This is a genomic window from Vibrio sp. VGrn 2 (assembly GCF_009361695.1).
In the GTDB taxonomy this organism is placed as follows: Bacteria; Pseudomonadota; Gammaproteobacteria; order Enterobacterales; family Vibrionaceae; genus Vibrio; species Vibrio diabolicus.
This window is the reverse complement of sequence record NZ_RBWD01000015.1, coordinates 1-56,948: the sequence shown is the minus strand read 5'-3', so window position 1 is coordinate 56,948 and position 56,948 is coordinate 1. Positions and strand designations below refer to the sequence as shown.

Annotated in this window: 60 protein-coding genes and 1 rRNA gene (1 of these 61 running past the window's edge); 38 read left to right on the top strand and 23 right to left on the bottom strand. The window is 46.9% G+C overall.

The window, feature by feature from the left end; genetic code table 11:
- Positions 1-409, bottom strand: partial view of a chromosomal replication initiator protein DnaA gene (dnaA, locus tag D8S93_RS20340; protein WP_005378835.1) — the start only. The gene continues 998 nt to the left of window position 1, outside the view; 409 of the gene's 1,407 nt are visible here — the first part of the coding sequence; it begins with the start codon at positions 407-409; its stop codon lies beyond the left edge, outside the window.
- A 412-nt stretch (positions 410-821) separates the two neighbouring features.
- Between dnaA and D8S93_RS20330 the strand changes: the two genes are divergently transcribed.
- The 23 genes from D8S93_RS20330 (at position 822) to glmU (ending at position 21,058) form a co-directional block, all read left to right on the top strand.
- Positions 822-1,568, top strand: a complete 747-nt coding sequence (locus tag D8S93_RS20330) for an amino acid ABC transporter substrate-binding protein (RefSeq protein ID WP_005378831.1) — start codon at positions 822-824, stop codon at positions 1,566-1,568.
- 114 nt (positions 1,569-1,682) lie between these two features.
- Entirely contained in the window at positions 1,683-2,354 is a 672-nt protein-coding gene (locus tag D8S93_RS20325) for an amino acid ABC transporter permease (RefSeq protein ID WP_005378829.1), read from the top strand.
- The gene (locus D8S93_RS20320) at positions 2,351-3,088 is read left to right on the top strand and encodes an amino acid ABC transporter ATP-binding protein (protein ID WP_005378827.1); all 738 of its coding nucleotides are present in this window, start codon (positions 2,351-2,353) and stop codon (positions 3,086-3,088) included. The genes D8S93_RS20325 and D8S93_RS20320 overlap by 4 nt, the downstream gene beginning before the upstream one ends.
- Positions 3,089-3,330: 242 nt before the next feature.
- The gene (rpmH, locus tag D8S93_RS20315) at positions 3,331-3,465 is read left to right on the top strand and encodes a 50S ribosomal protein L34 (protein ID WP_005378825.1); all 135 of its coding nucleotides are present in this window, start codon (positions 3,331-3,333) and stop codon (positions 3,463-3,465) included.
- A gap of 46 nt (positions 3,466-3,511) precedes the next feature.
- On the top strand, positions 3,512-3,835 hold the full coding sequence (gene rnpA, locus D8S93_RS20310) for a ribonuclease P protein component (RefSeq protein ID WP_012841263.1): 324 nt from the start codon (positions 3,512-3,514) through the stop codon (positions 3,833-3,835).
- Positions 3,802-4,059, top strand: coding sequence for a membrane protein insertion efficiency factor YidD (gene yidD, locus D8S93_RS20305; RefSeq protein ID WP_005378822.1), 258 nt, complete (start codon positions 3,802-3,804; stop codon positions 4,057-4,059). The genes rnpA and yidD overlap by 34 nt, the downstream gene beginning before the upstream one ends.
- 2 nt (positions 4,060-4,061) lie before the next feature.
- Positions 4,062-5,684 carry a membrane protein insertase YidC gene (gene yidC, locus D8S93_RS20300; protein ID WP_005383834.1) on the top strand — a complete coding sequence of 541 codons (1,623 nt, stop codon included), beginning with the start codon at positions 4,062-4,064 and terminating at the stop codon, positions 5,682-5,684.
- Between the two features lie 117 nt (positions 5,685-5,801).
- Complete coding sequence (gene mnmE / locus D8S93_RS20295; protein WP_152815133.1) at positions 5,802-7,163, top strand: tRNA uridine-5-carboxymethylaminomethyl(34) synthesis GTPase MnmE; 1,362 nt, start codon at positions 5,802-5,804, stop codon at positions 7,161-7,163.
- 100 nt (positions 7,164-7,263) lie between these two features.
- Complete coding sequence (gene mioC / locus D8S93_RS20290) at positions 7,264-7,698, top strand: FMN-binding protein MioC (RefSeq protein ID WP_005394096.1); 435 nt, start codon at positions 7,264-7,266, stop codon at positions 7,696-7,698.
- A gap of 477 nt (positions 7,699-8,175) precedes the next feature.
- Positions 8,176-10,071, top strand: a complete 1,896-nt coding sequence (gene mnmG, locus D8S93_RS20285) for a tRNA uridine-5-carboxymethylaminomethyl(34) synthesis enzyme MnmG (protein WP_047010278.1) — start codon at positions 8,176-8,178, stop codon at positions 10,069-10,071.
- Positions 10,071-10,706: a 16S rRNA (guanine(527)-N(7))-methyltransferase RsmG gene (gene rsmG / locus D8S93_RS20280; protein ID WP_005394093.1), complete on the top strand. Its 636-nt coding sequence runs from the start codon at positions 10,071-10,073 to the stop codon at positions 10,704-10,706. Before mnmG ends, rsmG begins: the two co-directional genes overlap by 1 nt.
- 10 nt (positions 10,707-10,716) lie before the next feature.
- Positions 10,717-11,490, top strand: a complete 774-nt coding sequence (locus tag D8S93_RS20275) for a ParA family protein (protein ID WP_005383838.1) — start codon at positions 10,717-10,719, stop codon at positions 11,488-11,490.
- A gap of 24 nt (positions 11,491-11,514) precedes the next feature.
- Positions 11,515-12,396, top strand: a complete 882-nt coding sequence (locus D8S93_RS20270; RefSeq protein ID WP_109170325.1) for a ParB/RepB/Spo0J family partition protein — start codon at positions 11,515-11,517, stop codon at positions 12,394-12,396.
- Between the two features lie 189 nt (positions 12,397-12,585).
- Complete coding sequence (locus tag D8S93_RS20265) at positions 12,586-12,975, top strand: F0F1 ATP synthase subunit I (protein WP_005378921.1); 390 nt, start codon at positions 12,586-12,588, stop codon at positions 12,973-12,975.
- A gap of 8 nt (positions 12,976-12,983) precedes the next feature.
- A complete protein-coding gene (gene atpB / locus D8S93_RS20260) occupies positions 12,984-13,796 on the top strand; it encodes a F0F1 ATP synthase subunit A (protein WP_005378922.1) in 813 nt (270 codons plus the stop codon).
- 57 nt (positions 13,797-13,853) lie between these two features.
- Positions 13,854-14,108, top strand: coding sequence for a F0F1 ATP synthase subunit C (gene atpE, locus D8S93_RS20255; protein WP_002540812.1), 255 nt, complete (start codon positions 13,854-13,856; stop codon positions 14,106-14,108).
- Between the two features lie 74 nt (positions 14,109-14,182).
- Positions 14,183-14,653, top strand: coding sequence for a F0F1 ATP synthase subunit B (gene atpF / locus D8S93_RS20250; RefSeq protein WP_031780375.1), 471 nt, complete (start codon positions 14,183-14,185; stop codon positions 14,651-14,653).
- 14 nt (positions 14,654-14,667) lie between these two features.
- Positions 14,668-15,201, top strand: coding sequence for a F0F1 ATP synthase subunit delta (gene atpH / locus D8S93_RS20245; RefSeq protein ID WP_152815131.1), 534 nt, complete (start codon positions 14,668-14,670; stop codon positions 15,199-15,201).
- Between the two features lie 13 nt (positions 15,202-15,214).
- Complete coding sequence (atpA, locus tag D8S93_RS20240; RefSeq protein WP_005394084.1) at positions 15,215-16,756, top strand: F0F1 ATP synthase subunit alpha; 1,542 nt, start codon at positions 15,215-15,217, stop codon at positions 16,754-16,756.
- Between the two features lie 44 nt (positions 16,757-16,800).
- Positions 16,801-17,667, top strand: a complete 867-nt coding sequence (gene atpG / locus D8S93_RS20235; RefSeq protein WP_150916029.1) for a F0F1 ATP synthase subunit gamma — start codon at positions 16,801-16,803, stop codon at positions 17,665-17,667.
- 35 nt (positions 17,668-17,702) lie between these two features.
- Positions 17,703-19,106 carry a F0F1 ATP synthase subunit beta gene (gene atpD / locus D8S93_RS20230; protein ID WP_005383849.1) on the top strand — a complete coding sequence of 468 codons (1,404 nt, stop codon included), beginning with the start codon at positions 17,703-17,705 and terminating at the stop codon, positions 19,104-19,106.
- Between the two features lie 18 nt (positions 19,107-19,124).
- A complete protein-coding gene (locus tag D8S93_RS20225) occupies positions 19,125-19,547 on the top strand; it encodes a F0F1 ATP synthase subunit epsilon (protein ID WP_005378937.1) in 423 nt (140 codons plus the stop codon).
- Between the two features lie 149 nt (positions 19,548-19,696).
- Positions 19,697-21,058: a bifunctional UDP-N-acetylglucosamine diphosphorylase/glucosamine-1-phosphate N-acetyltransferase GlmU gene (gene glmU, locus D8S93_RS20220; RefSeq protein WP_005394079.1), complete on the top strand. Its 1,362-nt coding sequence runs from the start codon at positions 19,697-19,699 to the stop codon at positions 21,056-21,058.
- Between the two features lie 81 nt (positions 21,059-21,139).
- On the opposite strand, the gene D8S93_RS20215 is transcribed toward glmU, so the two are convergent.
- Positions 21,140-21,880, bottom strand: a complete 741-nt coding sequence (locus D8S93_RS20215) for an amino acid ABC transporter permease (protein WP_031780374.1) — start codon at positions 21,878-21,880, stop codon at positions 21,140-21,142.
- 115 nt (positions 21,881-21,995) lie between these two features.
- Between D8S93_RS20215 and D8S93_RS20210 the strand changes: the two genes are divergently transcribed.
- The gene (locus D8S93_RS20210) at positions 21,996-22,772 is read left to right on the top strand and encodes a transporter substrate-binding domain-containing protein (RefSeq protein ID WP_047010280.1); all 777 of its coding nucleotides are present in this window, start codon (positions 21,996-21,998) and stop codon (positions 22,770-22,772) included.
- A 45-nt stretch (positions 22,773-22,817) separates the two neighbouring features.
- On the opposite strand, the gene punC is transcribed toward D8S93_RS20210, so the two are convergent.
- Positions 22,818-24,023: a purine nucleoside transporter PunC gene (gene punC, locus D8S93_RS20205; RefSeq protein WP_031780373.1), complete on the bottom strand. Its 1,206-nt coding sequence runs from the start codon at positions 24,021-24,023 to the stop codon at positions 22,818-22,820.
- Between the two features lie 152 nt (positions 24,024-24,175).
- On the opposite strand from punC, the gene punR reads away from it, so the two are divergent.
- Positions 24,176-25,078: a DNA-binding transcriptional activator PunR gene (gene punR / locus D8S93_RS20200; RefSeq protein WP_005394068.1), complete on the top strand. Its 903-nt coding sequence runs from the start codon at positions 24,176-24,178 to the stop codon at positions 25,076-25,078.
- A gap of 55 nt (positions 25,079-25,133) precedes the next feature.
- Here the strand turns inward: punR and ilvA are convergent, their stop codons facing one another.
- Genes ilvA through ilvG form a run of 5 tightly spaced genes read right to left on the bottom strand, consistent with a single transcriptional unit; the run spans position 25,134 to position 31,433 of the window.
- Positions 25,134-26,681, bottom strand: a complete 1,548-nt coding sequence (ilvA, locus tag D8S93_RS20195; RefSeq protein WP_053807526.1) for a threonine ammonia-lyase, biosynthetic — start codon at positions 26,679-26,681, stop codon at positions 25,134-25,136.
- Positions 26,682-26,683: 2 nt separating this feature from the next.
- A complete protein-coding gene (gene ilvD / locus D8S93_RS20190; RefSeq protein WP_152815128.1) occupies positions 26,684-28,525 on the bottom strand; it encodes a dihydroxy-acid dehydratase in 1,842 nt (613 codons plus the stop codon).
- A 14-nt stretch (positions 28,526-28,539) separates the two neighbouring features.
- Complete coding sequence (gene ilvE, locus D8S93_RS20185; protein WP_152815125.1) at positions 28,540-29,478, bottom strand: branched-chain-amino-acid transaminase; 939 nt, start codon at positions 29,476-29,478, stop codon at positions 28,540-28,542.
- Positions 29,479-29,490: 12 nt separating this feature from the next.
- Positions 29,491-29,775: an acetolactate synthase 2 small subunit gene (gene ilvM / locus D8S93_RS20180; RefSeq protein ID WP_005378958.1), complete on the bottom strand. Its 285-nt coding sequence runs from the start codon at positions 29,773-29,775 to the stop codon at positions 29,491-29,493.
- An 11-nt stretch (positions 29,776-29,786) separates the two neighbouring features.
- Complete coding sequence (gene ilvG / locus D8S93_RS20175) at positions 29,787-31,433, bottom strand: acetolactate synthase 2 catalytic subunit (RefSeq protein WP_152815122.1); 1,647 nt, start codon at positions 31,431-31,433, stop codon at positions 29,787-29,789.
- A gap of 464 nt (positions 31,434-31,897) precedes the next feature.
- On the opposite strand from ilvG, the gene D8S93_RS20170 reads away from it, so the two are divergent.
- Positions 31,898-33,421, top strand: coding sequence for a YifB family Mg chelatase-like AAA ATPase (locus D8S93_RS20170; RefSeq protein ID WP_152815119.1), 1,524 nt, complete (start codon positions 31,898-31,900; stop codon positions 33,419-33,421).
- 57 nt (positions 33,422-33,478) lie between these two features.
- Here D8S93_RS20170 and D8S93_RS20165 read toward each other — a convergent pair whose 3' ends face one another.
- Positions 33,479-34,435, bottom strand: a complete 957-nt coding sequence (locus D8S93_RS20165) for a DUF2860 domain-containing protein (protein ID WP_152815116.1) — start codon at positions 34,433-34,435, stop codon at positions 33,479-33,481.
- Between the two features lie 149 nt (positions 34,436-34,584).
- Between D8S93_RS20165 and D8S93_RS20160 the strand changes: the two genes are divergently transcribed.
- Positions 34,585-35,463, top strand: a complete 879-nt coding sequence (locus D8S93_RS20160) for an acyltransferase (protein WP_046874593.1) — start codon at positions 34,585-34,587, stop codon at positions 35,461-35,463.
- 46 nt (positions 35,464-35,509) lie between these two features.
- On the opposite strand, the gene D8S93_RS20155 is transcribed toward D8S93_RS20160, so the two are convergent.
- The 5 genes from D8S93_RS20155 to D8S93_RS20135 all read right to left on the bottom strand — a co-directional run bounded on the left by D8S93_RS20155 (position 35,510) and on the right by D8S93_RS20135 (position 39,522).
- Positions 35,510-36,112, bottom strand: a complete 603-nt coding sequence (locus D8S93_RS20155) for a thiol:disulfide interchange protein DsbA/DsbL (protein WP_005379036.1) — start codon at positions 36,110-36,112, stop codon at positions 35,510-35,512.
- A gap of 34 nt (positions 36,113-36,146) precedes the next feature.
- Positions 36,147-37,133, bottom strand: coding sequence for a serine/threonine protein kinase (locus D8S93_RS20150; RefSeq protein WP_074190074.1), 987 nt, complete (start codon positions 37,131-37,133; stop codon positions 36,147-36,149).
- 53 nt (positions 37,134-37,186) lie between these two features.
- Positions 37,187-38,608 (bottom strand): cytochrome c oxidase accessory protein CcoG, encoded by a 1,422-nt coding sequence (gene ccoG, locus D8S93_RS20145; RefSeq protein WP_152815113.1) that lies wholly within the window; start codon positions 38,606-38,608, stop codon positions 37,187-37,189.
- Positions 38,609-38,921: 313 nt separating this feature from the next.
- Complete coding sequence (locus D8S93_RS20140) at positions 38,922-39,188, bottom strand: YihD family protein (protein ID WP_048625604.1); 267 nt, start codon at positions 39,186-39,188, stop codon at positions 38,922-38,924.
- Between the two features lie 166 nt (positions 39,189-39,354).
- Positions 39,355-39,522, bottom strand: a complete 168-nt coding sequence (locus D8S93_RS20135) for a hypothetical protein (RefSeq protein ID WP_005379043.1) — start codon at positions 39,520-39,522, stop codon at positions 39,355-39,357.
- Between the two features lie 296 nt (positions 39,523-39,818).
- Here D8S93_RS20135 and D8S93_RS20130 point away from each other — a divergent pair, with 296 nt between their 5' ends.
- On the top strand, positions 39,819-40,625 hold the full coding sequence (locus tag D8S93_RS20130; RefSeq protein ID WP_005394045.1) for a sporulation protein: 807 nt from the start codon (positions 39,819-39,821) through the stop codon (positions 40,623-40,625).
- A gap of 70 nt (positions 40,626-40,695) precedes the next feature.
- A complete protein-coding gene (gene trhA, locus D8S93_RS20125; RefSeq protein WP_193621654.1) occupies positions 40,696-41,349 on the top strand; it encodes a PAQR family membrane homeostasis protein TrhA in 654 nt (217 codons plus the stop codon).
- Positions 41,350-41,387: 38 nt separating this feature from the next.
- On the opposite strand, the gene D8S93_RS20120 is transcribed toward trhA, so the two are convergent.
- From D8S93_RS20120 to def, 6 genes are all read right to left on the bottom strand, one after another.
- Positions 41,388-41,972, bottom strand: a complete 585-nt coding sequence (locus tag D8S93_RS20120) for a DUF3157 family protein (RefSeq protein ID WP_193621653.1) — start codon at positions 41,970-41,972, stop codon at positions 41,388-41,390.
- A gap of 25 nt (positions 41,973-41,997) precedes the next feature.
- On the bottom strand, positions 41,998-43,443 hold the full coding sequence (locus D8S93_RS20115; protein WP_152815104.1) for a TrkH family potassium uptake protein: 1,446 nt from the start codon (positions 43,441-43,443) through the stop codon (positions 41,998-42,000).
- A 9-nt stretch (positions 43,444-43,452) separates the two neighbouring features.
- Positions 43,453-44,829 carry a Trk system potassium transporter TrkA gene (gene trkA, locus D8S93_RS20110; protein ID WP_005394041.1) on the bottom strand — a complete coding sequence of 459 codons (1,377 nt, stop codon included), beginning with the start codon at positions 44,827-44,829 and terminating at the stop codon, positions 43,453-43,455.
- 64 nt (positions 44,830-44,893) lie between these two features.
- Complete coding sequence (gene rsmB / locus D8S93_RS20105) at positions 44,894-46,177, bottom strand: 16S rRNA (cytosine(967)-C(5))-methyltransferase RsmB (protein WP_152815101.1); 1,284 nt, start codon at positions 46,175-46,177, stop codon at positions 44,894-44,896.
- An 80-nt stretch (positions 46,178-46,257) separates the two neighbouring features.
- On the bottom strand, positions 46,258-47,205 hold the full coding sequence (gene fmt / locus D8S93_RS20100) for a methionyl-tRNA formyltransferase (protein WP_152815098.1): 948 nt from the start codon (positions 47,203-47,205) through the stop codon (positions 46,258-46,260).
- Positions 47,206-47,238: 33 nt separating this feature from the next.
- Positions 47,239-47,757, bottom strand: a complete 519-nt coding sequence (gene def / locus D8S93_RS20095) for a peptide deformylase (protein ID WP_005379068.1) — start codon at positions 47,755-47,757, stop codon at positions 47,239-47,241.
- Between the two features lie 138 nt (positions 47,758-47,895).
- Between def and D8S93_RS20090 the strand changes: the two genes are divergently transcribed.
- The 4 genes from D8S93_RS20090 (at position 47,896) to D8S93_RS20070 (ending at position 51,211) form a co-directional block, all read left to right on the top strand.
- Positions 47,896-48,963: a LysM peptidoglycan-binding domain-containing protein gene (locus D8S93_RS20090; RefSeq protein WP_152815096.1), complete on the top strand. Its 1,068-nt coding sequence runs from the start codon at positions 47,896-47,898 to the stop codon at positions 48,961-48,963.
- 10 nt (positions 48,964-48,973) lie between these two features.
- A complete protein-coding gene (gene dprA, locus D8S93_RS20085; RefSeq protein ID WP_152815093.1) occupies positions 48,974-50,083 on the top strand; it encodes a DNA-processing protein DprA in 1,110 nt (369 codons plus the stop codon).
- A gap of 2 nt (positions 50,084-50,085) precedes the next feature.
- A complete protein-coding gene (locus tag D8S93_RS20080; protein ID WP_005379074.1) occupies positions 50,086-50,565 on the top strand; it encodes a DUF494 family protein in 480 nt (159 codons plus the stop codon).
- Between the two features lie 76 nt (positions 50,566-50,641).
- Positions 50,642-51,211 carry a type I DNA topoisomerase gene (locus D8S93_RS20070; protein ID WP_152815087.1) on the top strand — a complete coding sequence of 190 codons (570 nt, stop codon included), beginning with the start codon at positions 50,642-50,644 and terminating at the stop codon, positions 51,209-51,211.
- Positions 51,212-51,280: 69 nt separating this feature from the next.
- Here D8S93_RS20070 and D8S93_RS20065 read toward each other — a convergent pair whose 3' ends face one another.
- A complete protein-coding gene (locus D8S93_RS20065; protein WP_152815084.1) occupies positions 51,281-52,408 on the bottom strand; it encodes a 5-(carboxyamino)imidazole ribonucleotide synthase in 1,128 nt (375 codons plus the stop codon).
- 4 nt (positions 52,409-52,412) lie between these two features.
- Entirely contained in the window at positions 52,413-52,898 is a 486-nt protein-coding gene (gene purE / locus D8S93_RS20060) for a 5-(carboxyamino)imidazole ribonucleotide mutase (protein ID WP_005394016.1), read from the bottom strand.
- A 199-nt stretch (positions 52,899-53,097) separates the two neighbouring features.
- On the opposite strand from purE, the gene D8S93_RS20055 reads away from it, so the two are divergent.
- The 4 genes from D8S93_RS20055 (at position 53,098) to D8S93_RS20040 (ending at position 55,822) form a co-directional block, all read left to right on the top strand.
- Positions 53,098-53,655, top strand: a complete 558-nt coding sequence (locus D8S93_RS20055; protein WP_005394015.1) for an L-threonylcarbamoyladenylate synthase — start codon at positions 53,098-53,100, stop codon at positions 53,653-53,655.
- A gap of 47 nt (positions 53,656-53,702) precedes the next feature.
- Positions 53,703-54,620, top strand: a complete 918-nt coding sequence (hemF, locus tag D8S93_RS20050) for an oxygen-dependent coproporphyrinogen oxidase (RefSeq protein WP_152815081.1) — start codon at positions 53,703-53,705, stop codon at positions 54,618-54,620.
- 101 nt (positions 54,621-54,721) lie between these two features.
- Positions 54,722-55,555 carry a shikimate dehydrogenase gene (gene aroE, locus D8S93_RS20045; RefSeq protein ID WP_015297507.1) on the top strand — a complete coding sequence of 278 codons (834 nt, stop codon included), beginning with the start codon at positions 54,722-54,724 and terminating at the stop codon, positions 55,553-55,555.
- Between the two features lie 3 nt (positions 55,556-55,558).
- The gene (locus D8S93_RS20040) at positions 55,559-55,822 is read left to right on the top strand and encodes a DUF1488 domain-containing protein (protein ID WP_005497408.1); all 264 of its coding nucleotides are present in this window, start codon (positions 55,559-55,561) and stop codon (positions 55,820-55,822) included.
- 7 nt (positions 55,823-55,829) lie between these two features.
- Here D8S93_RS20040 and D8S93_RS20035 read toward each other — a convergent pair whose 3' ends face one another.
- Positions 55,830-56,378, bottom strand: coding sequence for a gamma carbonic anhydrase family protein (locus D8S93_RS20035; protein ID WP_005394003.1), 549 nt, complete (start codon positions 56,376-56,378; stop codon positions 55,830-55,832).
- Between the two features lie 506 nt (positions 56,379-56,884).
- On the opposite strand from D8S93_RS20035, the gene D8S93_RS20025 reads away from it, so the two are divergent.
- Positions 56,885-56,948, top strand: a 16S ribosomal RNA gene (locus tag D8S93_RS20025); the annotation flags it as partial.

Below are 56,948 nucleotides of genomic sequence, written 5' to 3'. Positions count from 1 at the left end.
GTTTTGGGTTCATGTTTGAGCGGTGATTGATCGCCGCAATCGCTTGAGCGTCGTCATCCCAGGTTTTGTGTACTGGCTTACGCGCCTGTAATTGCGCAGGTGCAGATGACTCCGCAGCCACATCTGCAGGCGTACGTGTCGGCGCTGGTTTTGGAGCAGAGACAGGTCGACTCCCCACTTCAAAGCGTAAGTTAGGAATGTCGCCACCACAGTATTCCTGCAGTAAGCGAGTAATATTGTTCAGATACTTATCACGCACCCAGTCCAACACAAAGCGGTTTGGCGCGAATAGAGTGAGAGTATTGTCATTGAGCTCCGCTTGTAGCGGACGAACCCACATGCTGAATTCTGTAGCTGGTAGCTCTTCTTGAAGCTGCTGCAAACATTGCAGCCAAAGCGAAGATGACACGGTGCCCCCACTGAGTAATTGAATTATCGGAAAAGACTGGCAATTTTACCTGTTGATAACCAAGATCGCCAGCGATTGATCGACGATCCAGTGAATAAGATCCAAGTTATTCACAATTATTTCTGCAAACTTGATGAGATCAACACACCTTGCCCCAAATTTGCCCACACAACGATCCACAATTGGGCAAAATTCACAAGATCGAGTGATTGGTGATAAGTCTGTGTATTATTTTATTCCCAATGCTGATTTTGTCGATCATTTCCCCTGGTTCAGTTCGCATTTTCGTCACATTTAACATTCTTCTTCTATTATCTAATAACTCACAGGTCTAGGTTATTGCTCTTGGTTATTTATTTAATTGAGCTAACTAACAGTAGTATTTCCAACCATAAAATTATGGAGATGTATTATGAAAAACTGGATTAAGGTTGCCGTTGCAGCCATTGCACTGTCGGCAGCAACCGTACAAGCCGCTACTGAAGTCAAAGTTGGTATGTCAGGTCGCTACTTCCCGTTTACTTTTGTAAAGCAAGATAAGCTACAAGGCTTTGAAGTCGACATGTGGGATGAAATCGGCAAACGCAACGATTACAAAATCGAATACGTAACCGCTAACTTCTCTGGTTTATTTGGTCTGCTAGAAACCGGTCGCATCGATACGATCTCCAACCAAATCACCATGACTGATGAGCGTAAAGCCAAATACCTATTTGCTGACCCTTACGTTGTAGATGGCGCACAAATTACCGTGCGTAAAGGTAACGACAGCATTAAAGGTGTTGACGATCTCGCGGGTAAAACCGTTGCGGTGAACCTAGGATCTAACTTCGAGCAACTGCTGCGTCAATACGACAAAGACGGCAAGATCAACATTAAAACGTACGACACAGGTATCGAACATGACGTGGCGCTCGGTCGTGCAGACGCGTTTGTAATGGATCGTCTTTCTGCGTTAGAGCTGATTAAGAAAACTGGCCTTCCTCTGGAATTGGCAGGCGAACCGTTTGAGACCATTCAAAACGCATGGCCTTTCGTTGACAACGAGAAAGGTCGTAAGCTGCAAGAAGAAGTAAACAAAGCACTGGCTGAGATGCGCGCAGATGGTACAGTAGAGAAAATTTCCGTGAAGTGGTTTGGCGCTGACATCACGAAATAAGAACTCTTTGTACTTTAGGCCGCAAAGTGGTATCACTCTCGGACTAAAATAAACTTACGTAAAGGTGGAACTTGTTTTCCACCTTTTCTTTTCTCTAGCCTTTAGGTAAGCCGTATGGGATTTGACTTTAATTACATGTTGGAACTGCTGCCGATATTGCTGAAATATCTTGGCACTACCATGGAAATGGCGACATGGGGATTGGTGTTTTCACTGATTTTATCCGTCATTTTAGCCAATATTCGCGTATTTAAACTGCCAGTTCTGGATCAATTAAGCCAACTGTACATCAGCTTCTTCCGTGGCACCCCTCTCTTAGTTCAGCTTTTCCTGCTTTATTACGGCTTACCACAAATTTTCCCATTGATGGTGGGTATTGATGCCTTCTCAGCAGCGGTGATCGGTTTAACGCTGCACTTTGCCGCTTATATGGCGGAAAGTATTCGTGCCGCCATTATTGGTATTGATCGTAGCCAGATGGAAGCGAGCTTGTCGGTGGGTATGACAACATCTCAGGCGATGCGCCGCGTCATTTTACCTCAAGCAACGCGTGTCGCACTGCCTTCATTGATGAACTATTTCATCGATATGATCAAGTCAACGTCTCTCGCCTTCACGCTTGGTGTGGCCGAAATCATGGCGAAAGCACAGATGGAAGCCTCATCAAGTTTCCGTTTCTTTGAAGCTTTCCTTGCGGTTGCTCTTATTTACTGGGGTGTGGTGGTGATTTTGACTCGCGTACAAATCTGGGCAGAAGCAAAACTGAATAAGGCGTACGTACGATGATCAAATTAGAAAATATTCACAAACGTTTTGGTGAGACTGAAGTGCTGAAAGGCATCGACCTCGATATTAAGCAAGGTGAGATCATCGTGATTATCGGCTCAAGTGGTACGGGTAAATCAACCTTGCTGCGTACGGTGAACTTTCTAGAACAAGCAGATGAAGGTCGTATCACGATAGATGACATCTCCGTTGATACTCAAAAACACACTAAAGCCGAAGTATTAGCGCTGCGTCGTCGAACTGGCTTTGTGTTCCAAAACTATGCCCTGTTTGCCCACATGAATGCGCGCCAGAACATTGCCGAAGGTCTAGTGACCGTTCGAGGCTGGAAAAAAGCCGATGCTCTCAAACGAGCGCAACAAATTCTGGATGACATCGGCCTTGGGGATAAAGGCGATAGTTATCCAGCGGCATTGTCTGGCGGCCAACAACAACGTGTGGGTATCGGCCGAGCGATGGCGCTGCAACCAGAACTGCTGTTATTTGACGAACCAACTTCTGCGTTGGATCCGGAATGGGTTGGAGAAGTTCTCTCATTAATGAAGAAGTTAGCTAATCAGCATCAAACCATGCTGGTGGTGACGCACGAGATGCAATTCGCGAAAGAAGTCGCTGATAGAGTGATCTTCATGGCGGAAGGCAATATCGTTGAGCAAGGTTCTCCACAGGATATCTTCGATAATCCACAAGATCCTCGTTTGAAAAAATTCCTTAACCAAGTAGGAATAGAGTAACGATCAAGCATCAGGATCGATTGATCCTTGAGATTTTACTCACACTACGTATAATCGCCCGGCCGGAATTTCGTACTCATTGAGTCATTGACACATTATGTGAGTGTGATTACAATTCCGCCTCTTTGTTGAGAGGCGTCGGTTGTCCTTCTCTATATAAAGAGCTTCTTTATATAAGAAAGCAAATACCCACGCCGGGTTTAACAAGAACCTAAAACTACTGATCAGTAAAGGTAATTATCATGAAACGCACTTTTCAACCTACAGTTCTAAAGCGCAAGCGTACTCACGGCTTCCGTGCTCGCATGGCAACTAAGAACGGTCGTAAAGTTATCAACGCACGTCGTGCAAAAGGCCGTGCGCGCCTATCAAAATAATCGCTAGTTTATTTTGAACACGTACGCGTTTAATCGGGAGTTACGTTTGTTAACTCCCGAGCATTATCAAAACGTCTTCCAGCAAGCTCATCGAGCTGGCTCGCCTCATTTCACCATCATTGCTCGCAAGAACAAACTTTCTCACCCACGATTAGGTTTAGCGGTTCCAAAAAAGCAAATCAAAACGGCTGTCGGTCGTAACCGATTTAAGCGTTTGGCTCGTGAAAGCTTTCGTAACAATCAACATCAGCTTCCAAACAAAGATTTTGTTGTGATTGCGAAGAAAAGCGCGCAAGATTTAAGCAATGAGGAAATTTTTAAGTTGTTTGATAAGCTATGGCAACGCCTGTCTCGCCCTTCACGTGGATAGCCATTGGGCTCGTTTATCTGTATCGCTGGTTTATCAGCCCTTTGATTGGTCCTCGTTGCCGGTTCACACCAACCTGTTCCACTTACGCGCTAGAAGCTTTGAGAGCTCACGGTTTTGTAAAAGGATGTTGGTTATCAGGCAAACGTCTATTAAAATGCCACCCTTTGAATGAAGGGGGGTATGACCCCGTTCCACCAGTCCAAAAACAAGACAGAGATAACTAACGATGGATTCTCAACGTAATATCCTGCTCATCGGTTTGGCCCTGGTTTCTTTTTTGCTGTTTCAACAATGGCAAGTTGCAAAGAATCCAGAACCTCAAGCAGTTGAACAGGCTCAATCAAGCAGCACTCTACCTGCACCATCTTTTGCTGATGAACTTGACCCAGTTCCTGGCCAACAGCAAGCTTCTGCAAAAACTATCACAGTAACGACTGATGTTTTAACTCTGTCGATCGACACCGTTGGTGGCGATGTGGTACATGCCAACCTTAACGAATACTCTGCTGAGTTAGATTCATCAGATTCCTTTGTTCTGCTTAAAGACGCTCAAGGTCACCAATTTATCGCTCAAAGCGGTCTAGTGGGTCCTCAAGGTATCGACTTGAGCAGCACAAATCGCCCTCACTACAACGTAAGTGCAGACAGCTTCACAATGGCTGACGGTCAAGATGAACTTCGCGTTCCGATGACATTCACTGCAAACGGCATCGAATACACCAAAACTTACATATTTAAACGCGGCAGCTACGCGCTTAATGTTGAATACGATGTAGTGAACAACTCAGGCAACAACGCAACATTTGGTATGTACGCTCACCTACGTCAAAACCTAATGGACGATGGTGGTAGCATCACAATGCCTACTTACCGTGGTGGCGCATACTCAACAGAAGATACGCGTTACAAGAAGTACAGCTTTGATGATATGCAGGATCGCAACCTGTCTCTTAACCTAGCCGATGGCCAAGGTTGGGCAGCAATGATTCAGCACTACTTTGCCGCAGCTTGGATCCCACGTAACGAACCAGGTACTAACCTATACACTCGTGTAATTGGCAACCTAGGCGACATCGGCGTTCGTATGCCGAACAAAACTATCGCAACAGGCGATCAGGCTAAGTTTGAAGCAACACTTTGGGTTGGTCCAAAACTGCAAGATGAAATGGCAGAAGTGGCACCTAACCTAGACCTAGTAGTGGACTACGGCTGGTTATGGTTCATTGCGAAGCCTCTTCATATGTTGCTTTCATTCATCCAGAGCTTTGTTGGTAACTGGGGTGTGGCAATCATCTGTCTGACCTTCATCGTTCGTGGTGCAATGTACCCACTAACGAAAGCGCAATACACGTCTATGGCGAAAATGCGTATGCTTCAGCCTAAGCTGCAAGCTATGCGTGAGCGCATCGGTGATGACCGTCAGCGTATGAGCCAAGAAATGATGGAACTGTACAAGAAAGAGAAAGTAAACCCACTAGGTGGCTGTTTACCTCTTATCCTACAGATGCCTATCTTCATCGCACTATACTGGGCGCTAATGGAATCGGTAGAGCTTCGTCACTCACCATTCTTCGGTTGGATTCATGACCTTTCAGCACAGGACCCTTACTACATCCTGCCGCTATTGATGGGTGCGTCTATGTTCCTAATCCAGAAGATGAGCCCGACAACGGTAACGGATCCAATGCAGCAGAAGATCATGACCTTTATGCCGGTTATGTTTACCTTCTTCTTCTTGTTCTTCCCATCAGGTCTCGTTCTGTACTGGTTGGTGTCGAACATCGTAACGCTTATCCAGCAAACTCTTATCTACAAAGGATTGGAGAAAAAAGGCTTACACAGCAAGTAACCTTTTAGGAAAAGATTGAGAAAGGCGGCCAAAAGGTCGCCTTTTTGTTTTTGGCTGATTACAATTCAGCTAACTAAAGTTATGGCTCAATTTGAGCCCAGCTCAAAAGGCAAAATTATGACTACAGATACGATTGTCGCTCAAGCGACCGCGCCTGGTCGTGGCGGTGTCGGTATTATTCGAGTATCAGGCCCTAAAGCCAACCAAGTGGCGTTAGAAGTCACGGGTAAGACACTAAAGCCTCGCTATGCAGAGTACCTGCCGTTTAAGTCAGAAGATGACACTGTGCTTGATCAGGGCATCGCTCTGTACTTCCCTAACCCGCACTCATTTACAGGTGAAGACGTACTTGAGCTGCAAGGCCATGGCGGCCCCGTCGTGATGGATATGCTGATAAAACGCATTCTAGGTATTAATGGTATTCGAGCAGCTCGCCCTGGTGAGTTCTCTGAACGCGCGTTCCTGAACGATAAACTCGACCTCGCTCAAGCAGAAGCAATTGCAGACCTCATTGATGCAAGTTCTGAAGAAGCAGCAAAATCGGCGCTGCAATCCTTACAGGGCGCCTTTTCAGGGCGCATTAATACCTTAGTTGAGTCGCTGATTCATTTGCGTATCTATGTTGAGGCAGCCATCGACTTCCCAGAAGAAGAGATCGACTTTCTGGCCGACGGCAAAGTGGCTGGTGACCTACAAGCCATCATCGACAACCTAGATGCGGTGCGCAAAGAAGCCAACCAAGGCGCAATCATGCGTGAAGGGATGAAAGTCGTGATTGCTGGTCGTCCAAATGCGGGCAAATCAAGCCTACTGAACGCGCTATCAGGCAAAGAGTCTGCAATCGTAACCGACATCGCAGGTACCACGCGTGACGTCCTGCGTGAGCATATCCACATTGATGGTATGCCACTGCACATCATTGATACAGCAGGTCTGCGTGATGCCTCCGACGAAGTCGAGAAAATCGGTATCGAGCGCGCGTGGGATGAAATCGCTCAAGCAGACCGCGTCTTGTTCATGGTGGATGGCACCACAACCGATGCCACCGATCCGAAAGATATCTGGCCAGACTTTGTGGATCGCCTACCCGACAACATCGGCATAACCGTGATCCGAAACAAAGCGGATCAAACGGGTGAAGAAATGGGGATCTGCCACGTCAATAACCCTACCCTCATCCGCTTGTCAGCGAAAACTGGTGCAGGGGTTGAAGCTCTGCGTGAACACCTAAAAGAATGCATGGGCTTCTCAGGCAACAGTGAAGGTGGCTTTATGGCTCGTCGCCGTCACCTCGATGCGTTGGAACGCGCCGCACAGCACCTTCAAATAGGCCAAGAACAGCTTGAAGGCTATATGGCTGGTGAGATACTGGCAGAAGAGCTGCGCATCACCCAACAGCATCTCAACGAGATTACCGGAGAGTTCAGTTCTGACGACTTACTGGGCCGAATCTTCTCTTCATTCTGTATCGGGAAGTAAATAATCGAACGCGCGGTGCTGAGCTTAACTCACACCGCGTTTCTTTTTGTACGGCAAGCCATCCATGAGCTTTAGCCGTCGCATTCAATAAGGAAGAAGTATGATCCACATTATTACAGGCAGCACGCTAGGTGGCGCAGAATACGTAGGGGATCACCTGAGTGATCTACTCAACGAGAATGGATTTGAAACAACGATCCACAACCAACCGTCCCTCGATGAGATCGAAAATCAAGGAACGTGGTTGGTGATCACCTCAACCCATGGGGCTGGTGAGTACCCTGATAATATTCAACCTTTTATCGCGGCATTACAAAATACCCCGCCGAAAATGACCGACGTAAAGTTCGCAGTGATTGCGATTGGTGATTCAAGCTATGATACGTTCTGCGCCGCTGGTCAACACGCTTATGATTTACTAGAGGACATTGGTGCCACACCGCTCGCTGATTGTCTTAAGATTGATGTACTGAGCCATGCAGTACCCGAAGACGCCGCTGAGGCATGGTTAAAAGAGAATATCGAACGCTTTTAAGCTCTCCGCTTTCCCTTCAACAGAGTCGAAATTCGGCTCTGTTTTCCCCAATGTGAATAACTCCCGTCAAATTATTTTGTTTAACTGCTCAAAAACCAATCAAACGAGCTGTGGATAACTACGATAAGATCCAGTGATTTTCCTTTAGTTATCCCAATAACAACTTTGATCAATTTTACCCCCTGTGTATAACTACCACTTTTGATCCCAGGTAATCCTCGATCTGATCCAATCATGATCACAAGATATGATCCAAAGAAGATCTATGATCTTGTTGATCATTTTTAGGTTATCCACAGAAACGGTCGATCCTAATAGTAGATCTAATAAAAGATCATATATATAGATCTTATATATATTTATCTTGAAGCTTAAAACGGATAAAACGAGAAAACGTTTTTCTCTGTGGCATAAAGCAGGTAAAATACGGCTCCTTTATCTGTCCATTAAATCCCTTTGAATACCTGAGGTCAGTTCATGCTTTATCACGAAAACTTTGACGTCATTGTTGTCGGTGGCGGACACGCAGGAACGGAAGCCGCGCTCGCATCTGCACGCACAGGACAAAAAACGCTTCTCCTTACCCATAACATCGATACATTAGGCCAGATGTCTTGTAACCCGGCGATTGGTGGTATTGGTAAAGGTCACTTAGTAAAAGAAGTGGATGCTATGGGCGGTTTGATGGCTGAAGCCATCGACCATGCAGGTATTCAATTCCGTACACTAAATGCCTCCAAAGGTCCTGCAGTTCGAGCGACTCGAGCTCAAGCGGATCGTGCTCTGTACAAAGCGTACGTCCGTAACGCATTAGAAAATGCCCCCAACTTAACGCTGTTCCAGCAGTCAGTGGATGATCTGATTGTTGAGCAAGACCGCGCGGTTGGCGTGGTGACTCAAATGGGACTTCGCTTCCATGCGAAAGCCGTCGTACTAACGGTAGGTACGTTTCTTGGTGGTAAGATCCACATTGGCATGGAGAGCTCTTCAGGCGGACGTGCAGGAGATCCACCGTCGATCGCATTAGCGGATCGATTACGTGAACTGCCATTCCGTGTGGATCGTTTAAAAACGGGTACCCCACCGCGCATTGATGCTCGCACCGTTGATTTTTCAGTGCTTGAAGCTCAGCACGGTGATAACCCTACGCCTGTATTTTCATTCATGGGTAAACGCGAACAACACCCGCGTCAGATCCCATGTTTTATTACGCACACCAATGAGCAAACGCACGATGTGATCCGTAGCAACTTGGATCGCAGTCCGATGTACGCGGGTGTGATTGAAGGCATTGGCCCGCGTTACTGCCCGTCGATTGAAGACAAAGTGATGCGTTTTGCGGATAAAAATAGCCACCAAATCTTCATTGAGCCAGAAGGTTTAACGACGCACGAGCTATACCCTAACGGTATCTCGACTAGCTTGCCATTTGATGTGCAAGTACAAATCGTTCGCTCAATGAAAGGCTTTGAAAATGCGCATATCGTTCGTCCTGGTTATGCGATTGAGTACGATTTCTTCGATCCACGTGATTTGAAGCAAACGTACGAAACCAAGTTTATTCATGGTCTGTTCTTTGCCGGTCAGATTAATGGTACGACTGGCTACGAAGAAGCCGCAGCGCAAGGTTTGATGGCGGGTTTAAACGCAAGCTTGTACAGCCAAGACAAAGAAGGCTGGAGCCCACGTCGTGACCAAGCTTACATGGGCGTATTGATTGATGATTTATCGACCATGGGTACCAAAGAACCGTACCGCATGTTCACTTCTCGTGCGGAATACCGCTTGTTGCTACGTGAAGATAACGCTGATTTACGTTTAACGGAAAAAGCACGCGAGTTAGGCTTGATTGACGATGTTCGTTGGGCTCGCTTTAACGAGAAACTCAATAACATGGAAACGGAACGTCAGCGTTTGAAATCAACGTGGATGAATCCGAAATCAGAAGGCGTTGATGAGCTGAACAAGCTGCTGAAAACCCCAATGGCACGTGAAGCGAGTGGTGAGGATCTTCTGCGTCGTCCAGAGATCACTTATTCGCAACTGACGCAACTTGAAGCGTTTGCTCCTGCACTTGAAGATCAGCAAGCGGCTGAGCAAGTTGAAATTCAAGTAAAATACGATGGTTACATCAAGCGTCAGCAGGAAGAGATCGAAAAATCACTACGTCACGAAAATACCAAGTTACCTGCTGATTTGGATTACCGCGATGTAAAAGGTTTATCAAACGAAGTCGTTGCTAAACTGAGTGAAGCCAAACCAGAGAGCATCGGTATTGCATCGCGCATTTCTGGTATTACGCCTGCTGCAATTTCTATTCTACTTGTTCACTTGAAAAAGCATGGTTTGCTGAAGAAAGGTGAGGAAGAATAATGAGCGCATTGCGAACAAAGCTGGATTCACTGATCGCGAAAACCGATTTAGAAGTGTCTGAGCAACAAAGAGAGCAATTGGTCGGTTACGTCGAACTGCTCGACAAGTGGAACAAAGCGTACAATTTAACGTCGGTGCGCGATCCGCTTGATATGTTAGTGAAACATATTCTTGATAGCATCGTGGTGAGCACACACCTGCCCGGTGAGCGCTTTATTGATGTTGGTACTGGTCCGGGCTTACCGGGCATACCTTTGGCAATCATGAACCCTGAGAAGACCTTCTTCTTGCTCGACAGTCTTGGCAAACGCATCCGTTTTATCAAGCAAGTCGTGCACACATTAGGGCTGAAAAACGTGACACCAATTCAAAGTCGCGTCGAAGAATTCCAACCTGAAGAAAAATTTGATGGCGTTTTGAGTCGAGCTTTTGCTTCAATGACAGACATGGTGGAATGGTGCCACCATTTGCCGAAACAAGAGCATGGGGTGTTTCTAGCGCTGAAAGGACAGCACCCTAAAGATGAAATGGATCAGCTTCCTGAATGGTGCAGTGTGACAGAGATCATATCTTTAGCTGTTCCTGAGTTGGAAGGTGATCGTCATCTAGTAATCTTATCGCGCAAGGAAAATTAGCGAGGTAATCGTGGGTAAAATTGTAGCAATCGCCAACCAGAAAGGTGGGGTCGGCAAAACAACAACGTGCATTAACTTAGCGGCTTCGATGGCGGCAACAAAGCGCAAGGTTTTGGTGATCGATCTCGACCCGCAAGGCAATGCTACGATGGCCAGTGGCGTGGATAAATATATGGTCGATGCCACCGCATACGATCTTTTGGTCGAAGATACACCGTTCGATCAAGTCGTTTGTACCCAAACCACAGGGAAGTATGATTTGATCGCGGCGAACGGAGACGTAACCGCGGCAGAGATCAAATTGATGGAAGTGTTCGCTCGCGAAGTGCGTTTAAAAAATGCATTGTCGTCAGTTCGCGATAACTATGATTTCATCTTTATTGATTGTCCTCCTTCTCTAAATCTTCTTACAATCAATGCGATGGCGGCAGCTGATTCTGTGCTGGTGCCGATGCAATGTGAATACTTTGCGTTAGAAGGTTTAACTGCTCTTATGGACACAATCAGCAAGTTAGCGGCTGTGGTTAATGAAAACCTCAAAATCGAAGGTTTACTGCGTACTATGTACGACCCGCGCAACCGCCTATCGAATGAAGTGTCTGATCAACTTAAAAAACACTTTGGCAATAAAGTTTACCGTACCGTCATTCCGCGTAATGTGCGTTTGGCCGAAGCGCCAAGTCACGGTAAACCAGCGATGTACTACGATAAGTACTCTGCAGGGGCCAAAGCGTATCTTGCTCTAGCGGGCGAAATGCTCCGCCGCGAAGAAATCCCAGTTTAACTCTAACCTAAGGAATTCAATCCCATGTCTAAGCGTGGTCTCGGAAAAGGACTGGATGCGTTATTGTCGACCAGTTCGTTTGCTCGTGAAAAACAGCATATTGCATCGCATAGCCAAGAATTATCGGCAGACGGTGAGTTAACCGACTTAGCGATTGGTCAATTGCAACCGGGCGTATACCAACCGCGTAAAGATATGGCGCCTGAAGCGCTAGAAGAATTAGCGGCTTCGATTCAGTCACAAGGCATTATTCAGCCAATCGTGGTTCGCCAGGTTGAAAGTGGTCAGTTTGAGATCATCGCTGGTGAGCGCCGCTGGCGTGCGGCAAGGCAGGCTGGTTTAAAACGCGTGCCGTGTTTGGTGAAGAAAGTCGAAGATCGCGCGGCGATTGCCATGGCGTTGATTGAGAACATTCAACGTGAAGACTTGAATGTGATTGAAGAAGCACAAGCGCTTGAGCGCTTACAAGACGAATTTACGCTTACGCATCAACAAGTCGCAGAAGTGATTGGTAAGTCGAGAACGACGGTCAGTAACTTGTTACGTTTAAATCAGCTTGAGTCCAATGTGAAAAGCTTGGTTGCGGATAAATTGCTAGAAATGGGTCATGCGCGAGCGCTATTGGCCTTGCAGGGGGAACAGCAGGTTGAGGTTGCTCAACAAGTCGCGAAAAAGCAAATGACTGTTCGCCAAACCGAACAGTTAGTAAAAAAGTGCTTAGCCCCACAAAATGAGCAAAAAGGGCAACAAGAAGATACCGAAGCTGAGCAAATGTCGCATAAATTGAGTCAGCTGCTTGATGCAAAAGTTTCTCTGACCCGTTCTGCAAACGGAAAAGCGAAATTGACGATAAGTATTGATGAGCCTCACAAATTGGACCAACTAATTGCCAAGCTTGAGGCCTAGATGAGATAATTGATTTAGGTCAATTAATCTAATTAATCGAATTTTGTGCGAAAGTTGTCGTTTTGTAAACAAAACTGTAAGTTTTTGATGCAATCGAATTGCTTTACGTTGAACTGAACGTATAATTTTCGCCAATTTCCCAGCACAGAGAGTTTAGTGCGAAGTGGATATTACTAGAGGTACGAATACATGGTAGCTGCGTTAGCTAGACCAGGACGAGAGCTCGCAAGGCAATTGTTAATGATCCAGTCTGGCGCGGTTATTTTTGTGGCAGCAGGAATGGCGGTAGCCATAAATCCTGACTGGGGATTTTCAGCGCTGATTGGCGGAGGCATTTTTGTTGTTGCCAATGCAGTATTCGCGCTGTGTGCTTTCATGTTTAGTGGGGCTCGCGCTGCCAAGCGCATCGCGGCTTCCTTCTATACGGGTGAAGTACTGAAAATTCTCATCACGGTTGCACTGTTCTATGTTGCCTACATGTATATGCAGGTGGAACTTGTTCCCCTCAAACTAACCTATTTGCTGGTACTAGGTATTAATATCTGTGCACCAGTGCTATTCATTAACAACAAAAAATAGGATGAGTTATGGCTGCGCCAGGTGAAGCGCTAACATCGTCCGGTTACATTGCCCACCACCTTTCTAACCTATCGCTGTATAAGTTGGGTTTAGTAGGGTCGGAGACAAGTTTCTGGAACGTACATATCGATAGCCTGTTTTTTTCTTGGTTTACTGGTTTAATCTTCCTCGGAATTTTTTACAAAGTAGCGAAGAGAACAACAGCGGGTGTACCGGGTAAGCTTCAGTGTGCTGTAGAAATGATCGTTGAATTTGTCGCCGATAACGTCAAAGACACGTTCCATGGACGCAACCCACTGATCGCGCCTTTAGCACTGACTATCTTTTGTTGGGTATTTTTGATGAACGTGATGGACTTAGTTCCTATCGACTTCTTACCGTACCCAGCAGAACATTGGCTAGGTATCCCTTACCTTAAGGTTGTACCGTCTGCTGATGTGAATATCACCATGGCTATGGCTCTAGGCGTTTTTGCATTGATGATTTACTACAGCATCAAAGTGAAAGGTCTAGGTGGATTCGCAAAAGAACTTGCACTACATCCATTCAATCACCCACTTATGATTCCGTTTAACCTACTGATTGAAGTGGTATCGCTACTGGCGAAGCCTCTATCACTTGGTATGCGTTTATTCGGTAACATGTTCGCGGGTGAGGTTGTATTCATTCTTTGTGCGGCAATGCTACCATGGTACTTACAATGGATGGGTTCACTACCGTGGGCAATCTTCCATATCTTGGTTATTACGATTCAAGCCTTCGTATTCATGATGTTGACAATTGTTTACCTGTCAATGGCACACGAAGATCCTGATCATTAATTTTTTTAAAGCTTTTTATTTGGGCACTAAGCCAACAACTATAAATTGGAGATAGTAATGGAAACTTTACTGAGCTTTTCTGCAATCGCCGTAGGTATTATCGTCGGTCTTGCTTCTCTTGGTACAGCGATTGGTTTCGCACTGCTAGGTGGTAAATTCCTAGAAGGTGCTGCACGTCAACCAGAAATGGCTCCTATGCTACAAGTTAAGATGTTCATCATCGCGGGTCTACTTGATGCGGTTCCAATGATCGGTATCGTAATCGCGCTACTATTCACTTTCGCAAACCCATTCGTTGGTCAACTAGGTTAATCACCTTTAACTCGGGACGAGCGATTAGCGCTTGTCACTGATTAACACTAAGTCCAAATAGAGGGGTAGCTGTTGTGAACATAAACGCAACTCTGCTAGGTCAAGCAATCTCGTTTGCACTATTTGTGTGGTTCTGCATGAAGTATGTATGGCCACCATTGATGAAAGCGATCGAAGAGCGTCAGAAGAAAATTGCTGATGGCCTTCAAGCAGCAGAACGTGCTGCGAAAGACTTGGATCTAGCACAAGCCAACGCTTCTGATCAATTGAAAGAAGCGAAGCGCACAGCAACTGAGATCATCGAACAAGCGAACAAGCGCAAGTCTCAAATTCTTGATGAAGCTCGCGAGGAAGCTCAGGCAGAACGCCAGAAAATCCTAGCGCAAGCAGAAGCAGAACTTGAAGCTGAACGCAATCGTGCGCGCGATGACCTGCGCAAACAAGTTGCTACTCTGGCTGTAGCTGGTGCTGAGAAAATCCTTGAGCGTTCTATCGATAAAGATGCGCAAAAAGATATTCTCGACAACATTACTGCAAAACTTTAAGTCTGGGGGCGCATATGTCTGATTTGACTACTATCGCACGCCCCTATGCTAAAGCAGCCTTCGACTTTGCTTTAGAGAAAGACCAGTTGGACCAATGGGGCCAAATGTTATCTTTTGCTGCTGAAGTGGCCAAAAACGAACAAATGAACGAACTTCTAACCGGTTCGGTTTCTGCTGATAAAATGGCAGAGATTTTTGTTGCAGTTTGCGGCGAACAAGTTGATACGCACGGTCAAAACCTTTTGAAGGTGATGGCTGAGAATGGTCGTTTAGCGGCCCTTCCTGATGTTTGCACAGAGTTTTACACTCTGAAGAAAGAGCATGAGAAAGAAATCGATGTTGAAGTCATTTCAGCAACAGAACTTTCTAATGAGCAACTTGCAAACATTGGCAGCAAACTTGAAAAGCGTCTTGAACGCAAAGTGAAGCTGAATTGCAGTGTAGATGAGACCCTACTTGGTGGGGTTATTATTCGAGCCGGAGACCTAGTCATCGATGACTCAGCGCGTGGTCGTTTGAACCGCCTGAGCGATGCATTGCAGTCTTAATGGGGATTGGAGCATGCAACTTAATTCCACGGAAATTAGCGATCTAATCAAACAACGTATCGAATCTTTCGAAGTTGTTAGTGAAGCTCGCAACGAGGGTACTATCGTATCGGTAAGCGATGGTATCATCCGCATCCACGGCCTAGCGGACGTGATGCAAGGTGAAATGATTGAATTACCGGGTGGCCGTTATGCACTGGCACTTAACCTTGAGCGTGACTCGGTTGGTGCGGTTGTAATGGGCCCATATGCTGACCTTAAGGAAGGCATGAAAGTTACAGGTACTGGCCGCATTCTTGAAGTGCCAGTTGGTCCAGAACTACTAGGCCGCGTAGTAAACACGCTGGGTGAGCCTATCGATGGTAAAGGTCCAATCGAAGCGAAAATGACTTCGCCTGTAGAAGTGATCGCACCAGGTGTAATCGACCGTAAATCGGTAGACCAACCTGTGCAAACTGGTTATAAGTCAGTTGACTCAATGATCCCTATCGGTCGTGGTCAGCGTGAGCTTATCATCGGTGACCGTCAGATTGGTAAAACAGCACTGGCGATCGACGCGATCATCAACCAGAAAGACTCTGGTATTTTCTCTATCTACGTAGCAATTGGTCAGAAAGCATCGACTATCGCTAACGTAGTTCGCAAACTAGAAGAGCACGGCGCACTACAAAACACTATCGTTGTAGTTGCATCAGCTTCTGAATCTGCAGCGCTGCAATACCTAGCGCCATACGCAGGTTGTGCGATGGGTGAATACTTCCGCGATCGCGGTGAAGACGCACTGATTGTTTACGATGACCTATCTAAGCAAGCGGTAGCTTACCGTCAGATCTCTCTACTACTTAAACGTCCACCAGGCCGTGAGGCATTCCCAGGTGACGTATTCTACTTACACTCGCGTCTACTAGAGCGTGCAGCTCGTGTAAACGAGGAGTACGTAGAACGTTTCACTAACGGTGAAGTGAAAGGTAAGACTGGTTCATTGACAGCTCTTCCTATCATCGAAACTCAAGCAGGTGACGTTTCAGCATTCGTACCGACTAACGTAATCTCGATTACCGATGGTCAGATCTTCCTACAAACTGAGCTATTCAACGCCGGTGTTCGTCCAGCGGTTGACCCAGGTATCTCAGTATCTCGTGTAGGTGGTTCAGCTCAGACGAAAATCATCAAGAAACTATCAGGTGGTATCCGTACAGCACTAGCTGCATACCGCGAACTAGCTGCATTTGCTCAGTTCTCTTCTGACCTTGATGAAGCAACGAAGAAACAGCTAGACCATGGTCAAAAAGTAACAGAACTAATGAAGCAGAAGCAGTACGCTCCAATGTCTGTATTTGATCAAGCTCTAACTATCTTCGCGGCAGAGCGCGGTTACCTTGATGATGTAGAACTTAACAAAGTTCTAGATTTCGAGGCGGCTCTACTATCGTACGCTCGCGGTCAATACGCTGAACTAGCAGCTGAGATCGACAAGTCTGGCGCTTACAACGATGAAATCGAAGCTCAGTTGAAGAAACTGACTGACGACTTCAAAGCAACCCAAACTTGGTAATTAGGTCGGTGGCAGTTTCTGCCACCAACTAACGGAGAGTAACGATGGCCGGCGCAAAAGAGATACGTAATAAAATCGGTAGTGTTAAAAGCACGCAGAAAATTACGAAAGCGATGGAAATGGTAGCAGCTTCAAAAATGCGTCGTTCTCAAGATGCAATGGAAGCTTCTCGTCCATACGCTGAAACAATGCGTAAAGTGATCGGTCATGTGGCTAACGCAAACCTAGAGTACCGTCATCCGTACCTAGAAGAGCGTGAAGCTAAACGTGTTGGTTACATCATCGTTTCGACAGACCGTGGTCTGTGTGGTGGTTTGAACATTAACGTGTTCAAAAAAGCCGTTACAGACATGCAAACATGGAGAGAGAAAGGTGCTGAGATTGAGCTTGCCGTTGTTGGCTCAAAAGCAACAGCTTTCTTTAAACATGGTGGCGCAAAAGTTGCGGCACAGGTTTCTGGCCTGGGTGATAACCCAAGCTTAGAAGACCTAATCGGTTCTGTTGGCGTAATGCTGAAGAAATACGATGAAGGTGAGCTGGACCGTCTATACGTAGTATTCAACAAGTTTGTGAATACTATGGTTCAGCAACCAACGATCGATCAATTGCTACCTTTGCCTAAATCGGACAGCGAAGAGATGCAGCGTGAGCACTCATGGGACTACATCTATGAGCCTGAGCCAAAACCTCTACTGGATACGCTACTAGTGCGTTACGTAGAGTCTCAGGTATACCAAGGTGTGGTTGAGAACCTTGCTTGTGAACAAGCGGCTCGAATGATTGCGATGAAGGCTGCAACGGATAACGCAACCAACTTGATTGACGATTTGGAACTTGTGTACAACAAAGCCCGTCAGGCTGCGATCACACAAGAACTATCGGAAATCGTTGGTGGTGCAGCTGCGGTTTAAGCTTAGGTAAAACGAAATAGTTTAGAGGATTAACGATGGCTACAGGTAAGATCGTACAGATCATCGGTGCGGTAGTCGACGTAGAGTTCCCACAGAGCAATGTACCTAGTGTATATGACGCTCTAAACGTAACGGACTCAAAAGAGCGTCTAGTTCTTGAAGTTCAACAACAGCTAGGCGGTGGCGTAGTTCGTTGTATCGTAATGGGTAGCTCTGATGGTTTACGTCGTGGAGTTGAAGTGGTTAACACTGGCGCTCCAATTTCAGTACCAGTCGGTACTAAAACTCTAGGTCGTATCATGAACGTCCTAGGTGACGCGATTGATGAGCGTGGTGAAGTGGGCGCGGAAGAGGTTTACTCTATCCACCGCAGCGCACCAAGCTACGAAGAACAATCAAACGAGATCGCACTTCTAGAAACGGGCGTTAAAGTAATCGACCTAATTTGTCCATTCGCTAAGGGTGGTAAAATCGGTCTATTCGGTGGTGCTGGTGTAGGTAAGACCGTTAACATGATGGAACTTATCAACAACATCGCACTACAGCACTCAGGTCTATCCGTATTTGCGGGTGTTGGTGAGCGTACTCGTGAAGGTAACGATTTCTACTACGAGATGCAGGAAGCGGGCGTTGTAAACGTTGAGAAGCCTGAAGAATCGAAAGTAGCGATGGTTTACGGTCAGATGAACGAGCCACCAGGTAACCGTCTACGTGTTGCACTGACTGGTCTAACAATGGCAGAACGTTTCCGTGACGAAGGTCGTGACGTACTACTGTTCATTGATAACATCTACCGTTACACACTTGCAGGTACAGAGGTATCGGCACTGCTAGGTCGTATGCCTTCTGCGGTAGGTTACCAGCCAACTCTTGCAGAAGAGATGGGTGTACTTCAGGAGCGTATCACGTCAACGAAATCAGGTTCTATCACGTCTGTACAGGCGGTATACGTACCTGCGGATGACTTGACTGACCCGTCTCCAGCAACCACGTTCGCGCACTTGGATGCAACGGTTGTACTTAACCGTAACATCGCTGCAATGGGTCTATACCCTGCGATCGACCCACTAGATTCAACATCTCGTATGCTTGATCCACTAGTAGTTGGTCAAGATCACTACGAAGTTGCTCGTGGCGTTCAGCAGACACTTCAGCGCTACAAAGAGCTGAAAGACATCATTGCTATTCTTGGTATGGACGAGCTATCTGAAGAAGATAAGCAAGTTGTATCTCGTGCACGTAAGATTGAGCGTTTCCTAACTCAGCCTTACCACGTAGCAGAAGTATTTACAGGTGACCCTGGTATTTACGTACCTCTAAAAGAGACTCTACGTGGCTTCAAAGGTCTACTAGCTGGTGAATACGACGACATTCCTGAGCAGGCATTCATGTACTGCGGTAGCATCGACGATGCTATTGAGAATGCGAAGAAGCTATAAGGCTAACTAGGAGGCGATATGGCAGCAATAACCTTTCACCTAGACGTAGTAAGCGCTGAGAAGAAAATCTTCTCTGGTCGTGTTGAAACGTTTCAGGTGACCGGTAGCGAAGGTGAACTTGGTATTTTCCATGGTCACACACCGCTGCTGACCGCTATCAAGCCTGGTATGGTGCGTATTGTGAAACAGCACGGCCACGAAGAAATCATTTATGTTTCTGGTGGTATGGTAGAGATTCAGCCTGGTACAGCGACTGTACTGGCTGATACCGCTATCCGTGGTGAAGAGCTAGACGCAGCGAAGGCAGAAGAAGCCAAGCGCCGCGCTGAGGAGCAAATCCAGAATCAGCATGGTGACATGGACTTCGCACAAGCGGCCAGTGAACTGGCTAAAGCCATTGCTCAGCTACGAGTTATCGAGCTGACAAAAAAGCGTCGCTAAGCTCAATTAGCAACGTTGCATGACAAAAGGCGGCCAAATGGTCGCCTTTTTGATTAATTTTAGTTGGAAATTTACCTTACTCCATTAACTATTTTAAAAGAGCTGTTTAAAATAACGGCCAATTAACATAAAACGTCAATAGGTTCTCAATGAAATTCAGTGCTGTGATTCTTGCTGCGGGTAAAGGTACCCGTATGCATTCGAACATGCCTAAAGTGCTACACACTTTGGCAGGGAAGCCAATGGCAAAACATGTGATTGATACATGTACTGGTCTTGGTGCACAAAATATTCACTTAGTATTTGGTCACGGTGGTGATCAAATGCAAACCACTCTTGCTGAAGAACCAGTAAACTGGGTGCTGCAAGCGGATCAGTTGGGAACTGGCCATGCGGTTGACCAAGCATCTCCTCGCTTTGAAGACGATGAGAAAATCCTCGTGCTTTATGGTGATGTGCCATTAATCTCAGCCGAAACCATCGAGAACTTGTTGGATGCTCAACCAACTGGTGGTATTGCACTGCTTACAGTGATGCTTGATAACCCAACAGGTTATGGTCGTATTATTCGTAAAAATGGTCCTGTTGTTGCGATCGTTGAGCAAAAAGATGCAACGGAAGAACAAAAACAAATTAAAGAGATCAACACTGGCGTGATGGTTGCGACTGGTGGGGATCTTAAGCGTTGGTTGTCTGGCTTAAACAATAACAACGCGCAAGGCGAGTACTACCTAACTGACGTTATTGCAGCCGCACACGATGAAGGTCGCGCCGTTGAAGCAGTACACCCAGTCAATGCCATTGAGGTGGAAGGGGTCAACGACCGCGCACAGCTTGCTCGTCTAGAGCGTGCTTTCCAATCAATGCAAGCTCAGAAGCTACTAGAGCAAGGTGTGATGCTACGCGATCCAGCACGCTTTGATTTGCGTGGTGAGTTGCAGTGCGGTATGGACTGTGAAATCGACGTGAATGTTATCATTGAAGGTAAAGTATCACTCGGTGATAACGTGGTTATCGGTGCTGGCTGTGTACTGAAAGATTGCGAAATCGACGACAACACCATCGTTCGCCCTTACAGTGTGATTGAAGGTGCAACGGTTGGTGAAGAATGTACCGTTGGTCCATTTACTCGCCTTCGTCCTGGTGCTGAGATGCGTAACGATTCCCATGTGGGTAACTTCGTAGAAGTGAAAAATGCGCGCATCGGAGAAGGCTCAAAAGCGAACCATCTTACTTACTTAGGCGATGCTGAAATCGGTCAACGTACGAACATCGGTGCCGGTACGATTACTTGTAACTACGATGGTGCGAACAAGTTTAAAACCATCATCGGTAATGATGTATTTGTTGGTTCTGATAGTCAGTTGGTGGCGCCTGTCACTATCGCTGATGGCGCAACCATCGGTGCAGGTACGACGCTGACAAAAGATGTTGAAGAAGGCGAGTTAGTGATTACTCGCGTCAAAGAGCGCAAAATTAATGGCTGGCAACGCCCTGTAAAACAGAAATAAGCAGTACCTACACTCTGTTGCTATATTATCAAAGCCGCTCAACAAGAGCGGCTTTGTTGTTTCTAGCTAAAGGCTTCATCGTTAGTAACTGGGAATGGCGATGCGTTTTTCGAGCCAACGAACGGCTTGGGATACGAATAGAATGAGCAACAAGTACTCCAAAACGAGGAAGGTATAAATCTCTAGGGGTAAGTACTCATTCACCACCAGCTCATTGGCACGGCGAGTGAGGTCGCTCAAACCAATCACACTAACCAAAGAACTCATCTTCAGGATATACACAAATTGATTTCCCAATGGTGGGAGAATTTGTCGAAACGCTTGGGGAAGAATTACCAAGCGCATCTTTTGCCAATAGCTTAAGCCCAAAGATTCAGCCGCTTCATGCTGGCCACGGCTGATCGCTTGTATCCCACCGCGAAACACCTCCGCCATAAACGCACTCTCAGCAATGGTCAGTGCAATAACACCCGCCCAAAAGTGATTGAGTGAGACATCCAACAGCGTTGGCATGCCGTAATACACCCAAAGTAGTAAGACTAAAACAGGCACTGAACGGACTACCTCGACGTAAATGCGGTTGATCCACTTCAAGTAGGGAGAGTTCGACAGAGCCGGTAGGGCGATGATTAAACCTAATGTCATCGCAAATAACATACTGAGGAGTGATACTTGGATGGTGTCACTAAATCCGGCGATTAAAAACTTCAGATTGGTGAGTCCTTGCTCCGTAGAGGGATCGAGCACATACCAGCCCCATTGATAATCTGAGCAACCTGTGAGCAACAGCAGCGAAATCAGCCATAGAGTTCGAAAGGTCACATTTACTCCCTGAATTAACTAAAAAACTTCCATTGTTGCTGCTATGTTATCAATAGAGCTTTAATAAAGGTTAATCATTAAACCGTATAAGGTCATTATTTTTAAGGGAATAAAAATGAAAAAGATTTTACTAGCGCTAGGAATGTGTTTACTTGCTGCAACTCAAATTGCTCATGCTGAAAGCCGTCTTCAATCCATTTTAGACAGTGGTGTACTCCGTGTTGGAACGACGGGAGATTGGAATCCGATGACGATGAAAGACCCTGCAACCAACAGTTATCGTGGCTTTGATATCGACGTAACGACAGAGCTTGCTAAAGATCTCGGTGTAAAAGTAGAGTATGTAGCCACGGATTGGAAGACGCTAGTCAATGGCATTACCGCCAACAAATACGATATTACTGGCAGCGCGTCCCTGAATATGTCGCGCGCGAAAGTCGCTGGATACAGCCAACCGTATTTCTACCTTGCCTTTGTACCCGTTGTGCAAAAGAAAGATCTCGCCAAATTCTCTGATTGGGCAGATTTTAATACGCCTGATGTGAAAGTCGCGGCGACACTAGGAACGGTGCAAGAAAAAATGGTGAAAGAGTTTTTCCCGCTGGCTCAACACATTGTGATTGAAGCGCCAGCGCGCGACTTCCAAGAATTACTAGCTCGCAGGGCCGATGTATCGGTGACGTCCAATGTGGAAGCAGCGACGTTGGTGGACAAGTTTAAACAACTAGCGATAGTACCAGTGGCCGCTCCGCGTAAACCGACACCAATTGCGATGCTGTTGCCGCAAGACGATCAAGTATGGATTAATTACATCAACCATTGGGTTGAGCTGAAAAAGACCCAAGGCTTTTTCAAGCTGACTGCCAAGAAGTGGGGGTTGAAAAGCTTATAAACAAAAAGAGCCGCATTATGCGGCTCTTTTTTATTATCTGAACAATTAAAGTTCGTCTTCACTCACTACACGAGCATTGTCTGGAGTCGTGAAGTGCTGAGACAATTCACGGTTAGATAAGATGTAACCCATCCAAAGACCACCCATACAGATGATGATTGCAACGCCCGTTACCATTTGAGCTTGGCTTGCCATTGCAGCAACTAATGCGCTTGATAGACTGCTCACAGTAATTTGTAAGCTGTTTTGCAGGCCTGCAGCTGTTGCAGGGCTTTGCTTAGCACTTGCCAACGCGCGGTTTACTACGATTGGGTATAGCGCACCATTGGCTACCGCAATTAAACAGAAAGGCGCTAGAATTGGCCAGATAGAAGACAGTTCCCATTGTGAGGCAATGAATATCATTATTGCCGCGACACTAAATAGTCCAATCAATTGACGTAGAACTTTTTCATCACCAAATTTACGAACGCCGACTTTACCCAAGTAACCACCAGCCATAAACGCGATAGTTTGTGGGATAAAGCTCAAACCAATATCTTTTGCTTCATAGCCTAGTTGCGCCATGATTTCTGGCATACCTGTTAGGTAAGCAAAGAATGCAGCCGAAGCCGTCGCAAACATAAACACGTTGCCAAGGTACTTTTTAGAACTCAGCAGCGCTTTGATGTCGGCAGACATACTGGTTTGTTTGATTTCTGCTTTCTCGTCTTTTTGGGCCATTGTCGCAAAGACCAAGAAGACACCAACTAGTGTTAGCGTAATAAAGATACTGTGCCAGCCGAAGTTATCTGCCAACACTACCCCTAATTGAGGTGCTAGCGCTGGTGATAGAGCGACTAACGGCATGATCGTTGCGAAAATTTGCTGACTGCTGCTTGAGTAGCGTTTAATGACCATGGCTTGCCAGATCACGGCTGGTGCACATACACCGATAGCTTGGATAAAGCGCAGTGTCAGTAGTTGCCATACTTGGTCACAGAAAGCCAAACCGAATGATGCGATAGTAAACAGCACTAACCCGGCCGCGAGTGTATTGCGGTGGCCAAATTTATCGGATGCCAATCCCCACATTAGCTGGCCAACCGCCATACCAACTAGGAATACCGTTAAAGAGAGCGCTATTTGCTCAGGGCCTGTTGCAAAGTCGATTTCCATCGCTTTGAATGCTGGCAGATACATATCGGTAGCAACGAAGCCAAGCATCGATAATGCTGCCAGATAAATGAGCTGTAGTTTTGATATTTTCATGATTCAACCAGTCAAATTATTTAATCATTTTTTAATCAACATCAGTTGGCGCCAACCCTGATTTATTTACCTTATTATTCTATTTTTCGATTTTAAGAAAATAAAACGCTAAAATTGTTGGTTATCAATCAAATTTTTTGAAAGGTTAAATCATGTTCTCTAAAGCGTCTCTGGAAATGCTGGATACGGTTGCCCGTTTAGGCAGTTTTACCGCTGCGGCTGAGGTGCTACATAAAGTCCCTTCAGCCATCAGTTATGGAGTAAGGCAGGTCGAGCAAGATTTAGATGTGGTGCTGTTTCGACGCTTACCGAGGAAAGTGGAGTTAACTCCAGCAGGTGAACTTTTTATGGCTGAGGCTCGCTCTTTGCTGCGTCAAATGGAAGAGGTGAAAGCACAAACACGCCGAGCCGCTCAGGGATGGAAGAGTACATTAAAACTGACCTTAGATAACGTGGTGAAGTTAGAGAAGCTCAAACCTTTGGTGGAAGATTTTTATCGCGAGTTTGAATTTGCTGAATTGCAGATCAATATGGAGGTCTTCAATGGTTCTTGGGAGGCTATAGCACAAGGACGAGCTGATATAGTCGTTGGAGCCACGTCTGCGGTTCCCGTTGGTGGGGATTTTGAAGTCAAAGATATGGGCGTATTGGATTGGGCATTTGTGATGTCTCCCGCTCATCCCTGTGTTCGCCAACAAGTGCTTACTGAAGAGTTTGTGAGTCAATTTCCGGCGATCTGCCTTGATGATACTTCAAACGTGCTGCCAAAGCGCCATACTGGCCATTACCCGCAACAACGCCGATTGTTACTACCCAACTGGTACAGTGCAATTGAATGTTTGAAAAATGGAGTTGGCGTGGGTTACATGCCACGTCATATTGCAACGCCACTGATCAATGATGGTGTGCTGGTGGAGAAGGTGATGCCAGATGATAAGCCGCTCAGTCATTGTTGCTTGGTCTGGCGCAAAGATGATAATCATAAATTGATCCAATGGATGGTGGATTACCTAGGATCGCCTAATCAGCTACATCAAGATTGGTTACAGTCATAAAAAAACACCTCGCAATAGCGAGGTGTTTTATTTGATATGTTTGGAATGTGGCGTTTTATGACAGGAAGAACTTGTAAGACGGGTTGTCTGTTTCGTCTTTGCATTGATAGCCAAGTTCGCGTAAATGCGCAGAAAACTGAGCTAAATCTCCTTCATCTAACTCGAAACCACATAAAACGCGTCCGTAGTCTGCGCCGTGGTTACGGTAGTTGAACAAGCTAATATTCCAATGGGTACCAAGAGTGCTTAAGAATTTCAGCAAGGCACCTGGGTACTCTGGAAATTCAAAGCTGTAGAGTCGCTCTTTGAGTTGCTTCGATGGCTTCCCGCCGATCATGTAGCGAACGTGTAGCTTCGCCATTTCATCGTCAGAAAGGTCAACCACCGGATAGCCACCTTCACGTAGATCGTGAATGATGTTTTCCAACTCTTCTTGACCACCTTGCAGACGAACACCGACAAAGATATTAGCGAGTTCGTCATCGTTATAACGATAGTTAAACTCCGTAACTGCACGGCCGCCAATCAAGTTACAGAACTCAAAGAATGCTCCTTGGCGTTCAGGGATCGTCACTGCCAATAAACCTTCACGTTTTTCACCAAGCTCACAGCGCTCAGAAACATAGCGTAACCCGTGGAAGTTGGTGTTTGCGCCAGACAGTACCGTGCCTAGGTTTTTGTCTTTCAGCTTGTTCTGTTCAGCAAATTTCTTCAAACCGGCCAGAGCAAGCGCACCCGAAGGCTCAGCAATCGCTCGGGTATCTTCAAAGATGTCTTTTACTGCTGCGCAGATTTCATCACTAGACACCGCAATGTGGCCATCAATGTACTTTTGGCACAGACGGAAAGTCTCTTCACCAATGCGCTTTACTGCAACGCCATCGGCAAACATGCTGACTTGGTCTAGTACCACTGGTTCACCAGCATCCAGCGCTGCTTTAAGACAAGATGAGTCTTCCGGCTCTACGGCAATGACTTTGATTTCTGGCATTAACTGCTTCACGAGTACCGCAACACCAGCGGCCAAACCGCCGCCACCGACAGGAACAAAGATGTAATCAAGGTGACCATTTTGCTGCAGCATTTCCATACCGATGGTGCCTTGACCTGCGATCACCAGTGGGTGATCAAAGGGGGGCACAAAAGTATAGCCATATTGCTCTGACAAACGTTCGGCTTCTGCTTTTGCTTCATCAAAGTTGCTGCCGTGCAGCACCACATTGCCACCAAAGCTGCGTACGGCGTCGACTTTGATATCCGGCGTGGTCTTTGGCATCACGATAGTGGTTTTGATGCCCAGCTTAGTGCCAGACAGCGCCATGCCTTGAGCGTGGTTACCTGCCGATGCTGCGATGACACCAGCGGCTTTCTGCGCTTCAGATAAACTCGCCACCATGTTGTATGCACCGCGCAATTTGAACGAGTGCACGGGTTGGCGATCTTCACGCTTGATCTGCACATTATTCCCGATACGTGCAGATAAACGAGGCATTTCTTGCAGTGGCGTCACTGTTGCTACTTCATAAACAGGTGCGCGAAGGATTTGGCGCAGATAGTCTGCGCCAGTTTGATTTACTTTCTTTTCGGGTTGAGATTCCATCATTGCTAGTCCTCTAGCTTCGACTTGTCTCGTACTGCACCCTTGTCAGCACTGGTGGCCATGCTCGCGTACGCTTTAAGTGCAAAGGAAACTTCTCTTTGACGATCAACAGGTTTCCAGCCTAGTTCATCTTGTTTTGCACGGCGCTCAGCAAGTTCTTGTTCAGACACTTGGAGTGAAATTGAACGGTTTGGAATATCAATTGCGATCATATCGCCTTCTTTTACCAGACCAATTGCACCGCCGTTTGCTGCTTCAGGAGAGGCGTGGCCGATAGACAGACCTGATGTGCCGCCAGAGAAACGGCCGTCAGTCAGAAGTGCACACTCTTTGCCAAGGCCCATCGATTTTAGATAAGTGGTTGGGTAAAGCATTTCTTGCATGCCCGGACCACCTTTAGGGCCTTCGTAACGGATAACAACCACGTCGCCTGCTTTTACTTTGCCGCCTAAGATGCCTTCTACGGCGTCTTCTTGGCTTTCAAATACCACGGCTGGGCCAGTGAACTTATGAATGCTTTCATCAACACCAGCTGTCTTAACGATACAACCATCTAATGCGATGTTGCCTGATAGAACGGCTAGGCCACCTTCTTGGCTGAAGGCGTTGTCTTTCGCGCGAATACAACCTTCTGCACGGTCGTCATCAAGGCGATCCCAACGACAATCTTGCGAGAACGCTTGGGTGGTACGAATACCAGCCGGACCGGCACGGTAGAACTTAAGTACTTCTTCGTCTTCCGTTTGGATGATGTCGTATTTTGCCAACTGCTCTTTCATTGAAAGACCCAGTACGGTGCGAGCACCATTGTGCAGTAGACCAGCACGATCTAATTCACCAAGAATCGCCATTACGCCACCAGCGCGGTGTACGTCTTCCATATGATATTTCTGAGTGGATGGTGCCACTTTACATAGGTGCGGTACTTGGCGAGACAGGCGATCGATATCTTCCATATCGAAATCCACTTCACCTTCTTGCGCTGCAGCTAACAGGTGCAAAATGGTGTTGGTTGAACCACCCATGGCAATATCCAGTGCCATTGCATTTTCGAAGGCATCATAAGTTGCGATGTTGCGTGGCAACGCGGATTCGTCATCTTGCTCGTAGTAACGACGAGTCAGTTCAACAATGCGTCTGCCCGCGTTAAGGAATAGCTGTTCACGATCAGCGTGAGTCGCCAACATAGAACCGTTGCCCGGCTGAGAAAGACCCAGTGCTTCTGTTAGGCAGTTCATCGAGTTTGCCGTGAACATGCCTGAACACGATCCACAGGTTGGACATGCGCTGCGTTCGATCTGCTCGCTTTGCTCATCAGATACTTTTGGATCCGCGCCTTGGATCATTGCATCAACAAGGTCTAGTTTGATGATCTGATCAGAAAGCTTTGTTTTACCCGCTTCCATCGGGCCACCAGAAACAAAGATAACCGGGATGTTGAGACGCATGGATGCCATCAACATTCCCGGAGTGATTTTGTCACAGTTAGAGATACATACCATGGCATCAGCACAATGCGCATTCACCATGTATTCTACTGAGTCTGCAATCAGCTCACGCGATGGCAGTGAATACAGCATGCCGCCGTGACCCATTGCGATACCATCATCAACCGCGATGGTGTTGAATTCTTTCGCAATACCGCCAGCTTTTTCGATTTCGCGTGCCACAAGCTGACCCATGTCTTTCAGGTGTACGTGACCCGGAACAAATTGAGTAAACGAGTTCACCACGGCGATAATTGGTTTACCGAAGTCTTCTTCTTTCACACCCGTTGCACGCCATAGTGCTCGTGCACCCGCCATGTTACGACCATGTGTTGTGGTTGCTGATCTATATTTTGGCATTTCTTAAATCCTTCTTACTTCTGTTCTGGGTACACATAGTCTAACCAGCCCCACTTATCTTCCGTGGTGCCGTCAAATAGGCCAAAGTAGGCTGCTTGTAGTTCTTTAGTGATAGGGCCGCGCTTACCAGTGCCCACTTCAATTTTGTCGATGGTTGCCACTGGCACAATTTCAGCTGCAGTACCTGTCATGAAGACTTCATCGGCAAGGTAAAGCGCTTCACGTGCAATGTTGGCTTCACGTACTTCGTAGCCTTTATCGCGTGCATTCGTCATTATCGAATCACGCGTGATGCCCGGAAGAATCGCGCTAGTTGCTGGTGGTGTGGTGATCACGCCATCTTTGATAACGAAGATGTTTTCGCCAGCCCCTTCAGATAGGTAACCATCTACGCTTAGAGCAATACCTTCGTCGTATCCGTGACGACGGGCTTCACCACCAACCAGTAGTGAAGATAGGTAGTTACCGCCGGCCTTAGCTGCTGTCGGGATGGTGTTTGGTGCCGCGCGGTTCCAGCTTGAAATCATCGCATCCACGCCTTTCTCTAGCGCTTCTTCGCCTAAGTAAGAGCCCCAAGGGAATGCCGCAATGATTAGATCCATTTCAGTGCCAACTGGTGGGCACACGCCCAAACCAACATTACCGACAAAACCTAATGGACGAATGTAAGCGCTATCGAGTTTGTTTTGGCGCAGTGTTTCGCGGGTAGCTTCCATGATTTCTTCTACAGAAAAAGGGATCGGGAAACGGTAAATCTTGGCGGAATCTTTTAAACGTTGTGCATGCTCACGGTGACGGAAGACAATTGGGCCTTTTGGTGTGTTGTAACAGCGCACGCCTTCAAACACGGATGTACCATAATGCATTGCGTGAGTCAGAACGTGAACGTTAGCCTCTGCCCATGGAACCATCTCACCATTAAACCAAATGAAATCTGCAGTTTTCGTTGCCATTTGTTGCCTTCCTTATGCACTTACGTGTTGTTGTAAGTTGTGATTTGGCAGTTCATCGTTGCGGATTTTTAGCACCTCAACCTTACGAACGTCCCACAACTTCTCTATTTGATTGATCAAAAACGAGATTGGTCGATCGCTGTCGACAATGATCTCGACGCTGGCTACTTTACTTTCATGGTTTTGCGTAGCAGCGACTTGTTTGATCACGAAGCCTCGGTGACGAATCACACGTAGAACGCGCTCCAACAGTACCGGTTTGTCATCGGCTTTGATGTCGAGTAAATATCTGTCCATGCGATTGTCTCCTATGTATTTTCCAACATATCACTGTTTGATGCGCCAGGTGGCACCAATGGCCACACGTTTTCTTCTTCATCAATCAAAACGTGAAGCATGTAAGAAGTTTCACTCGCTAGCATCTCTTTCAGCGCTGGCTCCACTTCTTCTTTCTTGGTGATGGTCTTGCCCGGGATATCGAACGCTTTTGCTAGCATCACGAAATCTGGGTTGTCATCAAGAATGGTTTCACTGTGGCGACCGTCGAAAAACAGCGATTGCCATTGGCGAACCATGCCAAGACGTTGGTTATTAAGAAGGACAATCTTCACTGGAATCTGACGACGCTTCAGCGTGCCCAATTCCTGCACGTTCATCATAAATGAACCGTCACCTGTAATAAGGATAGACTGATCATCAGGACGTGCGACTGCTGCCCCCATCGCTGCTGGCAAGCCAAAGCCCATGGTGCCAAGGCCAGCAGAAGTGATGAAATTTTGTGGTTCGCGTGGCTGGATATGTTGCGCTGCCCACATCTGGTGCTGACCGACATCAGTCGAGACAATTGAGCTGTCTGGCATCATGTCTGACAGTTGTTTAAGCAATAGCGGTGCGTAGATTAACTCGCCCGGGTGGTCGTAACGCCACTTAAAGCCGCTGCGCAGACTTTCACTGTGATGAACCCACGGTGAGATATCTTGAGTCAGCTCTAGCTGAGGAAGAATGGTGTTGATGTCGCCACGTAATGGTGCGTTGGCGTGGCGCAGTTTATGAATCTCCGCAGCATCAATGTCGATGTGAATCACTTTCGCATTTGGTGCAAACGTGTCGAGCTTACCCGTCACACGGTCATCAAAACGCGCGCCAACCACAATCAATAGATCGGCTTCTTGAACCACTAGGTTAGCGGCTTTGGTGCCGTGCATGCCCAACATACCAAGATAGTGAGGGTCATGGCGTTCAATGGTACCGAGGCCTTTTAGTGTGCTAACTGCTGGCATTGGGTTTAAGCGAAGGAATTCGCGTACTGCATCGGTTGCTTTAGCGAGTTGCACGCCACCACCAACATACAACACTGGGCGAGTTGAGGCTGCCAGTACATCTTGTGCGCGCTTAATGTCTTCAGCGCTGACATCTTCGATTGCAGGCGCTACGTATGGAGGCAGTAGATCTGTTGGGGTTTGAGCCAGTTGAACGTCTTTGGCGATATCGACAATGACTGGACCCGGACGACCCGTTTTGGCCACTTCAAACGCTTCGGCTAGCGTTGGCGCTAGGTCTTCAATTTCGGTCACGAGATAGCTGTGCTTAGTACAGGCTAGGGACATTCCGATCACATCCATTTCTTGGAATGCATCGGTACCGATATGAGAGCTAGCAACCTGGCCTGTGATGGCAACTAGAGGTACGGAGTCAAGGAAAGCGTCGGCAAGGCCGGTAACAAGGTTAGTGGCCCCTGGGCCGGAAGTTGCCATGCATACAGCAACGTCTTGAGTGGAACGAGACATACCAATTGCGGCCATGGCGGCCCCTTGCTCATGACGGCATAGGATGTGTTCCACCCCTCCGTCATACAAAGCATCGTAGATTGGCATGATGGCCCCGCCAGGGTAGCCAAAAACGGTTTCGATGCCTTGCTGTCTTAAAGCGGCTACGACAAGTTGTGCACCAGTCATCGTAAACCTCCTTTGCTACGTTGTGGCTCGTAGCGATTGCCATATTTATTGCACTTCATGTGCACTCCCATTCTTCCCGTTAAACTGTCCGAGGGTTAGACAGATGACAACTTGTAGTTGTAAAAAAACCCCCGGACTTTTCAGTGCGGGGGTTTTTTGTAATTTGTGGTTACCTTTCGCCCACAATACCCCGCGCGGTGCCAATAATGACCACGATAATCAGGGCTAGCAGTGCGTTGATATGAGCGAAAAGGTTCATCTGTCTGTCGTTCTTTTTTCGTTAAAAAATGTTGTGTAATGTTCTACGAAATTGTTTGCGTCATTAGTGGTATCACACAATTCCGCTGCATGACAAGCAAAAAGTCATTCTTTTTTCACATTAACTCTCAATTGGGACGCGGTATATAACATAACCAACTAGATAAAACATTTGTTTACAGAGTGTTCAATAAATTGAGGAACGTATGGGGCTGGCAATCATTCATAGTCGAGCAAGCGTCGGGGTGCAAGCGCCATCGGTTAGTGTAGAAGTTCATATTAGCAATGGTATGCCCGGGTTTACCTTGGTAGGGCTGCCAGAGACGACGGTAAAAGAGTCCAAAGATCGCGTTCGTAGCGCGATCATTAATTCTAATTTTCAGTTTCCAGCTAAGCGGATCACCGTTAATTTAGCTCCAGCAGATTTGCCCAAAGAGGGAGGGCGTTTTGATCTTCCTATCGCATTGGGCATTTTGGCCGCTTCGGAGCAAATCGCGACAGATAAGCTTAAAAACTACGAATTTGTTGGCGAGTTAGCGCTATCTGGTGGTCTGAGGCCAGTAAAAGGTGTGTTACCTGCTGCGCTGGAAGCCAGTAAGATTCAACGTCATTTGGTCGTCCCACATGTCAATGGCGATCAGGCGGCGCTGGTGGGGAAGGAACAACATAAATCGGCCCAATCATTACTGGAAGTATGTGCCGAGCTTTGTGGTCAACATAGACTGAATCTTTTTCAAACGCCTAAGCGCAAAATAGTCGAAAAACATGGTCGAGACTTACAAGATATTATTGGCCAACAACAAGGTAAACGCGCATTGGAGATAGCTGCCGCTGGAAACCACAACTTACTTTTCCTTGGCCCGCCAGGTACTGGAAAAACCATGTTGGCTTCGCGTTTGTGTGACTTACTACCGGAGATGAGTGACGAAGAAGCAATGGAAACCGCTTCGGTGGCATCGTTGACTCAGAGTGAAATTAATGAGCACAATTGGAAGTCGCGTCCGTTTCGTTCTCCGCATCATTCAAGTTCAATGGCGGCATTAGTTGGCGGTGGCTCGGTACCCAGACCCGGGGAGATTTCTTTAGCCCACAACGGCTTGTTGTTTCTCGACGAAATGCCCGAATTTGACCGAAAGGTGCTGGACTCGTTACGCGAACCGCTCGAATCTGGTGAGATCATTATCTCTCGGGCGCAAGGTAAAACACGTTTTCCGGCTCGCTTCCAATTAGTTGGAGCATTGAACCCAAGCCCGACAGGATATTACGAAGGCAATCAAGCCCGCACCAATCCACAAGCTATTTTGCGCTACCTTGGTCGATTATCTGGACCACTGTTAGATCGCTTTGATATGTCTTTAGAAATCCCAGCTTTGCCCAAAGGGACATTAGCAGAAGGTGGTGATCGAGGTGAGCCGACCGCTATCGTTAAAGAACGTGTGAATCATGCGCGTACCAATATGTTGAACCGCAGCGGTAAGGTAAATGCACTGTTAGGCAGTCGAGAAATCGAGGCGTTTTGCCTCTTACACAAAAGTGATGCGGAGTTTCTTGAAACCGCTTTGCATCGTTTGGGGCTTTCGATTCGCGCGTATCATCGCATTATCAAAGTGGCGCGAACAATCGCCGATCTTGATGGGGCGGAGCAGATTGAACGAGCGCACTTGGCCGAGGCGCTTGGGTATCGAGCGATGGATCGCTTACTGAAACAACTCACGGCGCAAGCGGTATAGAGACGTGCAAATATCACCGCAACAAGTGTTGTAAGTGCCTTGTTGCGATGAAGGACGTTAGAAGGTGTAGTTGAGACCAAGAGACAACAGGTACTCTTTCTCATCATAGAACGTGATATTTGAGTCCGTTTGGCTGTAGCCAGCTAAAGAGATGAACGACCAGTTTTGCCAGTCAAATACGTTTTGATATTCATAGGCTGCAAATAGGCTGACGGTGTCGTCATTTCGTGTTTTAGCAAAAGTTTGGCTAGCGGCTTGATAGTCTTTCCATGCATAACCTGCGGTGAGGGCCAACCGATGGCGGTTGATAAATTTAAACCAACTGATGTCAAACCCGTACGAATCAAATGATTCCGCACTACCGTCGGCATCTTGATTAATGTAGGTAAACGCCGGTTGCAACATGGATGTTTGATTAAGTGAAATCCGATAGTCACCTTTAACGTAGTAAAGGCTCGCCTCGCGAGCGAGTGAACGGTCCGTTACTTCTTCTTGCTCAATGTCTTTATCAGCATAAGCGAGATCAAGGTTGAAGTTTTTATCAATCAATCCCTTGATTTGAAAGCGATAGGCATTGCCGTCCACATCCGTTTCTTGACGGGCGACTCCGACTTGATATGGGTTACGCCAAGTTTCGCTTTTGAGCACGGTCGGTAGATAGGAAATATCGAGCACGGTGCCGGATGGCAACTCGTGTTGATAGCCCAGCTGAAAAGCGAGTGTACCAACTGCGACATCGGAACGTGTGGTACCCGCGTACACTTGGTGATTGAGTCGGTTACCAAAAGTGTAAGTAATGCTTCCTAGCGGCGCAGCGATAACGGAGCTGTCACTATCGGCGCGCTTATCGAGAGAATCGATGGTGTTACTATTTTCCGTATTGAAGTTGGATTCTGATGATACAAATCCGGCATTCAGCGAAATTTCACCGCCAAAACCTGCGGTTTCAGCGAGTTGAGCCTGAGCAGAACTGACGACAAAGGCCAAAGGCAAGAGAATTAGCCTTGGTTTCATTCGTTATCTCCTTATTGTCGAATGAGTGGTGCAAATATTGGTTGAGGTAACAAATCTGACCATTCCCACGCATATTCCAATGTGGCAAAGGCGCAGTATAATTACACGCTGTTTTATTCTTCACACATTATCACTGTTGTTTGACTATCATGTTGGCATATTTGTTATTTTTTTTTAACGCTTCTTTTGTGATTCTCAATTCTGCGCTGTGTTCACTCGCAATTTGTATTATCGCTGTGTTTAAAGTATTGCTTCCAAGCGTGGAGCTAAAAGCGAAAGCGACCGCTTGTGCTAACAAGGTGATGTGGTTATGGGCTACCGTTAATGCGGGCATTCTGGCTGTTTCTAACCGTGTTGACTGGGATGTTCAGGGCGGTGAGGCGCTGAAAAAAGACGGGTGGTATCTGCTGATCAGTAATCATCTCAGTTGGACCGATATTGTGGTGCTTTGCTGCGTGTTTAAAGACCGCATACCTATGCCGAAGTTTTTCCTCAAACAACAACTGTTGTATGTGCCTTTCATTGGGATGGCGTGTTGGGCGCTCGACATGCCATTTATGCGTCGTTATTCGCGAGAGTATCTGATCCGCAACCCGCACAAACGAGGTCAAGATTTAGAGACGACACGTCGCTCGTGCGCCAAGTTCAAACATGCCCCAACCACAGTGGTTAATTATGTCGAAGGCACTCGATTTACCGAAGAAAAACAGCGTAAGAGCAAGACGAGCTACCAATATTTGCTGCAACCAAAATCGGGCGGGATTGCATACACGTTAGCGGCAATGGGGGAGCAGTTCGAGAACATTATCGATGTGACGCTGGCGTACCCAGAAAATACAAATAAGCCATTCAAGGATTTATTAATGGGCCGAATGGGCAAGGTTGTTGTGCGTGTGAATGTGTTGCCCGTCGATGAACGAGTGCTTGGTGATTACTTTAACGATAAGCCCTATAAGCGACAATTTCAGCAGTGGTTGGGTGATGTGTGGCAAGAAAAAGATCGGTTACTACAAGAGATTTACAAATAAACAAAAGGGGAGCGATGTGCTCCCCTTTTGATTGATATCGATGTGCTTATTTTAGTGTCAGCAAGTAGTTCACCAGAGAGAAGTACTCATCCATTGTTTTGATGCTTTGTGCTTGAACTAGGTATTTGTTGTTAACGATAACCGCAGGAACGCCGGTTAGACCGCTGTTTTCAAATTGCTTGTCCATACGGCGAACCATGGAGTCAACCGCAAAGCCTTTGAATGCTGAGTCGAATTTTTTCGCGTCTACACCTTCATCAAGGAAGATTTGGCGAAGCTCTTCATCGTTACGTGGCGCCTTCTTTAGATTGTGGATGCGGTTAAACATCACTGGCACCATTTTGTCTTCCACTTTTAGTGCAACCATGGTCGCGTAGGCTTTGCTCATTGATGGGCCCATGTTGCCACCCATGAAAGAAACGTGGTTTTTTAATAGCTTAGTACCTTCTGGCAACTGCTTTTTCAGTTGCTGGATAACAGGTTCAAAGCTATTACAGTGCGGGCAGTAGAAAGAGAAAAACTCCGTCACAAGAGGTTTTTTTGATGCCTCAAGATCCAATACTTTGTAATGTTCACCTTCTTTGAATTGCGCTGCATGTGCCGACAGGCTTAGCATCAGCATAGAAAACAGTGCGAACAGTTTTTTCATCGAAATATCTCCATTTTTGAATTTGTGGCCTGACTTACCATTGAGGCATTAAAGACAGCGGTGCTTCTTCTAAAGCGGCGATCTGCTCTTTAAATGCAAGGACCTGACCTTCCCAGTATTTTGGCTCATTAAACCATGGAAAAGCGAGAGGAAACGCAGGGTCATGCCAACGTTTTGCTAGCCATGCCATATAGTGCACCATTCGTAGACCGCGAAGTGGCTCAATTAGTTTCAATTCTGCGGGGTTAAAGTCGCAAAACTCTTGATAAGCTTCTAAAACAATATCCAGCTGCATCAGTTTGTCTTGGCGCTCACCGTTAAGCAGCATCCATAAGTCCTGCACAGCAGGGCCGTTACGAGCGTCATCCAAATCAACAAACATAGGGCCATCTCGCCACAAAATGTTGCCTGGGTGGCAATCGCCATGCAGCCGAATGGTATTGAAGCCTTCTTGCCAGTGGCTTTCAATCGATTTGATCAGCATATCCAAGTCATTGAAGAAGCTGTTCTCCAAGTGCATTGGAATCATGTTGGCGTTTTGCAGAATCTCTCTTGGTTGATACAGGTATTCTTGCAAGCCAATCGTTGGGCGGTGTTGGAAGGCTTGGCGGCTACCCACTTTGTGGATGCGCCCAAGGAAACGCCCTACACCTTCGAGCTGATCTAAGTTGTCAACCTCGTACTGGCGACCACCCACGCTCTCAAACAGCGCAAAGGCATAGCCTTGATAGTGATGCAGGGTTTCACCGTTGATGCGCACAGGTGGTGCGACGGGGATTTCGTTTCCAATTAGTTCTAAAGTGAAGTCGTGCTCCTCTTGGATCTGTTCGTTGCTCCAACGTTCAGGGCGGTAAAACTTGACGACATAACGACGACGCTCTTCGTCAGTGAATTGATAAACACGGTTTTCGTAGCTATTGAGGGGAAGAAAGCCTGATTCTGCGCGAACGCCGATGCTTTCTAACGCGTACCACATAAAATCTGGGGTAAGGGCGTCAAAGTTAAACATACTTTGGGACATATAAACAAAAAGGCTCATTACTGAGCCTTTTTCCGTTAGTCACTGAAGTAGCGCTATAGTTTTTTAATAAAACGGCTTTCCACTTCAATGGTGAATTCGTTGCTCTTATCGGTGAGTATAAACTGAATTGTCGTAATCGCAGAGTTTAGCTTGTCAGGTTCGGCGCCAAGACTCATTGGTAAGTTCAATACCTCACCTGGCTGTACCTGAATTGTCTGCTTACCATACCAGCTTACATCGGATAGCCCTTCAACATCTAACGAGTACTCTTGCACTTGCTGAGTTTTGTTGATCACCTTGAGGGTGTAGGTGTTTTCTACTTCGCCTGAGCTATTAACGCGGAACAGTTGGTTACGGTCGCGAATAACACTCATGCCTGCTGGGTCTACCGCTGCGATTTGGGCAAAGAACAGACCAATCATGACCAGTAGCACAGCTCCATAGCCCAGCAGCTTCGGACGCATGACTTTGGTACTCTTACCCGATAAGCGGTGCTCGGTGGTGTAACTGATTAGTCCTTTCTCGTAACCCATGCGATCCATGGTGTTGTCACACGCATCAATACAGGCGCCACAGTTAATACATTCATATTGTAAGCCGTCACGAATATCGATACCTGTTGGGCACACCTGCACACACAAATCACAATCAATACAATCCCCCAAACCAAGCTGCTTTGGATCGGCTTTGCGTGGACGTGGACCACGCTTTTCACCACGTTTTGCATCATAGCCAACGATGAAGGTGTCTTTATCAAACATGGCAGACTGGAAGCGCGCGTAAGGACACATGTGAATACACATGATGGAACGCATCCAACCAGCATTACCATAAGTACAAATGGCAAAGAACATTATCCAAAAGACGGGCCAGAAGTTGGCGTTAAAAGTGAAAAAGTCGATAACCAATTGCTTCATTGGAACGAAGTAGCCAACAAAAGTAAAACCAGTGGCGAGCGCAATGGCAAACCAAGCGATATGTTTGATGGTTTTGCGCATCGCTAAATTCGCCGTTAGCTTATTGGAGTCCTGCTTACGACGCTTATTGGCGCTGCCCTCTAGCTTCTCTTCAAACCAGATATACATGAAGGTCCAGACGGTTTGTGGGCAGAGATAGCCACACCAAACTCGACCTAAGAAGGTGGTAATAAAGAACAACCCAAACGCCGCGATCACAAATAGCAAGGCGAGTAGGGTAAGATCTTGCGGATACAACGTGGTACCGAAAAAGTTGAACTGCTGGTTGCCAATATCGAGCAAGATCGCTTGACGTTCACCGTAAGGAATCCACGGTATCAAAGCGAAGAGAAGCAGTAAGAACCAACCACCGTAACGACGCAGTTTCTGGTAAGTCCCTTTGCTTTCGCGTACATAGATGCGATTACTTGGGTTGAACCGATCCCCATTCCCTTTATGAGTCTTGGGGTTGTAGGTTTTAGGAGTCACATCTTTGATATCGATCTTATCCTGACTCATGCACTCATCCTTCTTAGGCTTTTATAATGTACGGCGTCATTTCTATTGATGTCGCTCGATGACATTGCTACTTCGTCCTTATCATAAATCATGACCGGACATAATTATTTTAGTAAATACTGATGAACGGCGATTATACAATCAATAACAATTCCTTTTCTTTAACGCAGTCAACGTTTAACAACAAAAGTCAGTACAGTTAACCTGATAATTGGCTGAACAGTTATAACCAATTGTGGGACTAAAAATTTTAGTTATAAAAAAGCGACTCACTTGAGGGAGTCGCTTAAAGAATACTGGGCTGTTGAACCGGTTATTTGATGATGCCACGAGCGCGCAGAATCGCAGTTTTAAAATCATCTTCTTGGTCTTTCTTAAGACCTGGGATCATTTCGTCTTTGCTGCTGTTACGCATTTTAAGGTGGTAGATCAGCACGTCGTCGGTCAGATCTTCTAGCTTGCCTTCGTAGCCTGCTTCTTTCGCTAGCTTCACGATGAACTGCAGTAGGTTCATTTCTTGGTCTTTATGCCATTCAGGTTCTAGTAGCTCAAGCAGCTCTTCAATGCGATGACACTTCATTTCTTTCTCCACAGAATTTATAGGTGTAATTAGCTGTAAAGGTACCAAATTGCTTTGCGAAGACCAAATAGGAAAAACTATCTATTTCACTGTGTTTTGTTCTAAGTCGTTGAGGTGGTTTGAGTTGCGTGCAAAGAAAAAAGCGCAGCTGGCGCCGCGCTTTTGATTAAGCTGCTTTGATAACTTTGGCCGGAACACTCGACATCATTGCTGTCTTCTCAACCAATGTCATTGCTGGCGCAACTTGCTTTGCCTTTGGTGCAGTAGTAAAGCCACTGCGGCGGCGCATTGCACTAGTATTAGTGTGTGCGAACCTGACTGTTGTTGGGCGCATTAATTTACCTAACTGTCAGGCATATCCATTGCCGATGTAATGGCCTGAATCATTATGAGCTAGGCTCCAACAAGATTGAAGAATCACTCTTCTGGCTCTCGCCAATCCAGTTAATGAATCAGGAATACCGATATGCATGCATATCACATATAAGATTAGCATCCTTGTAATAATTGGTCGATAGTTGAGCAATTGAATTGTTTAGATTTTGTCATTTTGTCGCGATGATCGAGGCAATTTTTGTTTGATCCCTCGATCAGCAGTAGTAGTATGAGATCTCGACGAAGGAGGTGCCTATGTCATTTTTGAAGAAGACACTTGCCAGCTTTGGGATTGGGAGCGCTAAGGTTGACTCAATCCTAAATCAAGACGTGCTATATCCTGGTCAAAGTGTGGATGTGTCTATCCATGTTTATGGTGGTGCCACTGAACAAGCGATCGACAACATCGATTTAAAACTGTGTTGTCGCTATATCGCGGAAGCTCCTGATGACCGTGGTGCGCGAGAAGGACACAGCATGCGCCGAGTACCTCAGACTCATGTGCTTGCTAAGTGGAGCCTCCCTTATGCGTTTACCATCCATTCCGGCGAAGAGCGTACCTTCGATGTTCAGCTCGATGTGCCTTGGAATACGCCTGTCACCATTGGTGACGCCAAAGTGTGGCTCGAAACCGGCTTGGACGTTGCTGCTGCTTTAGATCCGACCGATAAAGACATCCTCACCGTTCGACCTGATCCACTAATGGATGCGGTGTTATCCGCATTTGAAGCGCAAGGTTTGCGTATTCGCCAAGTGGAGTGTGAGGAAGTAAAAGGGTTCGACCTGCCATTTGTGCAAGAATTTGAGATGGTGCCGACTGACGGGCCATACCATGGCGTGTGGCGTGAGTTAGAATTTGTCGCTCATCGTAGCGAGCAAGAACTCAAATTATGGTTTGAAGTTGACCGCACACGCAAGGGCGAGGGTGGCATGCTCGCAAGCTTACTGGGTAGCGGAAAACTCAAACGAGAGTTGACCATTCCAGCCACGACTAAGCTTGATCAAGTGGGCGAGCTTGTACTTAATTATCTCGATCAAACCACAGCCGTTCATGAGTCTTAATTTAAGCTTACACGTGTAAGCCTAATGTGCCATACTAGAGCAAATTTCAAACTCTAGTATAGGCGCATTGATGTCTCAACTGCAGAAACCGCAATACAGTCAACGCGAAGAACTGGCCAATACCATCACTCATGGCATTGGGATGATTTTTGGTATTGTTGGCTTGATACTGCTGCTAATCAAAGCCATAGACCAGCAAGCTGATACGCTGACGCTGGCCAGTATGGCTGTCTATGGTGCGAGTATTATCGTGCTATTTTTGGCTTCGACGCTGTATCATGCAATTCCGCACCCCAACGCCAAACGCTGGCTAAAAACTTTCGATCACTGCGCCATTTATCTGCTCATTGCTGGCAGTTACACGCCTTTTTTGTTGGTGAGTTTACGTACGCCGCTCGCGTTTGGTTTGATGATTGTTATCTGGACCATTGCTCTACTCGGCATCATCATGAAAGTCGCGTTTGTTTACCGATTTAAAAAGCTTTCCTTGATGACGTATTTGGTCATGGGCTGGCTGTCGTTGATTGTGATTTATCAGTTGGCGATCAACTTGGATATTGGCGGACTGACATTACTCGCAGCTGGTGGGATAGTGTATTCACTGGGGGTGATTTTCTACGTTGCGAAGCGTATTCCATTCAATCATGCGATTTGGCACGGCTTCGTTTTAGCGGGTTGTGTGTGTCACTTCTTCGCAATCTATTATTTTGTCAAGCCTATCTAACGGATAGAGATAAACTCGACAAAACATGTGTTATCACTTTAACGAGTTTTCACTTCTAACACTTTGGCTGAAAACTGGTATTGCTGAGATTGCGGCACTGCCAGTTTGATGCTTTTACCCTGTTCTGCTTGTTTTGGTCGCAGGTAAGTATCCGCCATTCGCTTGATGGATTGCCAAACCGTGACTTTTTCTTTCGCCAGTTGCTGGCCAGACATATCAAATACCTGAACTTCCACTTCAACTTGAATCACCGATTGTGAGCTTTGATTGGTAATGGATGTTGGCAGTACGAGCTCACCATCTTCATAGCTCGCGGAGCCAATCAGTACGTCGACACCAGAGTCAGACAGCTGCATGGTTGGCTTTTTGGCGTTTACCACCACGGTAGTGCCAACAGTTTTCGTCACCACTGGAATTGTCGCAATTGCGGGAGATGCGATCGTTTCAACCGCACTTGTTGTCGCTTGCGTCTCTGTTGCTTGCTGCGCAGTTTTTTTCATGACGTATTCCCAAGTAAAGTCATCGTTTAACTTCACTTCTCGACCATCGGCTAAAGTGATGACTTCAGCGGCGTATGTGGATGAGGCGGCAAGTAGGGTCGCCAGAGTAATCCATGTTTTCATTGTTATACCTTTTATTTGTGTCTGCTTAACGGCGCCAAAACGCAGGGAAGAACAGTACAAGAATAGTCAGAATTTCCAAGCGGCCCATTAACATGCCAAAGCTCAGGAGCCACTTGGCGGTATCTGGCAGAGGCGCGAAGTTACCCGTTGGTCCAATCACGCTTCCCATACCTGGGCCGACGTTGGCTACCGCAGTGATGGCACCAGAGATGCTCGTGATGGGGTCTAAACCCAGCGCACTCAAGCAACCCGCGATAAAGATGATGGTGATAAAGAACATCAAGCCAAACGCGACCACCGAGCGAACAATGTCATCATTCACTGGGCGTTGGTTGTAGCGCTGTACAAACACACCTGAAGGGTGAATCAATTTCATCATCTGTTTGTTCAGCAGTGTCATTGCGATTTGGAAACGGAAGATTTTGATCCCACCAGACGTTGACCCCGAACATGCGCCCGCCATCATTAAGAAGGCAAAAAGAGTTGTGGGTAATGCGCCCCACGCGGTGAAGTCCTCTAAGCCAAAGCCGGTTGTGGTGACGACAGAGACGATATTAAACATCGACACTCGTAGCGCATCCAAAATGGTGTATCCATCTCGAATCACTAACCAGGCTGAAATCACTAAGCTTGAGAAAACGAACAGGTACGCGAATCCTCGAACTTGAGCGTCGTTAACCAATACATCAATACGGCGTTTACGTAACGCGGCGATGAAGAGCAAAAATGGCAAGCCACCTAGGAACATAAAGGTGGTTGCTACCCAATGTGCGCCATTAGAGAAGTTGTTCATCGACCCGTCAGATGTAGAGTATCCGCCCGTTGATAGCGTGGTAAAGGCATGGTTGATCGCTTCAAACAGGTTCATGCCGGTGACCAAGTAGCCCACAATGCATAAGCCAGTAAGCATCAAATAAACCGCTACGATGTTTTTGGCGACCGTTTTCGCTCTCGGGCTACTTTTATCCGACCAATCGGATGATTCGGTTTGGAATAGCTTCATACCACCGACATTGAGCATAGGTAGCACCGCCACCGCCATTACGATAAAACCAATCCCCCCAAGCCACTGCAAGATAGAACGCCACAACAAAATACTTGGCGCCATGTTGTCTAAACCGCTGAGCACTGTGGAACCAGTGGTAGTAATGCCTGACATGGTTTCAAAGTAGGCGTCAGTGAAGCTGATGTGGTTGATGAACACAAACGGCAAGGCGGCAAACGCACTGGCGATGGTCCAAACCAAACTGGTGATAAGGAACATATCGCGTACGCTGAGTTTGAACTTGGCGGTTCGACCGATCGTCAAACAAATGAAAGCGGCAAGGTGCGTGATCACAACGGCTTGGGCGAAATCGAGAAATCCCCCCGTACCAGTGAAGAAAGCGACCAAAGTCGGCACGTACATAAAAAGGGCCAGTTTGGATAAAACCAGCCCGATAACAAATAGTACGGGACGTAAGTTGACCATAGGAAAATCCTAGAGGAAGAATGGACTCGGCTGGAATAGCGCTTCGACGTCTGATACGTATTTTTTGTTGACCAGGAACATCACCACATGGTCATCCTGCTCGATGACCGTACGGTCGTGGGCAATAAGGACTTCTTCGCCACGAACGATAGCACCAATGGTGGTCCCAGGTGGGAGCTTAATATCTCCAATCGCACGTCCAACAACTTTGGATGTACTTTCATCACCGTGAGCGACGGCTTCAATGGCTTCCGCAGCGCCGCGGCGAAGTGAGGATACGTTCACGATATCAGCGCGACGAACGTGTGTCAGCAAGGCGGAAATGGTCGCTTGTTGTGGTGAGATCGCCACATCAATTACGCCGCCTTGTACCAGATCTACATAAGCGCCACGTTGGATCAGCACCATTACTTTTTTCGCGCCCATGCGTTTTGCCAACATCGCAGACATGATGTTGGTTTCATCTTCGTTGGTCAGCGCGATGAAGACGTCGACTTGGTCGATGTTCTCTTCCGAGAGAAGCTCTTGGTCTGCCGCGTCGCCGCAGAACACGATGGTGTTTTCTAGCTCTTCTGACAGTTTTTCTGCACGTTGGTAGTTACGTTCAATCAGCTTCACGCTGTAGTTTTGTTCTAAGCGCTTTGCGAGACTGGCACCGATGTTACCCCCGCCAACAATCATGATGCGGCGGTACGGTTTTTCTAGGCGCTGAAGCTCACTCATCACTGAGCGAATATGATTACTTGCGGCGACGAAGAACACTTCATCATCGGCTTCAATGATGGTGGTACCTTGCGGACGAATCGGGCGACCTTGACGGAAAATCGCCGCCACACGGGTATCGATGTGCGGCATGTGCTCACGCAAAGCAGACAGCGCATTACCCACAAGCGGGCCACCATAGTAGGCTTTCACCGCCACTAGGCTGACTTTCTGTTCAGCAAAGCTCACCACTTGCAGCGCGCCCGGGTATTGGATCAGACGTTCGATGTAGCTCGTAACGAGTTCTTCTGGGGCGATAAGGTGATCGACAGGAATGGCGCCAGATTTAAACAGGGCTTCTTTTTCTGCCAAGTATTCTGGAGAGCGAATACGTGCAACGCGGTTTGGGGTGTTGAATAGAGTGAACGCGACCTGACAGGCGGCCATGTTGGTTTCATCAGTGTTGGTTACTGCGACGAGCATATCGGCGTCTTGCGCACCAGCTTCGTGCAGCACGTCAGGGTGGCTCGCATGGCCATTGACCACACGCAGGTCGTATTTGTCCTGCAATTCACGCAGTCGGTCGGCATTGTTGTCGACGATGGTGATGTCGTTGTTTTCACCCACTAGGTTTTCTGCCAGTGTGCCGCCAACCTGACCTGCACCAAGAATAATGATCTTCATACTCTTTTCTCGTTATCTGAAAAAGGCGATTGAAATCACTCCAATCGCCCTATTTAGCATGCTGTTACGCGTGTGTTTTAGTTAGCACTGCGTAGTAGAAACCATCCATATCTTCTTCGCCTGGTAGAATTTGACGACCAGGCTGGTCGGGATCAGAATCCAGCAGTTGCGCATCCGCGGTACGTGCTAAAAACGCTTTTACTTGCTCCACGTTTTCTTGCGGTGTGATTGAACAAGTCGCGTAAACCATTGTGCCGCCGGGTTTCAGTTGCGTCCACATGGCATCAAAAATTTCACTTTGTAGCTCTGCTAATGCGGCGATGTCGTCTGCACGACGTAGCCATTTGATGTCTGGGTGACGACGAATCACGCCAGTCGCAGAACATGGGGCATCCAGCAAAATGCGATCAAATTGCTCGCCTTGCCACCATTCTTGTGGATTACGCGCATCACCGCAAACCACTTTTGCCTGAAGGTTGAGACGCTTCAGGTTTTCATGCACACGTTTCAAGCGTGTGTCGTCGCAGTCAATCGCGACCACTTCACTGCCCGACGTGCGCTCTAGAATGTGCGCAGTCTTGCCACCTGGCGCAGCACAGCAATCTAAAATCAGTTCGCCGTCTTGTGGTTTTAGATAGTTGATCGAAAGCTGCGCTGCCGCATCTTGTACCGAAACCCAACCTTTATCAAAACCAGGTAGCTTCATCACGTCACATGGTGCGGCCAATTTTATGGCGTCCATTGCTTCTGTGTGTGGCGTGCTATCAATGTTTTCATTTTTGAGCAGCGCAAGGTATTCATCACGAGTGTGGTGTTGATGGTTCACACGCAGCCACATTGGTGCTTTTTGGTTGTTCGCTTCAACAATGCTTTCCCATTGCTGTGGGTAGGCCTCTTGCAACAGTTTTAGTAACCAGCTTGGGTGACCGTACTTGCCAGCGTTGTTGCTGACGGCCATTTGGTCGAGTTCTTCTTGGTTGCGCTGGTAGTTACGCAATACAGCGTTAATCAAACCACGCAGACGAGGACCCTTCAGCTCTTTAGTGCCTTCAACCGTTTCACCGACAGCTGCGTGCGCAGGAATGCGCATGAAGCTAAGTTGGTAAATACCAACCAGAATTAGGTGATGGAATACACGTTGTTTGCCTTTGAGCGGCTTATCCATCAACTGGTTTGCAATCATTTCTAGGCGAGGTAGGTAACGTAGCGTACCGTAACAAATCTCTTGTAGCAGAGCGTGGTCACGAGGTCGTACCGTTTGTTGAGCCGCTGGAAGAGCGCTTGAAAGTGAGTGGCCCTTGTCGACGACAAGATACAGGACGTTAGCAGCCGCAGCGCGAACATTCATGATGAGTACCTTAAAGTAAAGGAGGGCATCTCTGCCCTCTAAAAGTTCGTATTATTGGGGATGATAACCCCTAGTATGGCTTAAACCAGCAGAGTGCCGACTTCAAACCAAGCTGCACGTGAGTTCAGAATATCCTGAACTGACATAGCTTTTTTGCCAGGAACTTGCAGTTGCTCTAGCACCAGTACGCCGTTGCCTGTCGCAACATAGATACCGGTTTTATCTGCTTGCACGATGGTGCCGGCTGGCTTGTCACTGGTTTGCTCTGCCACACGGCTTTGCCATACTTTGATGCTATTTTCTGCCGCCTCAAAGTGGCTCATTGGCCATGGGTTAAATGCACGAACGCAGCGCTCAATGTGAGCCGCATCGTCGTTCCAGTTAATGCGTGCTTCTTCTTTGCTGAGTTTTTTCGCGTAGTTCGCTAGCTCATCGTCTTGCTTCACTGGCACTGCTTTACCCGCAGCAATGTCGGCTAAGCAGTCCATCAGGGCTTCTGGGCCAAGCTCAGCCAATTTTTCGTACATTGAAGCGCTGGTATCTGTCGCTTCGATTGGCAGAGTTGCAATCTTCAGCATATCACCAGTGTCGAGACCGATGTCCATCTGCATGATGGTCACGCCCGTTTCTGCATCGCCCGCCCAAATAGAGCGTTGGATTGGAGCCGCACCACGCCAACGAGGTAGGATAGAACCATGTACGTTGATACAACCCAGTTTAGGGGTATCAAGAACCGCTTGTGGCAGTAGCATACCGTACGCCACGACAACCATGAGATCGGCGTTCAGATCGGCAAGTTCTTGTTTCGCTTCGTCGGACTTAAAGCTTTCAGGTTGGTAAACCGGGATGTTGTGTTCCAGCGCCAGTTGTTTTACCGGTGGCGCAGCCAATTTCTTGCCACGACCCGCTGGACGATCTGGGTTTGTGTAAACCGCGATGACTTCATGCTCCGAAGACAACAACGCCGCCAAGTGACGGGCGGCGAAATCCGGAGTACCTGCAAAGACAATACGTAAAGACTGACTCAAGGTAGGCTTCCTTCTAATTGGTATGGTTCGAGATTAAGCGTTTTGCTGCTTCTCGTTAAAGCGTTTGATTTTTGCTAGCTTGTCCTGAATGCGTTTGCGTTTCAGTGGCGATAGGTAATCCACGAATAGCTTACCTTGTAGGTGATCAAGCTCGTGTTGAACACAAATCGCTAGCAGGTCGTCGGCTTCAAAGGTGAACTCTTTGCCATCACGATCCAGTGCTTTAACGGTAACTTCTGCAGCGCGAGGCACAAGTGCGCGTGCACCTGGTACCGACAGACAGCCTTCTTCGATGCCATCTTCGCCACGCTTTTCCAGAATCTCAGGGTTGATTAGCACCATCGGCTCATCGCGAGTTTCTGAAATATCAATCACTACGATACGTTTGTGGATATCAACCTGCGTTGCAGCAAGGCCAATACCTTCTTCGTCGTACATGGTTTCAATCATGTCATCGACGATTTTTTGAATCTCAGGCGTCACCGCTTCAACAGGCTTTGCGACTGTGCGCAGGCGATCATCCGGGAATGTTAATACTTGTAATACAGACATATTCACTCGAAATATTGAACTGTGCCGAAACAGCACAAACCTTGTTGGCTCAATTCTAGACATTTTATAGCCTAAATGACAGCATCCTTGCACCAATTTCCATTCTGGTTCCTGCTTAATAGACCAAGGACGAGGGTCATGAATCGAATTTTCCGCAACGTTGCCAGTGTTACGTTGCCGTTACTTTTCTCTTTCAACGCTGTAGCAAATGTGGATGCGAAACCACTGACTGTTAAAGATGATGCGCCACAAACATATGTAGTCGTGAAGGGCGATACGCTATGGGATATTTCGGCCATGTACTTGGATAGCCCGTGGTTGTGGCCTCGTTTATGGCAAGTAAACCCGGAAATCGACAACCCTCATTTAATTTATCCCGGAGACAAGCTGTCTTTGGTGTGGATTAACGGTCAGCCCGTATTGAGCCTAAAACCGGTAAAGAAGCTGAGCCCGAAAGCACGCATCACAGAAAAGAAAGCGGTGCCAACTGTTGCTGAAGGTTTGGTGATGCCGTACCTCAAATCGGATCGATTGCTGGATCAAGATGCGTTGAATAGTGCAGCAAAAGTGATGGGTAGCAGCAAAGGCAGTAAGTATCTGACAGCAGAAGATGTGCTGTACATCGATGGCAAGCAGACCGCGACAGGCTGGGCTATTTACCGACCAGTAGAAACGTTCTCGCGTGACGATGTGTCTAAAGAGATCACCGCGCTGCGTTTGATTGCCAAAGGTGAGCTCGTTGAAGCTTCGAGCGATTATTCTGGTTTGAAGATCACGTCTCAATTGCAAGAAATCCTGCGTAACGATATCGCGTTGCCAAATCAATCAGTCGAGAACACTGACTTCACAACAACGTTCTACCCTATGCCGTCGCCACAAGGCAGTTCTGCAAAGTTGCTGGGCAATATCGAAGGTATTCGCTTTAGTTCAACTAACCAAGTCGTGGTGATTGATAAAGGCACGTCAGACAATCTGAAACAAGGCAGTGTGTTTGATTTAAAAGAAGACGCGCACCCAGTTTACAAAGACGGCGATGAGTTCAAGAAAGAGTTTGGCGTGCTTGATAAGAAAATTACTCTGCCACAGAGTAAAGTTGGCGAATTGCTTGTGATTCGTCCGTATCAGTACTTTAGCTTGGCACTGATCACTAACAGTACGAAACCCATTAACCAAGATGTTTCGGTGGTGTCACCGTTGGCGAACTAATTAACCATCGATGAATCGACGAAATAACGATGATCTCGCTGCCTGGTTAAAACTGAGTTGTTTACCAGGCATTGGCGGGGTCAAAATGAATAAGCTACTGGCAAGAGACACGCCGCGTAACATCGTAAACTTCTCTCCCGAACAGCTACAACAACTTGGGTTAACAACCAAGCAAATTCAAGCTTGGGCTTCAACAGATAAAGAAGTTGATGCCTGTTTAAGTTGGCTTGAGGCTTCTACAAATCATCATATCCTGACACTGACTGACCCGCTTTATCCACCTCAACTCAAACAAATCGTTGCGCCGCCACCTCTACTTTTTGTTCAAGGAAATTCTACTTGTCTTTCGCAGCCACAGATAGCAATGGTTGGCAGCCGAAATGCGAGTATTGATGGCTTACAGCATGCACGCCACTTTGCCGCAGAATTTGTTCAGCACGATTTTATTGTCACCAGTGGTCTCGCTTTAGGCATTGATGGTCATGCGCATGATGGTGCGTTGCAAGCGGGTGGTAAGACGATTGCGGTGCTAGGATCTGGTTTAGCAAATATTTATCCAGCACGCCATCGTAGTTTAGCGCAACGTGTTATTGAACACGGGGCTTTGGTGTCTGAGTTTCGGCCTAATGCCAAGCCGCGCCCAGAAAACTTCCCGCGTCGTAATCGTATTATTAGTGGATTATCGCTTGGTGTACTGGTCGTCGAGGCGGCGAAAAAGAGCGGCTCGTTAATTACAGCTCGTTACGCGCTTGAGCAAGGTCGAGAAGTATTTGCGCTGCCAGCGTCAATCAATGCCCCCAATGCCTGCGGTGGAAACCAGTTGATACGTCATGGCGCTTGCCTCGTAGAAAAGACGAAAGATGTCTTAGATGAAATACAGTCCTTGCTTGATTGGTCTATTAATCAGAGTACCGATTTATTTTCTACGTTAAATGAAGAAGAAGAATTGCCATTTCCTCAGCTGTTAGCTAACGTAGGAAGTGAAGCTACACCGGTTGATATTCTTGCAAACAGGACCAATATACCTGTCCAAGAAGTCATGATGCAGCTCTTAGAGTTAGAACTCTCTGGGCATGTCGTTGCGGTTTCAGGTGGCTATATTCGAAAGGGGAGGGGCTAGCTATGATGATGGATATACTGATGTATCTATTCGAAACCTACATCCATAGCGATGCAGAGTTACAGGTCGAACAAGACGAGTTGGAAGAAGAGTTGCTTCGTGCAGGCTTCCAACAAAAAGATATCTACAAAGCCCTTGTCTGGTTAGAAGAGCTTGCCGCATTGCAGCAAAGTGACACCTCTTCTGCAATCTCGACTTGCATGGCTTCGTCATCAACTCGTATCTACACAGCGAAAGAGATGCAGCGTTTAGATTTGGAATGCCGAGGATTTCTATTGTTTCTCGAGCAAATCAATGTGTTAACCACAGAAACTCGCGAAATGGTGATTGACCGAGTGATGGGATTAGAAACGAGTGAGTTTGAGCTTGAAGACCTCAAATGGATCATTCTGATGGTGCTGTTTAATGTGCCTGGCAACGAAAACGCTTACACGCTAATGGAAGAGCTGTTGTACACCAAGGAACAAGGGATTCTTCACTAACCATCTGGGCAAGTTCGAGTTTAGCTAGAATAAACGCGAGCTTGTCTTTTTGTGTGTTTTTCACGAAACGGTAAGTATGAGTAGTAAAATCGACAACACCCTTTTCTCTGCCCATGAACACGCTTTGGAACACGAGCCGTGTCCTAAATGTGGCAGTGAATTGATCCTCAAACATGGCAAACACGGTCCCTTTCTTGGCTGTAGCCACTACCCAAGCTGTGATTACATCAAAGCCCTGCACAACAATGATGGACACATCGTCAAAGAGCTTGGTGTTCCTTGTCCAGATTGTGGTAACGAGTTGGTATTACGGCAAGGGCGTTATGGCATGTTTGTTGGTTGCAGTAACTATCCGGCTTGCCATCATATTGAGTCGATTAATCAACCTGAGCCAGAAAAGCAGCCGCAAGAGAAACACGCGTGTCCTGAATGTGGTAAAGGTCATTTAGTTGAACGTAAGACGCGCTTTGGTAAAACTTTCTACGCATGTGATAACTACCCTAAATGCAAATTTGCAGTGAATCTCCCTCCGGTTAAAGGGATATGCGAAGAATGTGGTTTTACGTTGTTGGTGGAGAAGAAACTCGCCAGTGGTGTGAAATTGCAATGTGCCAACCGTAAGTGCCAGCACACTCAGCAAGGGTAAATACATCAAAGGAATTAAAAAGGGTCGCATCGTGCGACCCTTTGTGGTTTTTGGGGCTAGATTTTAGCGTTACGCTTGTTTCGCAAACTCGTGCACGGCTGGGAATGCCATTGGATCTAAGGCATCCGAGAGAGCGCACAACCTACGGTGCAATTCTCCTGGGTAGTCACCACATACGTTGATGTGACCCATTTTTCGCCCTTCACGCTTCTCTTTGCCGTACCAATGGATGTGACAACCATCCATGGCGAGAAGCGCTTCTGGCAACGTATCTTCACCAAGAATATTCACCATCGAGGTTTCGCGAATCAGTTTGGTGCTGCCTAACGGCAAGCCGCATACGGCGCGCAGGTGGTTCTCGAACTGACAGGTTTCTGCACCTTGCTGTGTCCAGTGACCAGAGTTGTGCACTCGTGGGGCAATCTCATTCACTAGCAGCGTGCCATCGACATCAAAGAATTCGAGCGCCAATACACCAACGTAATCTAGGCTATCTGCGACGGCCGTGAGCATCTGCTTGGCTTGGGCTTGCAGTTCTGGCGCATCAATTGCGGTGGATAAGCTCAGTACGCCATTGATGTGAACGTTTTCTGCTAGAGGGTACACTTCAACGCAGCCATCTTTGCTTCGAGCACCAACTAGTGATACTTCGCGGTTAAAAGGAACAAACTCTTCAGCAACAATCGCTTGAGTTGGTGTTGCCGCGATGCACTCTGCCATCTCAGTCCAAATGTCATCGACTTGAGAAGCTTCTTTTAAGCGCCATTGACCTTTACCATCGTAACCTCCCAATGCACTTTTCAGAACCATTGGCATACCAACGTGTTCAATTGCGCGCTCAAAGTCTTCACGAGTTTCAATCACGTAGTATTTCGCGTTGCGCACGCCAGCATCATCAAGCAGTGCTTTTTCAATACGGCGATCACCACCTGCTTTGATGGCTGCGGTACTAGGGAGGAACTTGCCACTTAATTCACAGATGTCGAGTACATCGTGAGGAATATGTTCGAATTCTGCGGTGATCGCATCCACTTGTTCAATGGCATTTTCCAAACCATGACCAAGCACCTGTTGGGTAAGAGGATGGACAACGTTACCGCTACCGACATCGTAAGCTGAAATTTGAATATTCAGTGGCGCACCAGCCAGAGACATCATTCGAGCCAATTGACCCGCACCAAGAACCAGTACATGCATCTGATTAATCCTCAGCTGGATTTGGGTTAGCCAGTACGGTTTCCGTCTGTTCATTGCGGAACGCTTCTACCTTCGCCATGATGCTTTCGTCATGAGTGCCTAGGATTTGTGCCGCTAAGATGCCTGCGTTTGCAGCGCCCGCTTCGCCAATCGCTAACGTACCGACGGCAATGCCTTTTGGCATTTGTACAATAGATAGCAGAGAGTCCATGCCTTTTAGTGCGCGAGATTGAACCGGAACGCCAAGTACAGGCAAACTGGTGAAGGCTGCCGCCATTCCCGGTAGGTGAGCTGCACCACCGGCACCTGCGATGATCACTTTGATGCCGCGTTCTTTCGCGCTGCTAGCGTAATCGGCTAATAGTTGAGGAGTACGGTGAGCTGACACCACCTTTGTTTCGTAAGACACGCCAAATTGATCCAGCATGTCTGCTGCTAGTTTCATGGTTGGCCAATCGGATTTAGAACCCATGATGATACCGACTTTCATCTCAAACTCCTTCAAGCTGCAAAATTAGGTGAGCTGATAAATTTGTGCGCATTATACGGGGATTTTTATCTCAAGCAAACGTTTGCGTCTTGTTGTTGAGGCTATTGATACATTTTATAAAAAAATTGCTTTAGTGTCTGAGAATGAATATTTGTACACTTAGTGAAAATAATACAGTCAGACAATCAGGAAGTAATCGGTGGATAACTTTGAACAAGTGCTCAACGCACTACAACAAGGCGAAGTGATTGCCTACCCAACAGAAGGGGTTTTTGGTGTCGGATGCGATCCAGATAACCCAGAAGCAATTCAAAAACTGCTGGAGCTCAAGCAGCGCCCGGTGGAAAAAGGGCTGATTCTGATCGCTGCAAGTTATGAGCAGCTCTTGCCGTATATTGATGAATCTCAGTTGACTGAAGAACAATTACAGACTGTTCATGCTACTTGGCCAGGCCCATACACTTGGATCATGCCAGCGAGCGATAAAGTATCCAACTGGGTTTCAGGGCAGTTTGATTCAATTGCGGTTCGTGTGACTGATCATCCTTTGGTTCAAAAAATGTGTAATGCATTCGGAAAGCCGTTAACCTCTACCAGCGCGAATCTTTCCGGCTTGCCACCGTGTATGACCACGGAAGAAGTCGAAGAGCAATTGGGTGACAAGCTGGTGGCCATTCTTCGTGGTGAAACCAGCGGTCGTGATAAACCCAGCGAGATTCGTGACGCCAAGACTTCACAAATATTAAGACAGGGCTAACCCTGCTTGCCAGTCATCAACCGGTATCACGTAATAGGTAATAACGTATGTCAGCAATCGATAAGCACGCCGTAAAGCAGTTCCTGATGTCACTTCAGGACTCCATTTGTCAGCAGTTAGAACAAGAAGATGGAAAGGCCGTCTTTGTCGAAGATGCATGGCATCGTGAACCGGGCGAACGTCTTGGTGGCGGTGGGCGCTCACGTGTTCTGCGTGATGGTCTTGTTTTCGAGCAAGGTGGGGTGAACTTCTCGCATGTGGAAGGGAAAGAAATGCCAGCATCTGCGACGGCTCATCGTCCGGAGCTAGCGGGTCGCCGCTTTGAAGCGATGGGGGTCTCTTTGGTTATCCATCCCAAAAACCCTTACGTCCCAACTTCTCATGCGAATGTGCGTTTCTTTATCGCAGAGAAAGAGGGCGAAGAGCCAATTTGGTGGTTTGGTGGTGGTTTCGACCTGACTCCTTTCTATCCTTTCGAAGAAGATTGTCAGTCATGGCACGATACAGCTAAGGCAATCTGTGCCCCATTTGGTGAAGAAGTATATGCAGAACACAAAGCGTGGTGTGATAAGTACTTCTTCTTGCCACATCGAAATGAAACTCGTGGTGTTGGTGGTTTGTTCTTTGATGATTTGAATCACTGGGAGTTTGATAAGTGTTTTGATTACATCAAAGCGGTGGGTGAAGGCTATTGCCAAGCTTATTTGCCGATCGTGTCTCGTCGTAAAGACATCGAATATGGCGAGCGCGAACGTGAATTCCAACTTTACCGTCGTGGTCGTTATGTTGAGTTCAACTTAGTGTACGACCGTGGCACTTTATTCGGTTTACAAAGTGGTGGGCGTACCGAGTCGATTCTGATGTCGATGCCGCCGTTAGCGCGATGGGAGTACCGCTACGAACCAGAAGCAGGAACGCCTGAAGCCGAACTTTACGAGCGATACCTGAAACCACGCGAATGGTAAGCACGGAATCTCCTTTTCTATATAGATAGATAGTGATAGGGTCATCTGTAATCAGATGGCCCTGTTTTCTCTATATCTAAGTAAGGAATAAAGGTAAGGACATGACCCCGCAAATCGATCGTTACGCCGTGTTTGGTAACCCTATCGGGCACAGCAAGTCGCCATTTATCCATACACTCTTTGCTCGTCAAACTAATCAGTCCCTAACATACACCGCAGAGTGTGCGCCTGTGGGTGGATTTATCGAGGCGGCGAAAGCATTTTTTGCTGACGGCGGCAAAGGCTGTAACGTGACCTTGCCTTTTAAAGAAGATGCCTATCAATTTGCTAGCCGTTTGACCGAGCGTGCTCAGCTTGCTGGAGCAGTGAATACACTTAAGAAGCTTGATGATGGTGAAATCATTGGTGATAACACTGATGGTGCAGGCTTAGTGCAGGACTTGTTGCAACATCAAGTCGTTTTAGAAGGCGCACGTATCCTGATCATAGGGGCTGGTGGTGCCGCTCGAGGAGTGATTAAACCATTGCTCGATCAAAAACCAACATCTCTAACGATAACTAATCGTACATTTTCCAAAGCCGAAGAATTGGCAGAATTGTTTTCTGCGTATGGCCCTGTTACAGCAAAAGAGATGAATACCATTGCTGAAGAGTTCGATGTCATAATCAACTCTACGTCTGCATCATTGAGTGGTGAGTTACCTGCGATCTCTTCCTCGGTGTTCGCCGCCAATAGTACAAGCTACGACATGATGTATGGCAAAGGTGATACCACATTTAACCAATGGGCTAAGCAACACGGTGCGGCACATGCTTATGATGGTTTAGGTATGTTAGTTGGCCAAGCTGCTGAGAGTTTTATGTTATGGCGCGGTCTTCGTCCTGGGGCCAAACAGATTTTGCGTGAATTAAGAAAGAACCTTGAAGGTCAATAAGCGATGAATCAATCCATCTTATTCCCAGACATGCAATCATGGGATGAAGTATCACAATCAGTAAACTTTGCGGCGCAACAATCTGGTGCGCTAATAGAATGCTTTGTGACGAAACAAAAGTTAGAAAAGTTATCTGGCTCAGAGTTAGATACGGAGCAGGCCGTGATCGCCGCTTTTATTGACTACCGATTTGATCTGGAAGAAATAGCAGAAGAGTTAATAGAAGATGAAGCCTTCAATGAAGAAGGCCATATCATCATTGGTTAACAGACCTTTAGTTCAAGTCTTCTACTTCATGTAAGTAGTCGTTTTTGTTTTGAACATAGTTATTGGCTGACTTTTGTAAAAAAGCTCGTTCTGTCTCTGATAGAGGGCGAGCTTGTTTCACTGGACTACCGACATAAAGATAACCGCTTTCTAATCTCTTTCCTGGCGGTACTAAACTGCCCGCTCCAATCATCACCTCTGATTCAATAACGACAGCATCTAAAACAATCGCCCCCATACCAACCAATACACGATCGTGGATCTCACAACCGTGCAGCATCACTTTGTGGCCAATCGTAACGTCATTGCCAATGATAAGTGGGTAGCCGTTTGGGTTTTCGGCGTTCTTATGGGTGACATGCAAAACACTACCATCTTGAATATTCGTTCGATCACCAATGTGAATGTGGTTCACATCGCCTCGTGCCGCTACTAATGGCCAAATGCTAGAATCGTCCCCAATACGGATATCTCCGACTAACACTGAAGTTGAGTCAACGTAAACACGCTCACCAAGTTGAGGCTTTATACCTTTGTAGCTTCTAATTGAGCTCATCTTTTCTCCTTATTAGGGGCGAGTACAGGGGACATGGAGGTAGAATAGTAGTGAAAACTCGCCTTTTAGAATAAAAAACACCCAAACGATAAAAAAATCAAAAAAAACGTGAAAAAGGGCTTGCCAATGTGATCGCAATCTCTATAATGCCACCTCGCTGACACGGCAACGCTTCGAAGCTTAAGTTTCGAAAGTAAGAAGCCAAGTTAGCAAGCCAAGTTAGCCAAGCGGAAACGCTTGAAGAAAGTTTGAAAAAAGTGATTGACACTAAACTTTAACTCGCTAAAATGGCCGTCCTGTTTTGAGCAAAGCTCAACAGGAAAGCTCTTTAACAATATAGACCTATCAATCTGTGTGGGCACTCGTTGATGATAATCCAATTAGATACCTCGGTATCAAATTAGGTTTCAATGAAACGAAGTGACCATTGAATCTTCGGATTCAGCACAGTCAATTCAAACATTACTTTATGTAATGTTCAGTATTCATTGAGCCGACAAAATCTTAAATTGAAGAGTTTGATCATGGCTCAGATTGAACGCTGGCGGCAGGCCTAACACATGCAAGTCG

Coding starts and splice junctions, on each gene's coding strand:
- ccoG (WP_152815113.1), bottom strand. CDS start 38,608: ATGAGTCAGGATAAGATCGATATCAAAGATGTGACTCCTAAAACCTAC.
- D8S93_RS20165 (WP_152815116.1), bottom strand. CDS start 34,435: ATGAAACCAAGGCTAATTCTCTTGCCTTTGGCCTTTGTCGTCAGTTCT.
- D8S93_RS20035 (WP_005394003.1), bottom strand. CDS start 56,378: ATGAGCTCAATTAGAAGCTACAAAGGTATAAAGCCTCAACTTGGTGAG.
- rpmH (WP_005378825.1), top strand. CDS start 3,331: ATGAAACGCACTTTTCAACCTACAGTTCTAAAGCGCAAGCGTACTCAC.
- ilvD (WP_152815128.1), bottom strand. CDS start 28,525: ATGCCAAAATATAGATCAGCAACCACAACACATGGTCGTAACATGGCG.
- yidC (WP_005383834.1), top strand. CDS start 4,062: ATGGATTCTCAACGTAATATCCTGCTCATCGGTTTGGCCCTGGTTTCT.
- mioC (WP_005394096.1), top strand. CDS start 7,264: ATGATCCACATTATTACAGGCAGCACGCTAGGTGGCGCAGAATACGTA.
- dprA (WP_152815093.1), top strand. CDS start 48,974: ATGAATCGACGAAATAACGATGATCTCGCTGCCTGGTTAAAACTGAGT.
- purE (WP_005394016.1), bottom strand. CDS start 52,898: ATGAAAGTCGGTATCATCATGGGTTCTAAATCCGATTGGCCAACCATG.
- punR (WP_005394068.1), top strand. CDS start 24,176: ATGTTCTCTAAAGCGTCTCTGGAAATGCTGGATACGGTTGCCCGTTTA.
- glmU (WP_005394079.1), top strand. CDS start 19,697: ATGAAATTCAGTGCTGTGATTCTTGCTGCGGGTAAAGGTACCCGTATG.
- D8S93_RS20160 (WP_046874593.1), top strand. CDS start 34,585: ATGTTGGCATATTTGTTATTTTTTTTTAACGCTTCTTTTGTGATTCTC.
- D8S93_RS20065 (WP_152815084.1), bottom strand. CDS start 52,408: ATGCATGTACTGGTTCTTGGTGCGGGTCAATTGGCTCGAATGATGTCT.
- atpA (WP_005394084.1), top strand. CDS start 15,215: ATGCAACTTAATTCCACGGAAATTAGCGATCTAATCAAACAACGTATC.
- D8S93_RS20265 (WP_005378921.1), top strand. CDS start 12,586: ATGGTAGCTGCGTTAGCTAGACCAGGACGAGAGCTCGCAAGGCAATTG.
- rsmG (WP_005394093.1), top strand. CDS start 10,071: ATGAGCGCATTGCGAACAAAGCTGGATTCACTGATCGCGAAAACCGAT.
- D8S93_RS20040 (WP_005497408.1), top strand. CDS start 55,559: ATGAATCAATCCATCTTATTCCCAGACATGCAATCATGGGATGAAGTA.
- D8S93_RS20130 (WP_005394045.1), top strand. CDS start 39,819: ATGTCATTTTTGAAGAAGACACTTGCCAGCTTTGGGATTGGGAGCGCT.
- def (WP_005379068.1), bottom strand. CDS start 47,757: ATGTCTGTATTACAAGTATTAACATTCCCGGATGATCGCCTGCGCACA.
- trhA (WP_193621654.1), top strand. CDS start 40,696: ATGTCTCAACTGCAGAAACCGCAATACAGTCAACGCGAAGAACTGGCC.
- D8S93_RS20210 (WP_047010280.1), top strand. CDS start 21,996: ATGAAAAAGATTTTACTAGCGCTAGGAATGTGTTTACTTGCTGCAACT.
- D8S93_RS20225 (WP_005378937.1), top strand. CDS start 19,125: ATGGCAGCAATAACCTTTCACCTAGACGTAGTAAGCGCTGAGAAGAAA.
- ilvG (WP_152815122.1), bottom strand. CDS start 31,433: ATGACTGGTGCACAACTTGTCGTAGCCGCTTTAAGACAGCAAGGCATC.
- atpB (WP_005378922.1), top strand. CDS start 12,984: ATGGCTGCGCCAGGTGAAGCGCTAACATCGTCCGGTTACATTGCCCAC.
- ilvA (WP_053807526.1), bottom strand. CDS start 26,681: ATGATGGAATCTCAACCCGAAAAGAAAGTAAATCAAACTGGCGCAGAC.
- D8S93_RS20120 (WP_193621653.1), bottom strand. CDS start 41,972: ATGAAAACATGGATTACTCTGGCGACCCTACTTGCCGCCTCATCCACA.
- D8S93_RS20330 (WP_005378831.1), top strand. CDS start 822: ATGAAAAACTGGATTAAGGTTGCCGTTGCAGCCATTGCACTGTCGGCA.
- mnmG (WP_047010278.1), top strand. CDS start 8,176: ATGCTTTATCACGAAAACTTTGACGTCATTGTTGTCGGTGGCGGACAC.
- atpH (WP_152815131.1), top strand. CDS start 14,668: ATGTCTGATTTGACTACTATCGCACGCCCCTATGCTAAAGCAGCCTTC.
- D8S93_RS20135 (WP_005379043.1), bottom strand. CDS start 39,522: ATGCGCCCAACAACAGTCAGGTTCGCACACACTAATACTAGTGCAATG.
- D8S93_RS20090 (WP_152815096.1), top strand. CDS start 47,896: ATGAATCGAATTTTCCGCAACGTTGCCAGTGTTACGTTGCCGTTACTT.
- D8S93_RS20070 (WP_152815087.1), top strand. CDS start 50,642: ATGAGTAGTAAAATCGACAACACCCTTTTCTCTGCCCATGAACACGCT.
- atpD (WP_005383849.1), top strand. CDS start 17,703: ATGGCTACAGGTAAGATCGTACAGATCATCGGTGCGGTAGTCGACGTA.
- D8S93_RS20155 (WP_005379036.1), bottom strand. CDS start 36,112: ATGAAAAAACTGTTCGCACTGTTTTCTATGCTGATGCTAAGCCTGTCG.
- hemF (WP_152815081.1), top strand. CDS start 53,703: ATGTCAGCAATCGATAAGCACGCCGTAAAGCAGTTCCTGATGTCACTT.
- aroE (WP_015297507.1), top strand. CDS start 54,722: ATGACCCCGCAAATCGATCGTTACGCCGTGTTTGGTAACCCTATCGGG.
- D8S93_RS20170 (WP_152815119.1), top strand. CDS start 31,898: ATGGGGCTGGCAATCATTCATAGTCGAGCAAGCGTCGGGGTGCAAGCG.
- ilvE (WP_152815125.1), bottom strand. CDS start 29,478: ATGGCAACGAAAACTGCAGATTTCATTTGGTTTAATGGTGAGATGGTT.
- mnmE (WP_152815133.1), top strand. CDS start 5,802: ATGACTACAGATACGATTGTCGCTCAAGCGACCGCGCCTGGTCGTGGC.
- D8S93_RS20150 (WP_074190074.1), bottom strand. CDS start 37,133: ATGTCCCAAAGTATGTTTAACTTTGACGCCCTTACCCCAGATTTTATG.
- yidD (WP_005378822.1), top strand. CDS start 3,802: ATGGCAACGCCTGTCTCGCCCTTCACGTGGATAGCCATTGGGCTCGTT.
- D8S93_RS20080 (WP_005379074.1), top strand. CDS start 50,086: ATGATGATGGATATACTGATGTATCTATTCGAAACCTACATCCATAGC.
- D8S93_RS20140 (WP_048625604.1), bottom strand. CDS start 39,188: ATGAAGTGTCATCGCATTGAAGAGCTGCTTGAGCTACTAGAACCTGAA.
- trkA (WP_005394041.1), bottom strand. CDS start 44,829: ATGAAGATCATTATTCTTGGTGCAGGTCAGGTTGGCGGCACACTGGCA.
- D8S93_RS20325 (WP_005378829.1), top strand. CDS start 1,683: ATGGGATTTGACTTTAATTACATGTTGGAACTGCTGCCGATATTGCTG.
- atpG (WP_150916029.1), top strand. CDS start 16,801: ATGGCCGGCGCAAAAGAGATACGTAATAAAATCGGTAGTGTTAAAAGC.
- ilvM (WP_005378958.1), bottom strand. CDS start 29,775: ATGGACAGATATTTACTCGACATCAAAGCCGATGACAAACCGGTACTG.
- D8S93_RS20270 (WP_109170325.1), top strand. CDS start 11,515: ATGTCTAAGCGTGGTCTCGGAAAAGGACTGGATGCGTTATTGTCGACC.
- atpE (WP_002540812.1), top strand. CDS start 13,854: ATGGAAACTTTACTGAGCTTTTCTGCAATCGCCGTAGGTATTATCGTC.
- rsmB (WP_152815101.1), bottom strand. CDS start 46,177: ATGAATGTTCGCGCTGCGGCTGCTAACGTCCTGTATCTTGTCGTCGAC.
- punC (WP_031780373.1), bottom strand. CDS start 24,023: ATGAAAATATCAAAACTACAGCTCATTTATCTGGCAGCATTATCGATG.
- D8S93_RS20115 (WP_152815104.1), bottom strand. CDS start 43,443: ATGGTCAACTTACGTCCCGTACTATTTGTTATCGGGCTGGTTTTATCC.
- D8S93_RS20320 (WP_005378827.1), top strand. CDS start 2,351: ATGATCAAATTAGAAAATATTCACAAACGTTTTGGTGAGACTGAAGTG.